The following is a 57,671-nucleotide window of genomic DNA, read 5'->3' on the forward strand; positions in this document are numbered from 1 at the left end:
TGCTAAAACGCTTGCAGCGCCCCGCGTCGATCTAGACGCGCGGCGCTGCAGCAGTTTGAACTGCGTTTCTGACTACCGAAAATCGATTCCGATTTGCGGGGCCGATGGGCTCAGGTGCGCGGCTTCAGATTTTCGGGGTCATAGATCGGCTTGTATCCGACGCCGACGACTTCGACCGGATAAGTCTCGGCGAAATACTCGACATTCAGCCTGCGTCCGACCTGGCAATGAGACCAGGGCAGATAGGCCAGGGCGATATTCTTCCCGACCGTTGGGCCGTAGGCGACCGAGGTCGTGTAGGACCGACGGCCAAGCTCGTCGACCAGAACCTCTCCGGTGGCGGGATCGACAACCGGCATGTTGCCGACGGGATAACGCTTCACGCCCGACTTGTCAGTATTCTCGGTCATCACAAGCGTGCAGAGCATGGCCGGCTGGTGCTCGCGCGCCTTGTATTCCAGATGCTTTGCCTTGCCACGGAAATCGGCTTCCTTGACCTTTGGACGGGCGAGATCGGCTTCGATCAGGTTGTACTGGGTCAGCAGGTCGGCGTTCTGCAGGCGCAGGCTCTTTTCCATGCGGCGCGAGTTTGCATAGGTTTCTACGCCGAAGGCCATCACGCCGGTCGCGCGCAGCGCATCCCAGACGGCGAGGCCGTCTTCGTACTTCATGTGCAGTTCCCAGCCCTGCTCGCCGACATAGGAGATGCGGAAGGCGGTGACAGGCTTGCCGGCGATTTCGATCGGCTTGATCGCCGCAAAGGCGAAGTTTTCCTGATCGAGCCCGGCAGGGTCGGCCACAGCCTTCTTCAGCGTGTCACGCGCGTTCGGACCCCAGATGCCGATCGTCACGAATTTTTCCGAGACGTCGGTGATGATCACGTCAAGGCCGCGGTCTTCGGCGACGCGCTTCATATAGTGCAGGTCGCGCGGGCCGGCATCGGCGCCGTTGACGAGACGGCACCGATCGGCCAAGCGGAAGACGGTGAAGTCAGCGCGCACCATGCCCTCGTCGTCGAGAAAGTGGGTGTAAATGCCCTTGCCGATGTTTGCATCGCCGCCGACCTTGGCGGCGCACAGCCATTCCATCAGCTCGACGTGGTCAGGTCCCTCGATATCGACCATGTGGAAGTGGCTGAGATTGACGATGCCGCAATCCTCGCTCATCGCCAGATGTTCGGCATTCGACACGCGCCAGAAATGGCGGCTGTCCCATTCATTCTCGCGAACCGGGACGCGGTCGGCGTATTTCTCCAGAAGGTGCTCGTTGGCGGCGTAGCCGTGCGCACGCTCCCAGCCGCCAAGTTCCATGAAGTAGCCGCCAAGCTCCTTTTCTCGCTCGTAGAAGGGCGAGCGCTTGGCGTTGCGGCCGGAGGCATAGGGTTCGCGGGTGTGAACAGCCGGGAAATAGATCTTCTGGGCGGCTTCGTAGCAGCGGCCCTCGATGAACTCTTCCGTCAATTGATGCGGGTAGAAGCGAGCGTAGTCGATGCTGTTGTGATCGATCTCGGTCCGGCCATCGGTCATCCAGTCGGCGATCAGCTTACCATAGCCCGGGCCGTCCTTGACCCAGATGGCGACGCAGTACCAGAGACCGCGCACCTTCTGGCTCTCGCCGCAGGATGCGCCGCCGCCGGCGGATACCTGCAGCAGGCCATTGAAAGAGTGACCTTCGTTATAGCCGAGTTCGCCGAGGATCGGCGTCAGTTCCATGGCGCGCTCGAGCGGCTCGATGATCTGTTCCATCTCGAGGTCGCGCTGCGAGGGCGAAAGGCGCGCTTCGTGTTTTTCGAGAAGATCGCGCGGATGGCACATGCGCGGATTGGTGGCTTCGTAATAGCCCCACTCGATCTGACCGCCCTCCGTCGTCGCCGGGTCGCCGGTATCGCGCATATAGGCGGAGTTGCCCTGGTCGCGCAGCAGCGGGAAGCCAATTTCCTTGCCGGTGCCTTCAAATTCATTATACGGGCCGAAGAAGGTGAGCGGGTGGTCGACCGGCATGACCGGCAGGTCTTCGCCGACCATCTCCGCGATCAGGCGCCCCCAGAGGCCGGCACAGACGATGACGTGGTCGGCCATGATGGTGCCGCGATGGGTGACGACGCCCTTGATGCGGCCGCCTTCGACGATCAGCGACTTCGCCGGCGTGTTGCCGAACACCTGCAGCTTGCCTGCCTTTTCGGCGGCATCGACCAGCTTGCCGGCAACGGTCTGCGAGCGCGGAATGACGAGGCCGGCATCCGGATCGTAAAGGCCGCCCATCACCTGATCTTCCTCGATCAGCGGGAACTTCTCCTTGATCTCGGAAGGGCTGACATAATGGGCGCGCGTGCCGAAAGCGCGTGCCGAGGATAGCTTGCGCTTGATTTCCTCCATCCAGGTATCGTCGCCGCTGCGCGCCACTTCGAGGCCGCCGATGCGGGCGTAATGGCCCATCTTCTCGTAGAAATCGATCGAATATTGCGTGGTCCAGACCGACAGATAGTCGTGGCTGGTGGTGTAACAGAAGTCCGAGGCATGGGCTGTCGAGCCGATATCGGTCGGTATGCCCGACTTATCGATGCCGACGATGTCGTCCCATCCCCGCTCGACGAGATGATGCGCGATGGAGGCGCCGACGATACCGCCGAGCCCGATGATGACGACCTTTGCCTTTTCCGGAAATGCTGCCACGTGCTGTTCCTTCTACTTATCGCACGAATTAAAATTACCTAGCCGCGCTTGACGTACGCTTCGCGCGTGAGATGCAGGAGCCATGCCAGCCTCGTAAGGAGTGTCACATTTGCCGAAGCTGCGGAACCCCCAGACGGCTCCGCATGGAAGCTGCGATGAAGGTATTATTATGCCTAAGGCTCGTGATCGTCATTGGTCCTACGCCGCCTAGTACCGGCGTAATTGCGCCAGTCCGGATCGAGGCGGCGAGGCAAATGCAAAACAGCGCCGGCACCGCTGCGATCCATCCCGCATCGAACGGTCAGGCAATGACTGGCTAAGATTGGATATAGGCGAGCCCGTGCAACTGGCCTGTCCGCTCGCACGCCCGGGGATCACGGCGCTGAAATCGCCGCGAGCCGGTCGATGTCTACGAGCACGATGTCTTCGGAAACAGGCTCGCGATTGTGCAATCGGAACCATTCCGCCGCTTCCCGCACGCGGTCACCATGGGGCGGCGGATAGGCGCCAAGTCCGAGAACCCATTCCCGCACGGTCTCGCGTTCCATCCGCCCGGCCCGGTATCGATCGCAGACGGTTTTCGCAGACGCGATTAGATCATTGATGCTTTTCACAAATATTCCTCAATGCACGGATGGCTCTTCATCTTCGAGAAACGATCGAATGCCATCCCGCGCGACGACGGCCAGGAATTCGTCGAAGGCATCCCGGTCAGTCGCAAATGGCTCGTCCCAGCGGATCAGGTCCTCCGCTTGCGTGACCACTTCCATCGTCCAGTCTTCATTGCTGCCCGATGTGCGGAAGATATCGACGAGCACGGTGATCCCGTCATCGGTGAATTCTCCCGCCAGTTCGGAGTGTTCGAGCTTTTCTTTTTTCGCCATCATTCAGCCACCTGCACCGGGCGGTGCGTCGTTTTTGAGATATTCTTCATATTGAACCGTCTCGGTCTCATTCGTGTCGATCGAGGCATCGGCGCGTTTTGCCAGGCGAACACCCGCGCCCCCGCCATTTTCCGGGATGAAAATTACACCTCCGCCTTCCAGGGCGTGCTTCATATCCTGAAGGGTTCGTTCGTAGGGAGAGCGCTTCCCGGCCTCGAAATTAGCGATCGTCGCTTTGGCGACTTTCGAGGCCGATGACAGATCGTCCTGAGACCATGCCAAAAGGGCACGAGCAGCGCGGCATTGAGCGGAAGATAGGCACAAAACAATAACCTTGCATCAAAAGTGTGATTCTGCCTCGGATAGATTATATAAAAAATGTAATCTCGAGACAAGAGATGACGAGAAAGCGCATGACGGAATAGGGCGTTTTGAACCGTTTTACATTCGCCTTTCCGAGAATTGCGAGCTCCCTGGAATAATCTGCCTATTCCATTCTTTAGACCACTAATACTCGGCGCTCATCTGGCGAAAGGGAAGATTGATTGACTGAATATTATTACAGTCTAATTTAGATTGTCCTTCATCACGCACCCGGGAGGTAACAATGCGTGAGCCAGATATGCAAAAACTCGATGCACTCGTCGGTCGTCTTGTTGGTGACGTCGGCGCCGCCATGTCAGGTGCCTTGGTCGTGCTTGGTGACCAGGTCGGAATCTTCAAGGCGATGGCCGACGGAACCCCGATGAGCGTCCAGGATCTTGCCACGAAAACGGGCGTAAAGGAGCGCTACCTCAGGGAATGGCTCAGTGCCCAAGCGGCCGCGGACTATGTCGCTTATGATGAAAAGACCGATCGTTTCAGCCTGACACCGGAACAGGCGATGGTGTTTGCCGAGGAAAACAGCCCGGCCTTTTTCGTCGGCGCCTTCGAGGTCGTCCAATCCATGTGGATGGACGAGCCCAAGATCGCCGAAGCCTTCCGCACCGGCAAAGGTCTCGGCTGGCATGAGCACAGCACCTGCCTGTTCCGGGGAACCGAGCGGTTCTTTCGCCCCGGCTATAACAGCCATCTCGTGGCCGAATGGATACCGGCTCTTGCCGGGGTCGAGGCAAAGCTCAAGGCCGGCGCCAGTGTCGCCGACGTCGGCTGCGGTCATGGTGCCTCGACCATCCTGATGGCGCAGGCCTATCCCGCTTCCCGCTTTACCGGCTTCGACTATCACGGCCCGTCGATCGAAAGAGCAAAGGCTGCTGCCCAGGATGCGGGCGTCGCCGACCGCGTGACGTTCCAGCAGGGCTCAGCGGCGGAATTTCCGGGGCGCGGCTATGACATGGTCGCCATGTTCGACTGCCTTCACGACATGGGCGATCCGGTCGGCGCCGGCCGGCATGTCAAGGAAACGCTTGGGCCGAACGGGACGTGGCTGATCGTCGAGCCCTTCGCCCACGACAACCTCAAGGATAATCTCAACCCGGTGGGCCGCGTCTATTACGGCGCGTCGACGATGATCTGCACGCCGGCATCGCTCTCCCAGGAGGTGGGGCTCGGGCTCGGCGCACAGGCGGGAGAAATGAAGCTTCGAAAGGTCGCGCTCGACGCCGGATTCACCCATTTCCGTCGCGCCACGGAAACCCCGTTCAACATGGTGTTCGAGGTGCGGGCCTAAAGGTTCTAGGTTGCCAGGCGGCAAGCTACCTCAGCTTGCCGATGCTGGCATACATGCCCGTCGTGCGGAATTCGGTGGGATTGGTGCCATAGACACGGCGGAAGACCTTGGAGAAATAGTTGGGGTCTTCGAAGCCGCACATGATGGCGACTTCCTTGACCGGCAGGAAGTCTGCTTTGGTCAGAAGCTTGACGGCGCGCTGCAGGCGTTGCTGCAGCACGAATTCGGCCGGCGGCATGCCCTCGCTCTCGGCAAAGCTGCGCGAGAAATGCGCGCGGCTGAGGCCGACGATGCCGGCAAGCTCGCTGACCGGCAGCGGCTTTTCGAGATTGGCATTGATATGGTCGATCACCGGCTGCATCAGGCTAAGCTCGGCGGCAAAGGCCGGCGAGCCGAAGACATCGTCGTAAAGCGCCATCGCCGCTTCATAGGCAATCGCCGAGGCAGCACCCGGCGACGTTGCGCCCTTGACGAGACGCAGGCTGCAATCGGCGAGATGATCAATGGTCGAGGGCTGCAGCTTCAGCACCGGGCCGGCGGTGGACAGCACCATCTGGTGTATGCGCAGCGTTTCCTCGCCATTCATCGAGATCCAGAAATATTCCCAGCGTTCGCCTTTCTCCAGCCAGTAGCGATGATTGTGCGGCACCAAAACGAGCAGTGTATCGCCGCCCTGAAGGCGATAGTTGCGGTTTTGATAGCGCAACTTGCCGCTGCCGCTGATCGTGTGCTGCAGCACGGTGAAGGGGGTCTGGCCGCGCCGGCGGCCATCCCAGTCATAGGTCTCGTTCTCGCGCACTTCGTATCCGGCGCTGGTCGGCATGGCATGCAGCCGCTGGCGGCCGCGGGGCAGCGAAACCGTTCTCATCGACTGTCCGTTGGCAATCAAATCCTGCAGCACAAAATTACCCCTGAAAGCATAATCCTTCTCTGGTCGCCCTGCCGATTTCGGGCATAATCCCGCTCGACAAGAGGAAGAGACCACGGCCGACAGAGCGGCCGGGAGGAAAAAGGCAGATTTTACGGCGTTTTCAGCCACATGCGTCAGCATGCGGCCTGATCCTCCATAGCCTTCTTTTCCTTAGCATTCGATTGGGTCGAGGTGAAGATCATGAGTTTCAAAATCGCTATCATCGGTGCGGGCAGCGTCGGGTTCACCAAGAAGCTGTTCACCGACATATTGTGCGTGCCCGAGTTCCGAGACATCGAATTCGCGCTGACGGATCTCAGCGAGCATAATCTCGAGATGATCAAGGCGATCCTCGACCGCGTCGTCGAGGCGAACGGGCTGCCGACGAAAGTGACGGCGACGACCGACCGGCGCAAGGCGCTGGAAGGCGCACGTTATATCATCAGCTGCGTCCGGGTTGGTGGGCTCGAGGCCTATGCGGATGATATCCGCATCCCGCTGAAATACGGCATCGACCAGTGTGTTGGCGATACGATCTGCGCCGGCGGCATTCTCTATGGCCAACGCAACATCCCCGTCATACTCGACTTCTGCAAGGATATCCGCGAGGTCGCCGAGCCCGGTGCAAAATTCCTGAACTACGCCAACCCGATGGCGATGAACACATGGGCGGCGATCGAATATGGCAAGGTCGATACCGTCGGCCTCTGCCACGGCGTCCAGCATGGCGCCGAACAGATCGCCGAAGTGCTCGGCGCGAAGTCGGTGAGCGAGCTCGACTACATCTGCTCCGGCATCAATCACCAGACCTGGTTCATCGACCTGCGCCTCAACGGCCGTAGGATCGGCAAGGACGAGCTGATCGCCGCCTTCGAGGCGCATCCCGTCTTTTCGCAGCAGGAGAAACTGCGCATCGACGTGCTGAAGCGTTTCGGCGTCTATTCCACCGAAAGCAACGGCCATCTCTCGGAATACCTGCCCTGGTATCGCAAGCGGCCGGACGAAATCACCCGCTGGATCGACATGTCCGACTGGATCCACGGCGAGACCGGCGGCTACCTTCGTCATTCGACGGAAACGCGCAACTGGTTCGAGACGGAATATCCGCAGTTCCTCGAATCTGCCTCACAACCGATCGATCCTGCCAAGCGCTCGAACGAGCATGCCAGCCGTATCCTGGAGGCGCTGGAGACGAACAGGGTCTATCGCGGCCATTTCAACGTCAAGAACAACGGGGTCATTACCAATCTGCCGTCCGATGCGATCATCGAATCGCCGGGCTTCGTCGACCGCTTCGGCATCAACATGGTCTCGGGCGTCACCCTGCCGGAAGCCTGCGCCGCCACCTGCATTTCCTCGATCAACGTCCAGCGCATGTCGGTGCATGCCGCCATATCAGGCGATATCGACCTTCTGAAGCTTGCCGTGCTGCACGATCCGCTGGTCGGTGCCGTCTCGACGCCGGAAGAGGTCTGGCAGATGGTCGACGAGATGGTCGTTGCCCAGGCCGCCTGGCTGCCGCAATATGCCGATGCCGTGCCGGCCGCCAAGGAGCGGCTGTCGAAATCGAAGGTGCAGACCCGCGACTGGGCGGGGGCCGCACGCCGCAACGTTCGCTCGATCGAGGAGCTGCGCGCGGAAAAGGCGGCGCTGAAAAAGGCCGTCTGATTTTCGTGAAGCATGGGTTGCCGGGGGTTTCCGGGAGGGAAATCCGCGGCGTCTGGCCCGGTTTCACGTGTTCGAGGAGAAAGGAGCCGCGTGATCGCGCTCCGGAACAAGAGGGAGAAACGATGATGAATTTTCGTAACGCAGGCATTCTGGCCGGACTGGCGCTCAGCGTCTCAGCCGCGGCGCTGAATGCATATGCCTCCGAGCCAACCGTTCCACCGAAACCGGCGGACTTTCCGGCCGAAGGCAAGATAAACTATGTCGCGCGCGACTCCATCCTGGAGTTCAAGGCGCTGCCCGAATATCACGAGCCCGACTGGGTCACGAAGAATTTCGTCGCCACCGGCAAGCTGCCGCCAGTCAAGGACCGCCTGCCGAAGGAGCCGCTGGTCTTCAAGACAGGCAATATGCCCGACGGCATCGGTGTCTACGGCGATACGATGCGCCACGTCATCGGCGGCCGGCCGGAAGGCTGGAACTACGGCGCCGGCCAGACGCAGGGTTGGGGCGGCATCGATATCGGCCTTTCCGAATGCCTGACGCGCACCGCGCCGCTGTTCCAGGTGCAGGCCTCAGACACCGAGCCGCTGCCGAACCTCGCCAAGAGCTGGGATTGGTCCGAAGACGGCCACAAGCTGACCATGCACCTGATCGAAGGCGCCAAATGGTCTGACGGCGCGCCGTTCAATGCCGACGACATCATGTTCTACTGGGACGACGAAGTCGTCGACCCGAACGTCTCGCCGCTCGGCGGCGGCGCCTCGCCGGAAGCCTTCGGCGTCGGGACTACGCTGAAGAAGGTCGACGATTACACCGTCGAATGGACCTTCAAGGAGGCCTTCCCGAAGCAATATCTCTACACGATGTCCTACCCGAATTTCTGCCCGGGTCCGTCGCACATCCTGAAGTCGAAGCATCCGAAATATTCGAAGAACACCTACGACCAGTTCAAGAACGCCTTCCCGCCCGAGTTCATGAACATGCCGGTCATGGGCGCCTGGGTACCGGTCGAATATCGCCCGGACGACATCATCGTCATGCGCCGCAACCCCTATTACTGGAAGGTCGACGAGAAGGGCGATCAGCTGCCCTATCTGAACGAACTGCACTACAAGCTCTCGACCTGGGCCGACCGTGACGTTCAGGCCGTGGCAGGATCCGCCGATTTCTCCAACCTCGAGCAGCCGGAAAACTTCGTCGCGTCGCTGAAGCGCGCCGCCGAGAAGACCGCGCCCGCCCGCCTTGCCTTCGGTCCGCGTCTCATCGGCTACAATCTGCGCATGAACTTCTCCGCCAACGGTTGGGGCAACCCGGACGAGCGCGGTGAGGCGATCCGCGAGTTGAACCGCAACGAGGACTTCCGCAAGGCCGTCACCATGGCGCTCGACCGCAAGGCAATCGGCGACTCGCTGGTCAAGGGACCGTTCACCGCGATCTATCCCGGTGGGCTCTCCTCCGGCACCAGCTTCTATGACCGCAACTCGACCGTTTATTACCCCTATGATCTTAAGGGTGCCAAGGCGGAACTCGCCAAAGCCGGTCTCAAGGACACCGACGGCAACGGCATCGTGAACTTCCCGGCCGGGACGCTCGGTGGCAAGGATGTCGAAATCGTCATGCTGATCAACAATCAGTACACGACCGACAAGAGCCTTGCCGAAGGTGTCGTCGGCCAGATGGAGAAACTCGGGCTGAAGATCGTCATCAACTCGCTCGATGGTGCCAAGCGTGACGACGCCCATTATGCCGGCCGCTTCGACTGGCTGATTCAGCGCAACACGACGGAACTGTCGTCGGTGGTGCAGAACACCGAACAGCTTGCCCCGGTCGGCCCGCGCACCAGCTGGCACCATCGCGCCGGCAAGGATGACCAGCTCGATCTGATGCCCTTCGAAAAGGAGCTTGTCGACGTCGTCAACAAGTTCAGGACGAGCCAGAACAACGACGAGCGCGTCGATCTGATGAAGCAGTATCAGAAGATCTCGACGGAGCACGTCAACACCGTCGGCCTGACGGAATATCCGGGCGCCCTGATCGTCAACAAGCGGTTCTCCAACGTGCCCCAGGGTACGCCGATCATGATGTTCAACTGGGCTGAAGATTCGGTGATCCGCGAACGCCTGTGGGTGGCTGCGGACAAGCAGGGCAAATACGAGCTGTTCCCCGAACAGCTGCCTGGCAAGCCCGGCGAAAAGGGTCCCATAAACTAGAGCTCCCTCCCAGCCTGAAGTGAGCTTCCGGCCGCGCGTGCAGCGCGCGGCCGGGCAAAACCAACAAGCCGGCCGCGCTGACAAGGAGCGACTGGCGGCAAGGAGAAGCGAACCGTTCGATGTTACGATTCCTGCTCGTGCGCATAGCCTCTGCGATCCCCATTCTCTTCATCCTGAGCGTGGTGACTTTCGCGATCATCCAGGCCCCACCCGGCGACTACGCCGATTATATAAGATCCCAGCTGATCAACCAGGGCGGCGCGTCCTATGCCCAGGCCGAAGCGCAGGCGCAGCTCTACCGGGTCGAACATGGCCTCGATAAGCCGCTGGTCGTCCAATACGTCAACTGGATCGGCGGGATCGTGACGCGCGGTGATTTCGGATACAGCATGTTTTACAACAAGCCGGTCGCCGATGTCGTCGGTGAACGCCTGCCGCGGACATTGCTTCTTGCGCTCGTCTGCCATCTCTTTGCTTCGGTGCTCGGCATCGGCTTCGGCATCTGGGCGGCGACGCGCCAATACAGCTGGATCGACAGCCTGCTTTCGGGGATTTCCTTCCTCGGCATGACGGTGCCGCGCTTCCTGATGGCGCTGATCATCGTCTATCTCCTGGTTTTCCAGCTTAACGTCTCCGAAATCGGCAGCTTCTTCTCGCCGCAATATGGCGGGGCACCCTGGTCCTGGGCGAAATTTGTCGATCTGGTTCACCATGTATGGCCGGTCGTGGCGATCGCCACCTTCGGTGGGCTCGCCTACAATATGCGCGTCATGCGCGGCAATCTGCTCGATACTTTGAATGCCCAATATGTCGAGACGGCCAAGGCCAAGGGGCTTTCCGGCGCAGCCGTGGTGATGCGCCATGCGGTGCCGAACGCGCTGCACCCGCTGGTGATGTACCAGGGCGTCGTGCTGCCCTACATGCTGACCGGCGAGATCGAAACCGCGATCATTTTCGCATTGCCGACCGTCGGCCCGGCGATCGTCGGCTCGATGGCGGTCGGCGACGTCTATGTCACTGCCACCTTCATGATGGTGCTGTCGGCGACGCTGATCGTCGGCAACATCATTGCCGACATGCTGCTCGCTTTGCTCGATCCCCGTGTCCGCCAATATGGAGGAGCCTGAGATGCTGGCTTTCGACTCCGCGCCGCCTCCGCCGACGACAGAAATTTCCATCAACAAGCCATCGCGTGGGCATGAAAGTTATATCGCCCTTGTCTGGCGCCGGCTGAGGCGCTCCTGGACCGGCATGGCAGGGCTGGTGCTCGTCGTGCTCCTGATCGTCATGGCGATCTTTGCCGATTTCTTTGCGCCGATGGACCCGAAGGCGACCGATGTCGGTTTCGCGCCGCCGCAGGTGATGAGCTTCCACGACAAGGACGGCAATTTCGTCTTCCAGCCGCGCGTCTATGCGCTCTCCGATTCCGAAGAGCTCGACCCGGTCACCTTCCAGCCGATCGTCGGCATCGACTACGACAATCCGCGGCTGCTCGGCTTCTTCGTCAAGGGCGCTGAATACCGGCTTTTCGGCCTGATCCCGGCCAGCCGGCACTTCTTCGGCTCGACCGACGGCCAGCCGGTGCATTTTCTCGGTACCGACAAGTTCGGCCGCGACGTGCTGTCGCGCGCCATCATCGGCTCGCGCATTTCGCTGACGATTGCCCTGACGGTGGTCTTCATCGTCACCATCATCGGCACGACCGTCGGCATGGTGTCCGGCTATTTCGGCGGCACGTTCGATATCTGGTTGCAGCGTTTCGTCGAACTGGTGCTCGCCTTTCCGCAACTGCCGCTCTATCTGGCGCTGACCTCGCTGATCCCGGTGACGGCGCCGACCAACGTCTTCCTTGCCTTCGTCATTGCCGTGATGTCGGCGCTCGGCTGGGCGCAGATGTCGCGCGAGGTGCGCGGCAAGACGCTGGCGCTCGCCCGCATCGAGTATGTCCGGGCGGCAATGGCCGTCGGCGCCACCGACACGCGCATCATCATGCAGCACATCTTCCCGAACGTGATGAGCCACGTCATCGTCGCGGTGACGCTGCATATACCGAGCGTCGTGCTGCTTGAATCCTTCCTCGGTTTCCTCGGCTTTGCGGTCAAGCCGCCGCTGATCTCCTGGGGGCTGATGCTGCAGGACACGGCGACCTATTCGGTGATCGGCTCCTATCCCTGGATTCTCTCCCCCGTCGGCTTCGTGCTCGTCACCGTCTTCGCATTCAATGCGCTCGGCGACGGATTGCGCGACGCGGTCGATCCTTATTGAGGTGATGAAGATGGCTCTTGCACTGGTCAATTCTTTCGCCCCACCCGTCCGCCACGACCATGATGGCCGTTCGGACACGCCGATCATCGACGCCCGCAATGTGGCGGTGAATTTCAAGGTCGAAGACGGCATGGTCGAAGCCGTCAAGGACGTCTCCTTTCAGCTCTATCGCGGCGAGACGATCGCGATCGTCGGCGAATCCGGTTCGGGCAAATCGGTGACGGCGCGAACGGTGATGGGGCTCCTGTCGAAGCGCGCCGTCGTTTCCGAGAAATCGACCGTCGCCTATGACGGCAGCAATATTTTGAAATTTTCCGAGCGGGCGCGCCGCAAGCTGCGCGGCGACCGCATCTCGATGATCTTCCAGGAGCCGATGAGCTCGCTGAACCCGATCTATACGATCGGCAGCCAGATCGTCGAAGCGATCCGCGTGCATCGCCGGATCAGCAAGAGGGATGCGCAAAAGCGCGCGCTCGAACTGCTCGAACATGTGCAGATCCCCGATCCCGCCGCGCGGCTCATGCAATATCCGCATCAGCTTTCCGGCGGCCAGCGCCAGCGCGTGATGATCGCCATGGCGCTTGCCAACGATCCTGATGTGCTGATCGCCGACGAGCCGACGACGGCGCTCGACGTCACCGTGCAGGCGCAGATCCTGAACCTGATCCGCAACCTGCAGAAGGAACTGGGGATGGCCGTCATCCTCATCACCCACGACCTGACCGTGGTGCGGCAGTTCTCGGATTACGTCTATGTGATGCAGCTTGGCGAAGTGCGCGAGCACAACACCACCGAAGCTCTGTTTGCCAATCCGCAGGACGCCTATACCAAGCATCTGCTTGCCTCCGAGCCGCGTGGCCAGGCCAATCCGCTGCCGGAGGGATCGGATGTCATCCTCGATGCCAAGGGTGTGCGTGTCTCCTTCATGATGCGTCACGGTACCTTTCTCAAGCCGGCGATGCGTGAGCTTGTCGCCGTCGACAGCCTCGATCTGACGCTGCGCCGTCATGAGACGCTCGGTCTCGTCGGCGAATCCGGCTCCGGCAAGACGACCTTCGGCCAGGCGATCCTGCGGCTGAACACGCCGGACAGCGGCGAGATCCATTTCGACCATCAGCCGATCCACGGCCTTTCCAGGGCCGAGATGCGGCCCTTGCGCGCCCGCATGCAGGTGGTGTTCCAGGATCCTTTCTCATCGCTCAATCCGCGCATGACGATCGGCCAGATCATCGAGGAAGGGCTTGTCGTCAACAGGCTGGGCGCGACCAAGGCCGAACGGCAGGACCGGGTGCGCGAAGCGCTGATTGCAGCCGGCATGCCGGGCAATATCCTGTCGCGTTTCCCGCACGAATTTTCCGGCGGCCAGCGCCAGCGCATCGCAATCGCCCGCGCCATCGCGCTGGAGCCGGAATTCATCCTGCTCGACGAGCCGACATCGGCGCTCGACCTTTCCGTCCAGGCGCAGATCATCGAACTCCTGCGCAAGCTGCAGGACGAACGGGGCCTCAGTTACCTGTTCATCTCCCACGATCTCAAGGTCGTCAGGGCTCTCTGCCATCGCGTCATCGTCATGCAGCATGGCAAGATCGTCGAAGAGGGCCCTGTCAACGAAGTTCTATCCCATCCCAAGACCGCCTACACCGAACGGCTCGTCAAAGCCGCTTTCGAGGTAGCATGATTGCCGAATGCCGGAGGTTATAATGGCAAGAAATCCCAAAATCACTTTCATCGGAGCTGGCTCCACCGTCTTCATGAAGAACATCGTCGGCGACGTGTTGCAGCGTCCGGCCCTGTCGGGCGCGACGATCGCCTTGATGGATCTCAACCCGCAGAGGCTTGAGGAAAGCGCCGTCGTCGTCAACAAGCTGATCTCGACGCTCGGCGTGAAGGCGAAGGCCGAGACCTATTCCGACCAGCGCAAGGCGCTTTCGGGCGCCGATTTCGTCGTCGTCGCCTTCCAGATCGGCGGCTACGAGCCCTGCACGGTCACCGATTTCGAAGTGCCGAAGAAATACGGGCTGCGCCAGACGATCGCCGATACGCTCGGCGTCGGCGGCATCATGCGCGGGCTTCGCACCGTGCCGCATCTCTGGAAGGTCTGCGAGGACATGCTCGCCGTCTGCCCCGAGGCGATCATGCTGCAATATGTCAACCCGATGGCGATCAACACCTGGGCGATATCAGAGAAATATCCGACCATTCGCCAGGTCGGCCTCTGCCATTCGGTGCAGGGCACGGCGATGGAACTGGCGCACGACCTCGACATTCCCTACGAGGAAATCCGTTACCGTGCGGCCGGCATCAACCACATGGCCTTCTATCTCAATTTCGAGCATCGCCAGCCGGACGGTTCCTACCGCAACCTCTATCCCGACCTGCTGCGCGCCTATCGCGAGGGCAGGGCGCCGAAGCCCGGCTGGAACCCGCGCTGCCCGAACAAGGTGCGCTACGAGATGCTGACGCGGCTCGGTTATTTCGTCACCGAAAGCTCGGAGCATTTCGCCGAATACACGCCCTATTTCATCAAGGAAGGGCGCGAGGACCTGATCGAGAAATTCGGTATTCCGCTCGATGAATATCCGAAGCGCTGCATCGAGCAGATCGAGCGCTGGAAAGGGCAGGCCGAGGCCTATCGCTCGGCTGACAAGATCGAGGTCCAGCCGTCGAAGGAATATGCCTCCTCGATCATCAATTCGGTCTGGACCGGCGAACCCTCGGTGATCTACGGCAATGTCCGCAACAATGGCTGCATCACCTCGCTGCCCGCCAATTGCGCCGCCGAAGTGCCATGCCTCGTCGATGCCTCCGGCATCCAGCCGACCTTCATCGGCGACCTGCCGCGGCAGCTGACCGCGCTGATCCGCACCAATATCAACGTCCAGGAACTGACGGTGCAGGCACTGATGACCGAGAATCGCGAGCATATCTATCACGCCGCGATGATGGACCCGCATACGGCCGCCGAACTCGACCTCGACCAGATCTGGTCGCTGGTCGACGATCTGCTCGCCACCCATGGCGACTGGCTGCCCGAATGGGCACGCACGACCCGCAAGGTACAGGCCGCCTGACCCCCTCTCCCGGGTGAGGCGTCAAGGAGCCCCGCGGTCGCAACAACCGCGGGGCTCTTTGCGTGAGGATGGGGCGCTTTGCGATTTGGGGACGTGACTCGCACGGCCGGATCGACATCCTGTCACCACTTTCTTAAATGCACCTGCAGAGCCGAATCGAAGGCGCTTGACCGAAGATAAGGCGAAGCTTTCGAAGCACGGCGGTAGGACGCAGCGCAACAACGACGGCTAACGCGAGCGGTTGTTGGGTTAAAACGAAAGAGCCTCATGCTGCTGCCAAAATTCCGGCCGGATCGTCCGCTTGGAACAGATCTTCCTAATATACGTTTGTGGGAAGCCTGCCCCACGGAGGACGCCATGATCAGCATCTGGGATGCGAACGTCGAATTGAAGATAGATGATCGTTTTCACGTCATCAGGAGCACTCGAGAGGCGGTCGCATTTTTGAAGAAATACTGGCCCGACAACAGAAGCGCGAGCTACGCGACAGCGCGGAAGGTATGCCTGGACGCGGCGAATGGCGTTGTTCCCGGTGCGGAAGCGCGAGCTGCGTTTGAGGCTGCGGCGAAGGAGGCCGGCATCCTGCGACAAACTTAACGTTGCTTCGTCCCAAGTGAAAAATGATCATGCCTCCCGCCCTCGACGTCCCGCGAGCAACGCGCTCGCCGGCCTCAGCTGAAATCGGGAGCTTCATCGGAACTGTGCGAAGCCTTTAGGGATTACCTTGTTCGTTACCTGCCATCGAACAGGAGTGCCATGAGGAGCGACATGACAGAGAGTGATGCACTCCGCCAGGAAATCTATCGACTTGCCGCGGCGGCCGAAGCTGACCCAGAAACAACGTCGAATCTGAAGGCGCTGGCCGTGCAGCTCTGGGCAAACTTCGACGAATTCACGGTCGAGGACCTGGAAGATATACTGAGGGACGAATGGAGAACTCGCGGACTGCCGTTCAACGACAACGCGGATATGTAGGCGCTTCTAGAATTGGAGGCGTCTTTGCTACCTCAGAGGCCTCTGTGCTGCGTTCGCAATCGGGCCCCTAGCTGACCTTTGTTCGACCTATGACGCATGCTACTCGTGAGCAGTGGCGCCGATATTTTCCGCGCGTCGGGTTCCCAAAATTATGGTACTTGAAAGTACCCAAAATGTCCCTATAGTTGAATCCGTTGGAGAAAATCGGCCAATGGACTTCGCACTCCTTTTCAACCTGTTCCGGAAGCCCAAGCAGGCTAACGTCACTGACGTCACACTCTGGCACAAATACGAGACACTCCTGCCGGTGCCACTCGTCGACGGCGCCGCCCGAAACCCATCGGGACAAATCTGGCGCCGGCTGAACGGTGTGCAATGGGAATATAAGCAGGATCCCGAGACGATTGAAGAATTCGATGCTCGACAATATTGAGGCTAAAGCCCAACCGTCGCAGTGAAATTGTCATAAACCCCCCACCCTTTTGCGAGTGATCATCGTCGTCAGGTATACCCGCGCACGTAGGTGCCATTCTTACGATAATAGCCGCCCACATAGACACTCCCGCCATAACTCGGCGCTGGCTTCGCCCATGACGAGCGGATCCGGCTGAATGGGATCGATGCTCCGGAAAGCTGGCAGTGTCGCGACGTGGCAGGGAGGCCGTACCGTTGCGGCAAGGATGCCGCGTTCGCACTCGACGAATTCCTTTCGAAATCGCGCCCGATCCGCTGCGTGGGCCACGGCAAGGACAGGTATCGGCGCGTTGTTGCCGATTGCTTCAGGGCAGATGGGCAGAGCGTGAATTCCTGGCTGGTCAGGCAGGGCTGGGCGATCGACTGGCTCCGATACTCGAAGGGCTTGTTCCGGGGCGATCAGGCAATAGCCCAGGCGGCGCGTGCGGGGGGTTGGCGTGGGTCGTTCGAAATTCCATGTGAGGCGAGGGCCGCGCGCTCAAAGCGGCGGGCGGCTTGCTGAGGTGCGGGATTCGCCGATGAAACCCCAAAACCTACAAGAGGCGCTTCGCGCCAGAAGCGGTCACTAGGAAAGCCATTGCGTTCGTCCTCAGGCTTTGGTCGTCTCCGCTCTGGTCGTTGGCTTCAGCAGGATGATGAGAAGCAAGCCGGCGACTATGAGTGCCGCGCCTTCGAGATGATAGCGTTGCAACTGTTCGCCGAGGAACAGGTAGGCGAGCACGGCGATAAAGATCGTCTGGATGTAAAGCAGCACACCCGCCCGCGCCGCCCCCAGGGCCTCGATGCTACGATTGAAGAGATAATACATAACCGCGCCGCCAGGGATCGCGACATAGCCGAGCGCGATAAGGCCGCTGGCATTCAGCGTGGAGCGCTCGTCGGAGACAAGCTCAAACAGGTAGAAGGGCAGGGCCGTCAGCACCGCCGCACCGAGGAGGAGTACCAGGAGAGCAAGGCGATTCACATCGAATTTCGCCCGGCGGAGCAGGACGGTATAGAGGCTGAAACAGAACGCGCCAGCGACGATCCACAGCTCTCCGGGATTGAGGTCGAGACGTAAGAGCGCAGCCGGGCTGCCTTTGACGATGATGACCACGATCCCGAGAAAGGCGAGGATCGATCCGATCACCTGCCAGCGTCCCATCGGCTCAGCCAGAATGAAACGGGCAAGAATCATAGTGATAATCGGGATCAGGGCGATGATGATGCCGGCGGTAGTGGCATCGGCATGTTCGAGGCCGACAAAAATCAGGCCCTGGCAGATCGCAAGCCCCATACCGCCGATGGCGAGCAACTCGAGGCCGCGAGCCCGCATGAGAGCGACCATGGCGCCGAAATGCTGGTACACGATCGGCATCAGGATCGCCCAGGCGATCAGCACACGCCAGAAGCAAAGCGCCCAGGGCGGCATCTCCGAAGAGACCCATTTCGCGGCGATATAGACGCCGGCCGACAGCAGCCAGCAGACAACCCCCACGGAATAGGCGGCTGCAAGCGAACCGCCCGCCGCCTGTTCCGTCCCGACCGTGTCGCGATGGACCGCCAAGACATGTATCGCCATGGCCCAGTTATGCCACAGTTCCCGTGTGCTGCACAGATGAAGGCGGCGGCACTTCGTCTATTGAGGACGACCTCCAGCCCCGGGGGGACAGCGACGATTAAAACGCAGCATTCGCGATGACTAGCCGCTGGCTGCTTGGGACCGATCGCTGACGAGCCTCGGCAGCTTTTGCGCCAAACTGCGCCCTGCAGCGTCAACGACTACCCCAGGACAGAAAGCATCATGTGATTACACTCAGTCGCGGTGCTCGGGCATCACCTAGAAGGCCTCCGACGCGACCCGCATCGCCAATCGAATGAGGTGACTTTTGACGCAGTTCTTCGAAACCACTCAAGGAATAATGGCAATGGGAGCGCTGATTGCAGCCGGTGGCTTTACTGCTGGCGCCTTCATCCCCACCGTGATTCAGCTCGCAAGAAAGCAGATCAATCGACGCCCACGAAGCGAGGCGAGAAATCTGGCGATGATGACAGTGTTGGCGCTCGACGACTTCGTTGGCGCAAGCTATGCGGCAGTCCGGGACATCCCAGAATTCAATCCGATGGATGAGGGCGAATTCGCGTTTCACGTTCCGGATCCTGTCCTTTCGCTTCCGAAGGACGCCGATTGGAAGCTTTTCACTGCCGAGTTGTCAGACGAAATCTTGTGGCTGTCGAACCGGGTCAAGAACCTCAACTATGCGTTGGATAGCCTCGATCTGTCTCGGCCCGGGTTCGATGGCTTCTTTGAGAAGCGCCAGGAAGGTTATGCGGGTCTTGCAGCCGAGGCCATGGACCTGATTGAGCGCATGCTTGAAGAGTTCGGCCTGACGCTGCCTGTCAAGCCTGACTACTATCGCCAGCGTGAGGGGCTCGTATCGGCGATCCTGAGCGTGGGAGAACGAAGCTCCGGCCGTCGAGCGACTGGGACTGTCACGCAATCGAACGGATCGAATGTCCTGCAACTATTTCCAAAGAGAGGCGATGAAGCTGACTGATCTAACGCAATGAATCGCTCTGCTGACGAGCAGGAAATTTCGATTGAGATCCGCAATAGGGAGTTGAAATGCAAGAGCAATCGCTGACCCCATCCAACTTGGTTGCTAGTGCAGGCCCGATGAGCCGTTTATCTTCCAAGACCCATCTGCTGGACAAGCAACACCATTGAACCGAGTCACCCCCTCAAGACTTTGCTTGCTTGTGACGAAGTCGCGGCATCCGTTTGGATTGTTTGTACCCGGCCGGACCTGCTCGATAACCCCAGCGCTGCCAGTTGACGGGTTGGCCCACGCTAGCGGATCGGAACCGACCGCGGCCCGTCCCACGGTTTCGGCAATCACCGTTTGGTCAGTGATCGGAACTGCCGTCGGAGCGGCCGGAGCAACTGTGGACGTCTGAAGCGGCTCGGGATGCGAGCAAGCGGCAAGCACCAGCGCAGGGGACACTATGGCAACCATGATCAGTTTTGAAAGCATAGAGTGACAAACCAGCCTTTCGGACGCTGCATATGACATCGCATTGTGACCAGATGCAGGCGCCATTGACTGCTGCTCATTGCATCTTCAGGAAATCGGTCGCGGGGCGCGAACGGCTACCGCCATTTCTCCAGCTGAGCCTCCGCGTGCGCATGCGAGGCCTGACGCGCCTTCCTGACAGGGGAGGTCCGCGACCTGGCGGCAATAGCGGCTTCGAACCGTTCGCGACATTCGTCCGCTTGCCGGACCTGACGCGGTAGCGCCGGCTCGGGAAAGCAAGATGCAGGTCTCATCGTCAATCTGGGTGATGCGTTGGGCGATGAAACCAGCCGGTACCAAATCAGAGGGGCGAAACATGGTGCTCATAGGCTGATTCCTTTGTGGAAACCAGCAAAGCAGCATCGTCGCAACTGCATCAAAACTGAGTCAGAGTCAAAATTGGACGCCGGTCACCCCGCCGGCAGAGGAGATGAGTTCGCTCATGGCACGCGTGGCAGGCCGGATTCGCGGGAGCCATGGGTAGCTTTGGCAGACATCGGGGCGCCCAGGAAATTTCCCTGTAGCCGGTCGCATTTTCTCTTGCCCAGCCAGGCAAAACGCGGACGCGACCGAGCGCGCGCGACATTGGCTGTCAACCCAGCTTTCCTTCGCGGCCGCAGCTACCCGACAATTAAGTCTGCGTTGCTCGCCCAGGCGACGCCCAGTAGTCTAGCCGTCTTACCGACAGGCGGTTAGTGAAACGCAGCGATTCGATGGCCATTTTCTTCAAAACAACAATCAGCGAAAACTCGGCATTCGAGATGATCGAACGGTCACTGTCAGGCACTTACCAATATGACGGTTACCTCAATGTCGTTAGCGATGCGGGCGAGACGGCATTGTCTTGGGGTCCGGCAATGCTTGCCGAGGAGTTCAAGGCAGAGGTCAGCCAAATCCTGCGGCAGACCTGGGATGCTGCCCGCTTCTGGGTCATCTATGAGCGCCGCGAAGACCGGGAGGATCCGGAAGGCACTGACATCCGTAACGCGGCTTTCCGCCTGACGCGCGGATACAGCGGCGTTGTCGTTGTCACACTCAGCCTCCTTGGGAAGCGCGATAGCGCAAACGACCTGGAGCTCGTCTTCGTCTGCTTCGAGCAAGATTTTCACAGGAGGAATTTTCGCGTGCGCTACGAGGGTAAGCCGATACCAAACCAGGATTGATGTTGCTCTAAGATGTGTTACTCACGCGCGACCCAGTCACGTTCGATTTGAAGGCGAGGGCAGGGGCAGGCAGCCGAGGACGACGGGTTATCCTGGTGCTGATGCCGGTCCTCTTGCTGACGCGGGAAGAGTTGACGTTTCTGGATGTGCGCGCCGTGGGAGGGGTCGAAGGCGATAGCGCGGTCAGTTCCCGAACGAGGACACTCTCTGGTTCGAGCAAAGAGCATAGTGGCAGACCGGCACGACGTTCCGGCGTCCGTCGCGTTTCGAATGATCATGCTTGCTCATGGCATGGGCATACTCCTCCGGCCTCTGGACATGGTCATCGACGTCCAATCACTCCGGCAATCCCGTTCCCAACAGGCCCCGTCTGAATTTCTCAGTCTGTTCGACAGTTTCGACCACGATCCCTCGCGCCAAAAACTCCCCGATCGTCAGATCTGGATGATTTTCGCGAACGCTTTTGGCAAGTGCGGCAGCTTCCTGGGAGCGGCCCGCCATCGACAAGCAGGCGATCATTCGGGTACTGGTATACTTTCCGGGGTTCGGTAGCTGCTTTAGCGCCGCTAGGGCCTGCTGGTAGTCGCCCTTAAAATAGAGAAGATTACCCAAAACTGCGTGATACCAGTGAGGCGGGTAGGGGTTGAGCCGCATCCCTTCCTCGACCAAGGGAAGCGCTTCGTCTATACGGTTTCGCCTTGCCAGAAGTCCGCCGAGCTGGACCAATGCATGGGCGTCACTGGAATTGAGCTTATATGCTAGGCGGAATTCTCTTTCGGAGTTGTCAAAATCCTTCAAGTAAAGGTGAGCGAGCCCGAGTACACGATGGGCGCCAGCCTCTCCTTCGTCTAACTTTACGGCATGACGAGCGAGGGCGATCCCGTCGCGAAGTACAGCCTCCGGCGCGTTGGAATAGCCGCCGACCGCTATCCTCGCCAATGCAAGATGAGCGTGTGCCAGTGCAAAGCCTCCGTCGCCCGCAACCGCTGCTTCGAACATCTCCACTGCCTTGACGTTGTCATCCGGCTCGTAGCCTCTGAGATGCACGAGCCCTCGCAGATAATATTCGTAAGCAGCGAGGCTGGCCGGCGGCCGCCGGAGGGACTCTCGATAATCACAGCTTTCGATTTGGCCCACGAGATTTGCGACAATCATTTTCACGATCTCGTCCTGGATGCTGAAGATATCTGCCGCTTGCCGCCGATATTTCTCAGACCAGACCAACCGCTCCGTGTCGGCTTGGATCATCCGCACCGTGATCCGAACCTCGTCTCCCGACCGACGCATGTTGCCTGTCACGAGATAGTTGGCAGCGAGCTTGCGCCCAACTTCCTTTAAACCCTCCGAGCGATCACGGAACGCAAACGCTGAGGACACCGCAATCACCGACAGGCTCCTGAATCTTGCCAGACCGGAGATGATGTCCTCAGTAAAGCCGTCGACGAGGAACTCGTTCGCTGCTTCATCTGCACTTTGAAAGGGAAGGACGGCGACGACAGTTCGAATTGACTGCACTATTGTGGGAGTGCGAGGCCAATGCCATGCACGCACCGGCCTGGAAATATTTTTCAGATGTAGCAGTCCTCCATCTACAAACAGCCGCTGCAATTCCTCTGGGAGGATGTCGTGCGTTGTTTCTGAGATGCAGATGCCATCCGGTAACGCGTGTTGTTCGAGGCGCGCCGCAACATTCACGCCGTCGCCGAACACATCGTCCTCGGTGATCAGGACCTCGGCGTAGTTTATACCAATTCGAATTCGAAGAGGATCGGTGCCACTGGCAGCTACAGCCTCGCTTGCCAGCAGATGCTGTACCTGTAACGCCGTCGAGATGGCGACGGCCGGGCTATCGAATATCGAAAGTAGGCCGTCACCCATAACTTTGATTGTCCGACCGCCACTCTTGAGGATTCGAGGCTTGAGAATCTCTTCTTGCAAGCGACTAACGCTTGCCAGTGTTCCTTCTTCGTCGGCTTCCATCATGCGCGAATAACCGACAACGTCCGTCGTCAGGATGGCCATCAGTCGTCTGGTGGTGGGCGAAGAGGACATCCGTGACAAATCCCGACTAAACGGCAAGTGCTTCGAATGGAATGTACAGTCTTACGGCACTGATGTCATGCACACGGAGGGATAACGCTCCGCTACCCACCATTGGTCGAGCAAGCGCCGAGACCCGCACCTGGACCCAGCTCCGGGCTGCCTTCGCACCTCCTTGGAGCAATAGGTAAGCACCTTCAATGAACTCACCTTTCGCGACCGCCGTCGACGATTTCATCGACTTCACGAAATCACACCAGAAGGCTTCCAGGTTGCGGACCGAGGCTACTTCGAGCGTCGTCTTTTCGACAGGCTACTGGTCTGCGAAGCGATGAGGATAGAAGAGCTTCGGAAGTTACCAAATAGCCCGCCACTGCGGCGCATCGCGGAGACAACTTCCGACAAAGACGGTGCAGTGGCCGGTCGCTGGAGCCCCGTTAAAGCGTGTCGATCAGTCCTCCATCCACTCGCATCGAAGCCCCGGTCGTTGCGGACGCCAAAGGCGAGGCCAGATAGGTGACGAGGTTGGCGATTTCCTCGACGCTCGCAGCTCGTTGGATGATCGAACTGCCGCGATGCTTCTTGACGAAGTCCGCCGCGACCTCCTCGATCGGCTTTCCCGTTTTCGCACGCTCATCGGCAAGCATCGCCTCGACGCCTTCGGAAAGCGTGGGGCCGGGAAGAACGGAGTTTACGGTGACGCCCGTGCCAGCCATGCGCTTGGCAAGGCCGCGGGCAACCGCGATGTCTGCAGTCTTGCTGACGCCGTAGTGGATCATCTCGACCGGAATGTTGAAGCCGGATTCCGACGCGATGAAGATGACGCGGCCCCAGTCGACCTTCTGCATGCCGGGAAGATATGCACGTGAAAGCCTGACGGCCGACATGACGTTTACCTGCCAGTGGCGATCCCACACCTCGTCGTTCGCCTCGAAGAAGTCGAGCGGCTGAAAGATGCCCGCATTGTTGATGAGGATGTCCACATGAGGAACTTTGGCGACGAGTGCGTCGCATCCTTCAGCGGTTGCGAGGTCGGCTGCGACGGCGGTCACGCTTCCCCTGGCACCTTCGCCTGTCAGGCGGTCCGCCGCCTTCGCGGTCTTTTCTTGGGACCGGCCATTGACTACCACGTCTGCGCCCGCCCTCGCGAGCTGGCGGACGATCGCGTATCCAATGCCTTCGGTCGATCCCGTGACTAGCGCGGTCTTGCCTGTGAGGTCGATCTGCATCTTCTGCTCCTGTGAGGTTGGATCACAGAACGTATGAACTGGCGAGCGGTCTCGCAACAGTCCAGGATGCGGATAATCCTTCCAGATAGGGAAGGATGTCGCCCGGCCAACACGCCACCTTCAGTGCGGTACCCGCGGGTCGCCCGTTGGTTTCCCAGCGCGCCAAATCCCTAGGGGCGTGGTCGGCCAGCGCGGAAAGCCTGGACCCGGCGGTTGACCGGCAGAAGCCAAGCGCTTCAAAAATCGGCCCCTCAAAATGTCAGCGATAGTCGATGCCGCAGGAGCAACGACCCGACCGGTCTGGCCTCGGTGGTCGCGTGTACCACCCGCCGGAGGGGATCGATGCATCCCCGACCAGCACGTCATATGGTGAGCTTTCGCTTCAATCAGCCAAAGAACGCACGAAGCTGAGCGAAAAACCCGCTTGGTTTGCAACCTGCCATCTTTCGCAAACGGCGAGCGACGACTGTCGCGCTGACGCGTTCACCAAAATGGCAGAAGCAGACAAGATCATGCAATTGCTCGTCGCTGAGTTCGAAGAACCCTTTGGCTTCTCCATAGCTATCATTTTCCATTCCTGCCGCCCGCAGAATGGGATCAGCGAATGCAACAGAGATCGGGGTGCCGTCAGCCCGCAGAGCAAGCCGATCTGCCATCGGCTGATATTCGGTTTCGTGAAGCGTCTTGAGAAACGGTCTGGGGCTGTGTTCGAGACTTTCGGCCCACCGTTCAAGCCGTTCGCGCCGCGTCATTTCAAGGCGCTTGCAGGTCGTGCTGACCTTCGCAATGGTTTTCAACTGGTCTAGTGCGTACTGTTCCATCTCGGCCTCCTATCTCCGGAAAAATAGATGGTCCGCTCCCAAAAACAGCGTCGCTCAGGTCGCAGCCGATGTCCAATCACGATTGGACGGCATCTGCTGCTGGCCGAACAGATCGGCGCGATGATCATAGAACCGGCGAAGCATGAGGTTTGCACGCAGGTCTGCGGGCTACGCTTGGCCATGCAGTGTCGAGCGACACTGTTGAAGTGAAACGGTTGCCGGTTGTCGACGACACGCCGTTCGTACGGTTTCCTCTAAGGCGCCGCTGAGTTGGCAGTCTCGGGTCATTCTCAACTGGATTTGCCACCCGCCGCCTATCGAAACATCGTAGCGCGCGTTATCAGATCCCTGACCCGTGGAGCTCCTCGTCATCGTCGCCTTCCCAAGGGGAGGGCATCGAGGTGCGATTGAGGTTGGCCGAGGGCATCGGCATCCAACACTTCAATTCCGGCTCGGCATATTCGATGATGTGCCCGGGCGAGGAATCAGAGGCGCGCCAGCCTTCTGCACCGAACTGATCGCCATTCGACCAATAGGCGAGGTCAACTTCTGCCGGCCCCTGTTCGGACGGGCGTATCGTGACGAGGATCCGGCTACCGTCTCTCGGTGCATTTGCCATGTCGCGCCACCGGTCTGTGTCGTCCATCGTTTTTCCTCCTGCCTCGCTGCAGGTTAAGAGTGTCGCCTCGCCATCGGAAACGGTCAATTGAAACTTTGCGCTAGCCGTCGTCTGTCGCCGCTCATCTGCAAATTGAGTTGGCGGGTCGAGGGTTTTCAAACTGGTTGGTGGCCTGCGGCTTGCTCGTGAGCTGCACTCTTCGAAACCCAGACGCCTGCAACTGTTCCTCGCCAATTATTGCTGATCAATTCTCTTTGGATGGAGGATGCAAGCGCCGTATTCCGAACCGACCTGGTCGTGCTACGCATCAGGAATGGGATTCGGCGTTTTCATTCACCGGTCAGATTCGATCTACGACGACAGCCCGGCAGAACAATATCAGTTCCCGCGCCAGTATCTCGGTCGCGTGAAAGCCTACCTCGAGGATTGGATCATTTATTACGAGCCGCGCAAAGTTGCGGCGACCCGGGGCTATTTTGCCATCGCTAAGGTGGCCCAAGTCATTCCGGATCCGAAGGCGTCCGGCATGTATTTGGCCCTTATCGAGCCAGGCAGCTACCTCGATTTCATCAATGCCGTTCCGTTCAGTGGGCCGGACGGTGTCATTGAGCGAGGCGTGCTGAATGAGGAGGGGCGGATTTCCGGCAGAGCACAGGCCGCGGTGCGCCCAATATCCGCAGCAGATTTCAATCGCATCGTGTCGATTGGCCTTGACGAGCATGAGCCTGAACTGCCTCGGTTGGGTGAGCCGGGAGTAACGCGCCGTGCCGACGGATTTGAAGACGGAGCTCAGGCGCCGTTCATATTTGAGCATGAGCGCGATCGGATTTCGCAGCTCTCGTCGCGGATCGTTCGTAATCGGCTGTTTCGCCGGCTCGTTTTGCAGGCCTATGACAAACGGTGCGCAATTACTGGTCTGAAGCTCATAAACGGTGGCGGACGTGCGGAAGTCGATGCTGCGCATATCCGCCCCGTGGAAGCAAATGGACCCGACATCCTCACCAACGGTATTGCTCTGTCCGGCACCGCACACTGGATGTTCGATCGCGGCCTGGTCGGTCTCTCGGATGACCTCGATATCCTGATCTCGCGGCAAGCCAACGATCCGGAGAGCATCCAAGGCCTAATCAATAAGACTGGAAGAGCAATCGTGCCCTCAAAACCGTTCGAGCGGCCCCATCCTCATTTTCTCCAGTGGCATCGCCAAAATTGCTTCAAGCAGTAGCAAAGTGCGGTCCGAAGCCGGCTTAAGCTAACCCTAAACGTTACTAACGATATACTGATGATCCGAGACGCTTCCGGCTGGTTGGACGACAACCGTGGCGGGGCCTAGGCCAGGTGAGCAGATGGCATAGTCCAGTACTGAACCATAAGAAGGTAGTGTCGCTCCGCGCATCGGTTCAAGACCCGCACTTCCAAGACTGTTTCACTCAATCTGAGGTTTGGCACAGCTCTTCAGGATTGGCGATAGCCGAAGGGGCTCGATGGGAGCGGGATTGCGTTGAGCGGGTGAACGGCGGTCTACTATCTGACCTGGCTGACTGGATAGATCCTCAGAACACCAAGGCTGTTATCAGTCGTGATCGCTGCAATACCCGCTTCATATGCGGCGCGGACGATCGCCCCATGCAATTTCTCGGGTTCGGTATCTCCGGTAAGGACCTCCAAACAGGTTCTCACCGCCGTGAAGAATTCCTCACCATCGTCGATGGGCCATTCCTTCAGCAACAGTTGGGCAGCCTCGCGAGCGGTACGGATCACCCTGCGATCTTTCCCTTCGTCAAAAACAAGAATTATCGTTGGGAAGTTTCTCAACATATCGAATCTCATTGTGCCTGAACTCCGCGGGGCGGCCAGTGCCAATGCCGGGCCAAGGTTTCGGACCGAGATCGGCCACACATGCTCGTCAACCATCAGTTAGCCAGATTGGCTTTTAGCTCACGGGCTGCCGCCTCAAGGAGTCGCTTGAATTCTTCGGAGGTCACGCCATCGGCGCGCATCACCATGGCGATCAGTGGATCGCAAAGAGCTTCCGATATCGTCAGCTCATCGTTCTTTCCGGCAGTTGCGCCAACGGAGCAACAATATCCAGACGAAGATAGCGTGTTCATGGACATACCTTGCATTCGGGGTGTTCGCAGAGAGAACGCAGATCGGCCTGATTGCTTTTGAGGTCCAATATCCATCGGCGTCCCCGTGCGGCCGAGTGTCTCGAAAGGCTTTTTTGGGCAATCCGCGACACGGCAAGGCCGGCTATAAATGCGTTCTCGGCAGCGGCCGGTGGAGCGAGAAAGCCGTCGTCGGTTGCGACCTGGGCGGCGCAATGACAGACGGGACATGCGTCCTCATGCACTGCGACCGAGGGACCTGCCATGCCATGTGCTTGGGAGCGGCCGACATGCAGATGGGGCGGCAGGCCGGCTTTCGATGCGTGGCAAGCCGTCAGGAACTCTTGGGCCGGATGAGAATCGTCGCCGGCGAGAACGACGAACGGATTGTGGGCGTAATCTGCGATCAATCGGAGCGCTGCGGCCCCTTCCGCAAATTCCGGCAGCGCGAAGACACTGGCCGAGAAACACGCGGCCAGACAGGTCGCCAGCTTGTCCGTCTTCAGCCGGCCGAGATCAGCTTCGCTCGCCCATGGGACATGGTTCAAGTTGTTCTCGTCGATACGATCGGCATCCACGAGATAGAAATGGCGCGCGCCGTGGGCCGCAAGCTGGATGGCAATCTGCGAGCCCAAGCCGCCGCATCCGATAATGACGAAGTCGATTTCGCCAAAACCTGCGAAGTCGCGTTGACGATGGCCAAGAGGCGTCAGGAAGGCGTCGTCGTGATCCATTGCGGTGGAGACATCTTCGTCCTCATCCGGCATATTGGAGCCCTCCAACGAGGCGCCGAATGCAGGCCTGGTAACATTGGGGCTCCGTTCCTCGACAGGATCAGCACTATTGCCGGTGAACAGAGCCCCGCTGCCGCCCCACCCCAGCCTATGGGTGAAGAAGTTCGGGAAATCGACAGGCGCGCTGGCGGCCGCCGGTAGTCGTTGAGACCGATAGTTGACCATCAGATCGCCTCCATCTCGCTGGGCGCGATCCCGCGGATCGTCGCGGCGTAGTGACCGTAATCCTCGCCCATCGCATGGTCGGGAGTCTTCGCAATCACGTGGAATTTGCCGTCGTACCAGAGGCTGACATTGTCGCCGCTGTCATCGATCTCTCGCCGGCCCATCCGCGGATCGATCGGCGCCTTGCCGCGCAGCAGCATCTGTCCAATATCCCAGGCTTGGCGATCGAGAACGCGCTGGCGCTCGGCAAGATGTGCCTGCCGGTGCGCAATGGGCTCTTCGGCAAGCAACTGGCTCACGAGGAGCAAGATCCGACTGCTCCAGGAAGGAATGGCGGCGATGTCTGGGAGGTCGAGGAGGACATCGCCGCCAAGACGTTCGATACCTTTCCGAGCTATGTCGATGAGCGGGACTTGCCGCGCGGCATAGGCGATTATGAATGCCGCTTTCCGGGCGCGGCGCTCAGGATTCGCCTCGGTGGATAGGCATGCCATGCGCAAGGCGCACTCCCAGGGAATGGTGTAGGCCGTATGCAGGATGCTCTCGAGCGTCTGTAGGTCCTTCTTGTATGGGGAAACATATTGGTACTCGCCGGGCAGGGATGCCGCTGCCGAGGTCGTATAGAACCCGAGCAGGATATTCCCTGCCTCATGAAGCATTTGGGCCGCTGTCGCGGCATGATCGCCGGCGCGCAATCTCTCTCTGGAAAGGACGATGAGCGCGCTGCCCGGCAATTCGTTCGAACTCGAAAAGGAGCACTGCGGTTCGCGTCGCACGCCGACGTAAAGCGTGTGCAGGCCGGCGATCAGACGCTGATGGCCGTACTCGTCCAAGTCCGCGATCAATGCGAATGCCTTCTCCAGATGGTCGGCGATGCGATCCAATTCGGCATCGTCGGTGATCGGATAGCCGGGCCGGGGATAGTCCGGCATGCATTGGCGCAGGAGGGCTTGCATGATACGGCTTCGCGCGGGACTTTCGATGTGCACGAGGCCGATTCCGCAAGAGAGCCGGCACGCTGGCTGACGTTCGAGTTCAAGATCCGCTGCGATCAGATCCGGCTGCAGATAGCGGCCGACGACCTGCACATCGGGGCGGGCCGCCTGCCATTCCAGACTGCGCGCGAGCGCACCCATCCAGGCTGCAAGTACGGATGAACGGTAAGGGTCGGCGCCGACCGGTCCGGCAACCGCTGGCGGAAGCTCCGGCAGGCGAGTGTATCCGCCATCTGCCAGGTCGGGGAAATAACCTGACAGTGCCTCCACCCCGGCCGAACAACCGGCGAGCTTCGAAGCCGCCGCAAGCGTGCGGCCATATTGGAAGCGTCGCTTCAAAAGGTTGCGTGTTGCCACGCGCTGCAGGGAGACGGTACTTGCCATCAGGGGATTGCGCTTGAGCAGGAGGCGCGCCTCATCTGCCAATTGTTGTATGTGGGACGCGGACATCGGCAGCCTCCGTGAGTTTGTCTTCGGGCGGATCAAGGTTGCATCTCGGGCAAAAATGCGGGAGTTCGGGACGGCTTCGTCCGGTATCGGAACGTTGCGCGTCGTCTGTTGAGAGGCACTATTCCCCAAGGGCGTCATTCGCCCGCCAGTTCGGCGTTAAAAATCCGTAAAAATGACGTAAACAAAGAAAAAGCCTCCTCGATCGAGGAGGCTTAGAATTCTGGATAACGCATCCGCAGGGGTCAGATCGCCAGAGCCGCCTCAACCGCCGCCCGCGCATTCGGCAGGCCCGACCCGAAGAAATAGGCCATCTCGACGGCGTCCTCGCTTTCTGCATTCATGCAATCCGCCGTCAGTTTCCTCGTTCCGGGTGCGACAATGGCGTCCAGGCGGGACGCGGCTTTCAGAATTGATTTCACTTGAGGCCCCGAGAGGCGGTCACCGGGATCGTGGCGGCTTTTGTAAGCCCGCTGTATCAGGGCGCATAACCCGCCCACCTGCGCCGACGCGCCGGAGGTGCCCCCGAAGGGAGTGTAGTATCCGCCCCCGATGCCCGGATTGGTTCCGAACGGCACGATGGCCGACCACGGATCGGAGCCATAATTATAGCCGAAAATCCCCGACAGGTCCGTCGTCAGCAGCGAGAAGTGCGAATAGTAGTATTCCCGTGTTCGAAAAGCGCCGTAGTCGTGCTGCGCGGCAAATGGAGAAAGCCGGTCGAGGCGCAACTGATGCCGGTTGAAGACCTCACCGTCGTCAGAGGGGGAGACTAACGTCAATCCTTCGCCGTAATTGCTATAGCCCGAACGGAAACCTTCGACGGTAACGGCCCCAACTGCAATGACGCCGTTGTTGTCGGCGGCAAGACTTGCCGGATAGATCAACTGGCTCTCGCCACTGTTTCCTGCGGCGCAGACGATCGGGATGTGCCGGCTGATGGCGAGGATGAGTTGTTTGAGGACATGCCACGGACGATCCGGATTGGAGCCTTTCTGCGCAGCCTTCGGCTCCAGTTCAGGTCCACCTTGATCAGCAAGGGCAATGCGCGTGAACAGATTGGCGGCATCCTGGTTTTTCCATAATTCCAGGTCGGCCTTCAGCTCGTTCTTCGGATCAACGATGCTGCGTTTCGGGTCAGGCAGACCGCGCGGCAAGACGATCACATCTGCTTTCTGAAGATAGGCATAAAGGAAGGCCGCAATGAACTGTCTGACATCGTCTTCGAAGGACGTTCTGATCGAGATGAGCCTTGAGAAAGGATCAACGCCGAAATAGGGGATGACATTGCGATTGCCGCTCGTGCGCAGCTCGTCGCCATTCCCGTAGAAGGCTCCTTCCGGCGGAAGGCTTGGCGTGCCTTCTTCCGCAACAACGGCGGGTTCGCCGACGATCAGCCCTGCGCAGCAGGTACCATGCGACGCAAACAGCGATTCCGGATTGTAGAGCCGCCGGAGAACGCCCTCTGACGCGGCGTATTCGGCAACCAGATCACTGAGATAGTCCTGGTCGTCGTTCGAAAGGCCGATATTGCCGAGCGGAGCGATGTTGAGCCCGGCAAAGAAGGCATGCCTTTCTTCGCGGTCAAACGACGTCGTCGTATCGAGTATTTCGAGCACGCGCGCGCCGTAACGATGGGTCGTCAAATCGATTGACGCGTCCCGGTCAAGCCGGGTTGCCAGATTGGGATGATCCGGAGATACGCCGACATCGATCAGCGCGACCCGCGCGGGTCGCAACGGGCCGGCAGAAGCGATGGCATCCCAGACCGTGCCGGTGATGAGGGGATCGGGGAGCGCGCGTGCAGCGCTCGCATCGAGCGCTGGTGGAGCAGGCGGAGCCGATCCGTATTCCGCGTCGACCACGCCAAGGGCAGTCAGGTGCCAGAGATAATAGTAGTTGATCGGTGCGGGCTCAGGCATTTGTGTTTGATCCGTCATGTTCATGATCCCTGTTGTGCAACTGGCGATTTCAGACCCATTCGTCGTGTACGGCCTGGAACAGAGGACCGAACGCGTCGTGGAGGTAGGGAGCGAAACGCCGGGCGAGATCTCGCCCTGCCTGCGTATCGCTCGGATAGTGGAGACCAGCCCATTCGCGATTTTCGGCGACGTTCTGGGCGATGCGGGCAAGCTCGTCGGTGGCCGGATGTTCCGGCAGGATCGTCGAGAACGCGAAGGCGATCGAAAAGCACTGGAACGAATGGTTGCTGGGATAGGACTCGTGGACCGGCACGGCCAGCAGCGGCCGCAGCATCGGCTCGAACTGGTTTGGCCGCAGCCGGTTGAACTGACTCTTGTAGATCAGCCCGACATATTCGCAGGCCGTCAGGATCGCCTGGAAAAGTCCTTCCGTCTGCTCGAAACCGCCGAGATCCTCGATATGCAATGCGCGGGTGAATTCCCCCACGGAGATCGTCGACTCGATCTGGATATCGGGCAGGCGTCGCACACGTTCGCGGTCGCGGCGTTGCATAGAGAGCAGCACCGTCGTTTCGAGGCGGGTATAATCCGGGCCGGGCGGCGGAAGTATATCCAGCATTTCCCAGGTGAAGCGCCGCGCCGCGGTATAGGCGTTGCGTGACGGCTGCTGGTGCAGCCTGCGCAGCTCGAAGGAGGGAATAAGCTGCGACACGCCGAGGCTGCCGCCGTCCATCGTCGACTTGTTCTTGTTCTTGTTCTTATTTTTGTTCTTGTTTTTGTTCAGCGACGCCTTGTTGAGCACCGACTTGTTTGCGACGCTCTTGTTGAGGACCGAGGCTACGGCCATCGTCGCCATCATGGGCCCGGGCAGGGGCGATCCATCGTCATCCGTGCCGAGGAAAAGCACAGCTTCGGGGGCTGCATCAGGTGCAGCCGGTGATGCACCGGCGAGAGGATCAGCACCGGCATTGTCCCTGGGTTCGCATGGAAGGACCGTATCCGGCTCAATCCTGAATTTATAACTGTTTAGAAATAAAACAATTTTCGATTGCGATTCCTCAGTAGTGTCCGCTTCCATTGGAACCTCCTTGCGCGATGATGTGAAGATTTGTCCGGAGTTCAGCGCAGCTTGGCGCCGGCCTTGAGCAGGCCGTCGATCAAGATCTGGCCGCCGCCTGTGTCGAGTAGCGGATAGCCGCTGCCGCGGAAGGCGTTGATGGAGAAGCCGCCCTCGACCGCCTCAAGACGCTGCAGGTAATGCCGCGCGCCGCCGAGATTGTTGGAATGGGCGTGACTGGAGGCAAGATAGCGCAGCAGACTGTTGAAGTTCGGCCGCGCCCGCAGGGCTTCTTCGCCTGCAGCTATGGCTGCGGCATGATCGCCCGCAAGCGCTGCCGCAATGCATTTGGTCGTATCGAAGTAATATTTATGCGGGCTGTAGACGCCGAGCTCTTGTACCCAACGCGCCATGGCCACCGCCTTGTCGGGCTGGCCTGCATAGCAGTGCAGCATCGCGTAGAGGTCCCAACTGAGCGGCAGCGCCGGATTCAGGCGGATCGATTTTTCGAACAGGTTGGCCGCATAGTCATATTCGCCGAACAGGAACGAATGGACGTGGCCGACGAGCGCGAGCGATACGGAATTCTGTGGATCGAGTTCCAGCGCTTTGCGCGCATATGCCTGAGCTTCGTCGATCAGATGCGCGTCAAGCGCGTTGAAGCGTTGGCCAACCTGGAAAGTCCGGATGAATGACAGCCAGGCAAAAGTCGATGACCGCGGCTGATACTGGATCTGTTCTTCCAGGCGCCGCTCCGCATTATCCAGATCGCTACGCGACAGGCGAAAGATCGCATTGACGGCGTCGATCAGGAGGCCGTCTTGCGACAATCGACTGTCGTTTGCCTGGGTCTCCAGGAAATAGGCCAGCTGATCGACGGCCTGGCTGATCAGCGCAGCGGTGGTGCCGAACTCGCCTCGCTCGAATTGCGTGCGGTTGATTGCCTGACTGCTCAGCCAATGAATACGGTTGTTGATCAGGTGCTTCATCACCAGTTCGACCATCACCATGTCGCCGTCAAACGTGAGGCGAAGCTGTAGGCATATCGGAAGGCTGATCCGCTGTTCGCTCTCTTCAATATCTGGCAAGGTGAAGGAGAGGTCGCTGACGCCAATGGCCAGCCCATCGGTGATGGCTTTTGCAATGAGATTCTGGAAGCGTGTCGCGGCAATTTGTCCGCCCTCTCCAACACCCACCACGATAGGGGGCTGAAGGACCATGACCCATTGCCAGTCACCGTCTGCCGGCCGCCGATATGGGTTGCTGCCGCCGATTCCCGCGGCTTTGCCTTGTCTTGGCACATCCGGGGCACCCGTCAGAGGTAGCAGGGCGGAATGTTTGGCGATATCGCGGCTCGGCTGCGGTCGCGGCTCGAAGACGTCGTGGACTTGTCCTACATTGAGCCGGCTATACCAGTTCTGCCGTTCGAGCGTTAACCAGTCCTCGAATTCTGGATCGCGGATGTCTATACCTTCGAGCAACTCGTCGGTGATTTGATCCGCGGACCGCTTTGTCCGAACCACCAGTTCGGTATCAAGAACGAGCCGGTCCATATCCAGCCAAACGGTATTCTTATCCGCAATCAGGAGATCACGTGCAGGCCCCAGAGTCTTATGAATGTCCAAAAGGGCCTGGCGCAGACTGGCTGCCGCCTGGTCGTCGGAGCGGTCACTCCACAACTTGTCCCGAAGCCAGATTCTCGAGCGCGAGCCCCGGGCCGACAGTGCAAGCATCGCCAGAAGAGCCTGGGCTTTTTTGGATTTCGGAGTAACCGACCGCCCTTCAGCATCCACAAGGGCAAAAGGCCCGAGCAGGAACATCCGTAACGGATCGTGCTCCTTGTTCATGCGATCCACCGGCCCCGCCCCCGTTGCCTCCGATGCGCTCGTTTGGCAGGTCGAAGACCTGGCATCCAGAGACCAGTCTGCCATACCTGCGGCGCCTGGCAAGCAACCGGGAAGGGAAATCGGGATTCCGAAAGGAAGATCGATGCTTTTGCGATAATCGAACTGAAGCATAACCGGCTGAAATCCCTCTGCGTAACTTCGCAAACCGGTCGTAGCGTCCTACCGTCAAAGCAGCGTCAAAGAAGTGTTGTTTTAGGCGTCATAATTTCGCAGGCATCCGCCAAAGGTTGCGAATTACGCAACGCGAATACCAGTCTCGATTTAGGCGAAAAGACCGACCATGTTAAATTGCGGGCGCCGAACACAGGGTTTGGCTATCGGCCTGCCTCTGTCATTCCTTTGTCCTTCATACGGCAAAATTCAATCAACTGCTCCGAGGTCATTGGTCGTGCCAGAGCGTAACCTTGCAATATATGGCAACCGAGATCTTTCAGGATCTTCGCATGCTCCATTGTCTCCACGCCCTCTGCAACGATGTCGATGTTCTGTGATCGGCCGATTTCGATGATGGAGGAGACCAGACGGCGCTGAGATGGAGACGCGATAATCGGCTTGATAATTTCGCGATCGATCTTAAGGCGTCGCGGCTCAAATCGAAGCAAACTGACGATACTGGCATGTTCGGTGCCGAAGTCATCGATCTCGATTTCGATGCCAAGCTTTTTGACGGCTGGTATGATCTCCTTGAGAACAGGTTGAAGATCATTGAAGGAGATTGTCTCAAGCAGCTCGAAACACAGGCGACCCTTCGCGATGGGAAGCTCGGACAGCTCGGCAAGCAGATTTGCCTGCGCCAGTCGACGCGCTGAAATGTTGACCGAGACACGTGGAATTTGCATTCCCAAGCTATCCCATCTTGTCAGCTCGAACAGGGCCTTTTGCAGAATCAGCCTATCCATGTCGCCGGTGCGCCCCAGCTTTTCGGCGACGTCAAGAAATCTGTTCGGAGCGAGCAGACCTTTTTGCGGGTGATCCCAACGGGCAAGTGTCTCGACGCCGGCAATATCCAATGTGTTTGCGTTGAACTGAGGTTGGAAGAATGCAACCAGTTCATCGCGATCGAGCGCATGCGTGAATTCGTCCGCCAGTTCTTTCGAATGGATCGCGGCGCTGCGAAGCTCTTCTGTAAAAACCGCCGCGCGGCCGCGGCCCGCCTTCTTCGCCTCGTACAGAGCCAAATCGGCATTGAGAAGCAATTGGCCGAGGTCCTGCCCGAGAGCACCTTCAGTCTCCCAGGCGACCCCGACGCTTGCACCGACAACACAGGCCGCACCCTCAATGAAGACGGGTTGATCGAGCGTATCGACAATTTGCCGGGCCAATGCGTTTGCCTTCGGCTCCGGATTGGCACTCCAGCTGGCGAAGATGAACTCATCGCCACCGATCCGAGCCGCTACGTCGTTTGGACCAGCCAAATCGGCAAGGCGCGAAGCCGTTGCTTGCAAGACCGCGTCACCGCCGGCATGCCCTTTGGTGTCGTTGATCTCTTTAAATCGATCCAGGTCGATATGAACGAGTATCAGACAATCCTCTGGACGAGGTCTCGGCGGTTGCGAGATCATCTGGTCGACAAATCGTCGATTGGGAAGCCCCGTCAATGCGTCATGCAATGACAGGTACTCCAGTCTCTGTCGTGCTCGAACGAGCTTTTTCTTGTGAAGGCGAAGCTTTTCGATCGTTCTTTGGCGTGATTTGGTCAGAAAACCGATCCAGACAATCGGCGCAACGACACATAATGCCAACAGGCTTGCGTAGAACTCAAAAGTGCCGATCCCGCTATTTTGGCCCCATCCCTGCTTTGGCAGTGCGGCGAGGGTCCATCGGCCATAAACCATATCAACGGATGTCTGGACCGGTTTCCTGGAAAAGGTTGCCAGGCTGCCGAAAAAAACCTCTTTGGGCGAATTCGGGTCCGGTACGGTGCTGATGGCGATCTCAAGCTCGGTCGAACCAAGGCCACTTTCCTGGTAAAGCTTTGGTATGTCTATTATTCCCGAAAGCAGGCCCCAAAAAGTCTGGCTTGTTCCGTCATTGATGTAGACTGGGCACCTGACCACAAACGCGGTTCCACCTTGGACAAGCTCCACCGGGCCTGTGAGTACGATATTGTGCGTGTTGCGCGCCAGCATCGCGGCAGCCCGTTGCTTCTCATTGGTTCGGTAGTCGAGTCCGATAGCCTTTTCGTTTCCTTTCTCCGGATAAACCCACCTGACCACCATGTCGGGCGCAGCGGCGAAGCTTCGCAATTGTGAATCGGGCTGCAGGATCTGAGCGGCAAGTTTGGAAAATCCGTTTTGGCCCATCTCTGGATTGACTGCGATGCCGGCCGCCAGCCCCTGCAGCAGCTTGACATTGCTGTTGAGGTTGGTCTGAAGCCGGGAGGATATGGTGGCAAGCTCGCTGGCAACGATCGAGCGTTCATCGGCCAGCGATCGCTCGATCCGCCAGTTCGTTGCGACCCAGACGACGATTGCAGCAATAATGGCCGCAAATATTGCGGGAGCAAATGCGCTGGTATGGCTTATTACGGAGCGAGCGAGATTTCTTCGAAACTTCATCAGGTTGCCGGCGTGGATGACAGGCCCTCATCCTTGCACAGTTTCTTTAAGGCAACGCTAAACCTGCCAACCCTCATAAAGGAAAGCTGCCTGTTCGTTGCAGCGCTTAGAGCCTTTCCTGGTCAGCTTGCAGCATTCTGCCGGAGCAGGTTTCGTCAGGGCAGAGGCGATTGGCGAAGGGCATACCTCTTGGTACGTCCGAGCCGATCGCCTCTGCCCTGGCGCAAAGATGCCCGGCCCTTCGGGTTGGCTGAAACGGGCCGGCTGATCGACCGGCCGGCTTGACCGTAGAGCTGGGCTACGACGCGCGCCGGCCGGTCGACCATCCGACTCCGTTTGAGCCAACAGAATGCTTCAAGCTGACCAGGAAAGGCTCTAGGTCGCTGGGCTGAAATCGGCGGCCAGCACCGCATCCTTCAGCGCCCGCGAATAGGGATGCTGCGGATCATCCAACACCGCCCGCGCCTGTCCCCGCTCGACGATTTCGCCTTTGCGCATGATGATGATGTTGTCGCTGATGTAATAGGCGGTGGCGAGGTCGTGGGTGATGTAGACAATGGAAAGACCGAGCTCGTTTTTCAGGCGGCCAAAGAGGTTGACGATGGCCATGCGCAGCGATGCGTCGACCATGGATACCGGTTCATCAGCCACCAGCAGGCGGGGTTGCGGGATCAGCGCCCGGGCGATGGCGACGCGCTGAAGCTGGCCGCCCGACAATTCGTGAGGAAACCGGCCTTTCACCTCTTCAAGGGTCAGGCCGACATGGACCAGGGCGGCATCCGCCATCTTCTCCGCCTGCTCTCGATCCGGCCGTTTTCCCGAGAACGAAAAATTGCGGGCGGTCTCGAAGAGATAACGATCGACACGTTTCAGCGGATTGAAGGCTTCGAAGGGGTTCTGCAGAACCGGCTGGACCTCTTTCATGAAAGCCGTGCGTTCGGATCGGCTGTGGATGGCGACGGTCCTGCCGCTGAATTGAAGCTCGCCTTCCGTTGGTTCGGTCTGGCCGAGGATCATTGCCGCGATCGTCGATTTTCCCGAGCCGGATTCGCCGACGATCGACAGGATCTCCGGCTCCGCTCCCAATTCGAAGCTGACGTCCTTGACCGCCGTGATCAGCCGCCGGCCGAGCATGCCGCCCTGCCGGTAGACTTTCGTGACATGCGAGAGGCTAAGAAGAGCGCTCAAACCTGATCTCCCGTAACGGCAAAACACGCCACGCGCCGCTGCGGCTCGACGGTGACGAGCGGCGGAACCTTCTGCGAGCAAATCTCCATGCGCTTTGGACAGCGCGGGTGAAACCGGCAGCCTTCCGGCGGCATGGCGAGGTTTGGCGGGCGCCCCTCCAGCGAAGGGCGGGCCGTCGCATCGCCGATGCGCGGCAGGCTGCCGACGAGATGCTGCGTATAGGGGTGGAGCGGCATGTTGAAGAGTTTGGCGGTCGGCGCTTCCTCGACAAGACGCCCGGCATAGACGATGCCGATGCGGTCGGAGACCGTCGCGTGAACCCCCATGTCATGGGTGACGAACAGGAAGGACGAGCCCATCTCGCGCTGGATTTCGCGGATCATCGACAGCACGTCGCGCTGAACGATCACGTCGAGCGCGGTCGTCGGTTCGTCGGCGATGATGAATTCGGGTGTCAGGATGGTGGCAAGCGCAATGGTCATGCGCTGGCGCATGCCGCCAGAGAGCTCGTGGGGATAGGCGTCGAGCAGATGCGGATCGAGCTTCAGCCGCTGCAGATGGGTGGCGACCCTTTCGAGAAAGACCGGGCCGCTGACCTTCATGTGGCGAAAGGCGAAATCGGTGAAGGAATGACGGATCCGGCGCACCGGATTGAGCACATTCATCGAACCCTGCATGATATAGGACAGATGCTTCCATCGCAGCGCCAGCCGATCCTCCGGCTTCATCGCGTAGATATCCTGGGTGCCGCCGTCGAAATGGAATGTCACTTTTCCCGACACGACCCTCAGCGGCGGCCGGATCGCGCCGGCGATGGTCTTGATCAAGGTCGTCTTGCCGCTGCTCGATTCACCGGCAACGCCATAGACCTCACCGCGGGCGATGGTCAGGCTGATATCGTCGACGGCGCGCACCTCGCGATCGACGCCGTAGAGGAAGGCACGGTAATAGGCTTTCAGATTCTCAATTTCGACCAAAGGATCCATACTAACTTCCCATCCGGTTCAGCCGGCTGCGCGGGTCATTGTATTCGTTCATCGACATGGACAGCAGGAAGAGCGCCAGGAAGAGGACGACGATGACGGCGACGGGGGCGGCCACCCACCACCATATGCCTGAGATCAGCGCCGAATGCGCATTGGCCCAATAGATCATCATGCCCATGGTCGGCGTCTCGATATCGGTAAAGCCGAGCACAGACAGGGTGATCTCCATGCCGATCGACCAGATCATGTTGTTCATCGTGGTGGCAAAGACGATCGGCAGAACATAGGGCAGGTGCTCCTCGACGAGGATCTTGCGCATGCTCATGCCGGAATAGACGCTCTGGGTGGTGAAGGATCTCGTCTTCAGGCTGATCGCCACCGAGCGGATGAGGCGTGCGTCATAAGACCAGCCGAGCGCAGCCATGATGAGGATCAGCGCTGTCCAGGTCATGCTATCCTTCAGCACGAAATAGAACAGGATCAGCAGCGGAAATTGCGGGATGACCATGACGCTGTCGTTGATGGCCATCAACACCCGGTCGACCGCGCCGCCGGCATAACCGGCGACGAGGCCGACGACCAGCGAGATGATGCGTGAAATGAAGGCGACGCCGATGCCGAAAAACAGGGTGTTGCGAAGCGCGGTCGTCAGCTGCCAGAAAACGTCCTGGCCGCGCGACGTCGTGCCGAGCCAATATTCGCCATCCGGCGGCATGTCAGGCGGCAGAAGATAGATGTCGGTCGCGCCGTAAGGCGAGAAATAGGACACCACTATCAATGCGACGATGACGGCAAAGAGCAGCAGGCCGCAGAGGAATTCCATATTCTGGCGCGCGAGGTCGCGGACGATCGTAAACATGCTCTATTCCACCTTGATGCGCGGGTCGATCAGCGGGCTCAGAATGTCGATGATGAAGACGGCGGCGGCAACGCCGACGATCGACAATGCGCTGAGGCCGAGCACCAGACTGTAGTCGCCGGCATGCACTGCTTCGATCAGCAGGTTTCCGATGCCCGGATAGCCGAAGACGATTTCCGTGATGACCGTGCCGTTGAAGATCGCGCCGAGCGACATGGCAAGCCCGGTGAACTGCGGCACCATGGCATTGCGGGCGATGTAGGAGCGCAGGATCTTTCGCTTCGGAACGCCGCCAAGCTCGGCGAAGACGACGTAATCCTCGGTGATGATGTTGGAAACGAGCGCGCGCATCCCGATCAGCCAGCTGCCGGCGCCGACCATGATCAGCGACAAGGCCGGCAGGATCGAGTGTTTCAGGATATCGAAGACCAGGGCAAAGGAGAGGTCGAGATTGGCGTTCATCTCGTAGCCGCCATTGATCGGCAGCACCGGCCAGAGATAGCCGAAGACAATCAGAAGCACGAAGGCCAGAATGTAATAGGGAATAGGAAGCAGGGCGATGAAGACGAGGCTGACGGCCTTCAGCACCATGTCCTTGCGGTAATAACCGGCGAGTGCGCCGATCGCATTGCCGAGCACGAAGGTGATCAGGGTCGACACCGTCATCAGACCGATGGTCCAGGGCAGGGACCGCAGGATGATGGTGGAAACGGGGGTGGGAAATGCCGATAGCGAGGGACCGAGATCACCGGTCGCAAGCCGAAGCCAGAAATGCAGGTATTGCTGCCAGATCGAACCCTCCATGCCGTAAAGCTCGCGAAGCGACTGGCGCATCAGTTCGATCGCATTCGGATCGGACTGCCCCATCTGGGTGATGGCGCCTATGCTTTCTTCGACCGGATCGATCGGGGTCAGGTGGGTGACGAAGAATGTTATCGTCACGCCAAGAAATACGACGAGCAGAAACTGACCGAACCGCTTCAGCACAAAGAGCAGATAGGACGTCATAGGGCGGTGGTTCCTCTCTGGTTCCCTTCATCAAGTGGAAAGGATCGACGGACATGCCACATGCCCGTCGATTAGGGGGCCGGCGCGCAACACTCGCGCCGGCGTTGGGAGGATTATTTCGGTTGTGCCGGCTTCAGCTTGACCATCATCAGCCTGGAGTTGGCCCAATTCGGCACTGGGTCGGTATAGGGGTCTGATATCGTCGGATAACCGGTCCAATAGGTCGTATCCATCGAGGTGAAGACGTTATACGACATCAGCGGGATCGTCGGCATTTCGCGGGCGACCAGCTTCAGATAATCCTTGCCGAGCTCGACGCCCTTGGGATCGTCGGCGCTGATGCCGCGGATGCTTTCGATGATCTTGTCGAGCTCCGGATTGCTCCAGCGCTGCCAGTTGCGCGGCGGTTGATTGTCACCCTTCTTGGCCACGAACTGCGAATGCCAGCTATCTAGGAAGAACGACAGATCGGGATCGCCGCCCCAGGTCTCGACGCTCCAGGCAATCGCTACCTGGAAATCACCGGGCTGGAGCGCCACCTGCCACAGTTTCGCGGCCGGCACGGCTTTGGCGTCGATGCCGAATGCGGCCCATTGCTGTGCGATCAGCGTCCCGGCGCGGGTGAAGACCGAGCGTGTGTCGCCTTCCACCGTCATCCGGATCTTGAAGGGCTGTCCATCAGGGGTCAGCCATTTGCCGCCGGATTTCTTGAAGCCTGCCTTCTCCAGTAGTTCGCCGGCAGCCTTCGGATCCGGTTTCCACCAGCCATAGCCGAAGGCACCGCTGATTGCCTCCGGGTCGGTCGGGATCTGGTCCTTGAACTTCGGCTGCTTGCGCAGGATATCGGCGATCTGTTGCCCGACCGTCGGGTCATAAGGCTTGATCTTGCTCTTGCCGGTATCGATCTCGAAATTCTTCAGCCAATCCTGCATCGGCGCCTGATAGTCCTTCATCGTGGCCGCCGTCGGCGGCACGCCGAGCGCCGAAAGCGTCGCTGCCCCGCGATAGCTCGCCATATCAACCGCCTTGATGTCGATCAGCAGGGCAAGCGCCCAGCGTACATCGGCGTTGTCGAAGGGCGGATTCTGGGTGTTGAAGATCACGGCCGGAAGCGTCGGGTCCGGATGGGCGAAGGGAAAACCCGGGAACCAGGTCTCGATCGTCTTGGATTTTTCCTTCAGCGTGAACATGCCCTCGGGCGTGTTGTCGTGAATGATATCGAGATTGTGCTCGAGCTGAGCGATGGTACGTTTATCCGGCGGGCCGGGATCGGCATAGGTCACGTATTTCGGGGCCGGCTCGCCGAAGCGGGCAAGCGAGGTGCGCTGCCAGTCGTCGCGCTTCTCCCAGGTATACCACTTGCCCTGGGGGTCGAATGCCTTGAGCTTGTAGGCGCCGAGCGAAACGGGATTGGCGAAATCATAACGAAGCGGATCTTCGACTTTCTCGAAGACATGCTTTGGCATGATCCAGGCGCCGTTCCAGCGAACGGTGAAGATGGCGTGGAAGCGCGAATTGGGCTTCTTCAGCTTGAACACCACCGTCGAAGAATCGGTCGCCTCGACGCTTGCCACCTGCACCGAGAAAGCAGCACTCCAGACCATGCCGGGGTGATCCATCTGCGTCTTGACGGTATAGACCACGTCGTCTGCCGTGAACTCCACGCCATCGCTCCAGAAGAGCCCCTTGCGCAGTTTCACGGTCATCTCGGTGAAGTCGGCATTATATTGCGGCTTGTCGGCAGCCAGCGAATTGTCCCAGGTCGCGCCGCCAAGCCCTTGTTCGGGGTCGATATACCAGAGCGTATCCATGGTCAGCTGCTGCAGGCCGGTCGAAACGCCGCCGCCGCCATTGACCCAGATGTTGAACCAGCCGGGATTCTTGATCGTCCCTTCCGGATTTTCGACGATGAGCGTCTCCTTGCGCGGCAAGGAGGTGTAGTCATCGGCATTGGCCGTCGCTGTCAGGCCGAGTGCGGCCAGCGCGACGCCAAATGCGAGCCTCTTCCACTGTTGCATGAACTCCTCCCTAGAAAGCGACGATACGGCGGCCGCAAGGGCACGCATGGGCACGTCGCGGTTGTCGGTTCGCAGAGGCGTCAGGACTTGAACAGTCAGGTCCGGGACCTCAGTGAACCATCTCTCCGGCTCCCTGCCTCCTCGCAGCGAGCCGAATATCCTCAGCCAGGGACGCCCAAATGGGCTTACCCGGCGGCGGCTGTCATACCGACAGCCGGATGACGTTGTAGGAGAACGGTTTCAGCGCCGCCCGCAACCGTCCGTCCTCGATCTTTCCACTCTCGACATTGACCGGAACGACCGTCTTCGGCCGCGCTGCCGTATTGACGGCTTCCAGATCACCGTGGGTCATCTCCACCTGCTCGACCACCCGGGCATTTCCGAAGCCTTCCAGCCGCACGTCGAGATCGAGCGCCGTGCTCGGATGGCGGTTGACGGCAAAGAAGGTCAGCGTCTTGCCATCCTCGGAATGGACTGCCGATACGTCGAGATAGGGAACGTCGTTCTCCTCGTCGCTGTCATAGGTCGGGCCATCGACGACCAGCTGCAGGGCCGAGCCGCGGCCATATCTGGAAGCGTAATAGAACGGGTAATAGATGGTCTGGCGCCAGGCCGCACCGCCGTCCTCGGTCATGATCGGGGCGATGACGTTGACGAGCTGCGCGATGCAGGCGATGCGCACGCGGTCGGAGCGACGGATGAAGGTATTGAGGATGCCGCCGACCTGCAGCACGTCCTCGAAATTATAGATGTCTTCCAGCAGATGCGGCGCATCCGGCCACTCGTCGCGCGCCAGGATCTCCTTGTCCTGCTGGTTGGAATGATACCACACATTCCATTCGTCGAAGGAAATGCCGATCGTCTTCTTCGAGCGTTTTTTCGCCTTGATATAGTCGATCACGCCGCCGATAGTGGTGATGTAGCGATCGAGCTTCGTCGCGCGGGCGAGATAGTTGAGCGTGTTTTTCTCGCGGTTGGCAAAATACATATGCAGCGAGATATGGTCGGCGCTGTCATAGCACTGCTCGAGGACCTGGGCCTCCCACTCGGGATAGGTCTTCATGTCGGAATTGGACGAGCCGCAGACCACGAGTTCAAGCGACTTGTCGAAGCCGCGCATGGCCTTCGCCGTCTCGTCCGCCAGCCGGCCATATTCATAGGCCGACTTGTGGCCGACCTGCCAGGGACCATCCATCTCGTTGCCGAGGCACCACAATTTGACATCGTGCGGATTGGACCAGCCGTGCTTGCGACGCAGATCCGACCAGTAGGTGCCGCCAGGATGATTGCAATATTCCAGGAAATTGCGGGCGGCATCGAGGCCGCGTGATCCGAGATTGACGGCAAGCATCGGCTTGGTATTCGCCTTCTTGCACCAGTCGACGAATTCATTCACGCCGATCTGGTTGGCTTCGCGGGTGCGCCAGGCAAGGTCGAGGCGAACCGGGCGTTCAGCACGGGGCCCGACGCCGTCTTCCCAATTATAGGCCGAAACGAAATTGCCACCGGGATAGCGGCAGTATGGGGTGTCGAGCTCACGCACCAGATCGAGGACATCCTGCCGGAATCCGTCCTCATCGGCGGTCGGATGTCCGGGCTCATAGATGCCCCCGTAGATCGCCCTGCCGAGATGCTCGAGAAATGAACTGTAGAGCCTGGAGTCAATGGTCGCGATGCGGAAATCGCGGTGGACAACGACGTTCGTCTTCAACGGATCCTCCCGTTTATATATCAGAATTTTTGTTTTCTTGCCTCTAACTTGATATCAGGAATGTCGTTCTGTCAACCGAGTTGCGTTTTTAATCATACTAATGTGGATTGTGGGAAAAATTGTTTTGTTCCAGTTGCTTGACGCATTTTATCGGTCATCAAAACTGGAAAGAAGCGTGATATTTAAATCAAGATTTCCGATTTTGATTTTTCAGACATGTAGCCGCATGATGATATCGCGTCCGTGATTTCCGAAGCCGCGGCCGAAAATATTGACGCCACCGGTATGGCCGGCATTCTCCGCGATGCCGACACGAAGCCGGATGGAGGAATGCTGCGTAAGCGCGAGGTCGCTGAGCGTGACATTCGAGGCGGCGACACCGTCGATGAAGGTTCCGCGCGTGGAGATGCGCCAAGTCTTCATCATACCATATTGCGAGCCTTCGAGCTTCCACCATGCCGGCGTGAAGGCGCCGCGCTTGTCGCCATAGTCGCCGGGCGACGTCCAGGTTCCGATCGCCATTCCATTGACCCAGAGGGTTATATCAGACGGCCAGTCGGGATTGGTGCCGGGCACTTCCGACGACAGCTCCAGCGAAAACTCGATGGCGCGGATATCCTTGTTCAACACCTTGGCGTTGTTGGGGAATTTATATTCCACATAGCCTCTACCGAACCAGACGAGCCCGGCCTGCATGCGCTGCGGATCGAGGAAATAGTCGGGCACATCGAGCGGGCCGATGACGCTCTCGGTGGAGCAAAGACCGCACGGCGCATGGACGTCACAACTGGTGTAGAGCCCGACCGGCATCTCGACTTCGATAATATTGTTGGCCCTTTGGGCGGCACTTTCCTCAAAGCTGATCAGAATTTCGCTGTAGATCGCAGAGCAGATCTTCTGGTTTCCCTTGCGGGCCTTCGTCAGTTGGGAATCCACCAGCCGGGCGTCTTCCAGGATCTGGATCCCGGTGGCGACGGTGGATTGGGGCAGGGAAAGGGCACGCGCGATATCGTTGATATTCATCGGTCCTTTGGCGCAAAGCAGCTTGAGCATCTCCAGCCGCGCCGGCGCCGAAAGCGCGCGTATCGCATCATTATTCTCGCCGGCGGCGATCGTTAAAAACGAGCGTTCCATCATTCCCCCACCATTTCCGATGAAATGATGTATATCGGAAATTATGATACATCAAGTGGGAATGCTTCGACGGGTTTGATTGTTATTGTTGAGAAAGACGTCATTGGTCCTGGGTATTTCTTAAAATTCCAGGCGTCCTAATGCCCAGTCGCCTCAGGCTGCAGGTCCGCATCGGTCAGGGTTCCGAGAAAGGCGACGATGTCGTCGATCTCGGGATCGGTGAGGGCGGGCTTGTCGCCGAAGGGCGGATCCTGGTTGAGATTATCCCAATAGGCTTGTGGCAGGTCGTCATATTTCCGAACCGTGCCATCTGAATTTTTCGGATACCAACGGCCGGGATCGCTGTCGCGCGTCGCATAGAAGGAGACGACGTCGCGCAGCGAGTGGAAATAGCCGTTGTGGAAGAAGCTCTGCTTCAGTGCGACATTGCGCAGCGTCGGGGTGCGGAACAGACCGCAATATTCGCTGCGTCCGGCAAAATCGGTGCGCTGAGGGCCGCAAAGGCCGAGATCATGATAGTTCGGATCGTTGTTGGCCGGGATCGCCATGTTGCGCGGTGCGGCGAGCCCGAGGAAGCCGAAATCGGAAAATTGCGGCGGCTCGCCGTCATTGGCGGGTTCGCTCAGATGACAGCTCGAACAGTTGCCCTTGGCCGGATCCTCGAACAGCTGTCGTCCGCGCAGCTCCTGCGCCGTCAGCGTTGCCTTGCCGGCGAGAAAGGCGTCGTAGCGGCTGGAATAGGGATAGAAATCCGGGCCGCTCTGTTCGAAGGTGGCAAGCGCCTCGGCGGCGGCATCGAAGGCATCCTCAGGATTGTCGAACACCGTCTCGCCGAATGCCGCCTTGATGTCGTCGGCATAGGCGGCCTTTCGCAGCTTCGCCACCACCACGGCCGCATCCTTGTTGCCCATCTCGAAGGGCGAGAGCAGCGGGATTTTTGCCTGATCGGCGCCGTGATCGACCCGGCCGTCCCAGGTCAGGCCACCCGTCGGGCCATTGTCGACGCTCTCGTCGCCCTCGTCCTCGGAATCGTAATAATGCTCGGTGAAGGATGGCACGGCCTGCAGGTAGCGCAGTGTCGGCACGGCACGCAGCCCCGGCTGGTCCATATGCTGGCCGCCCATTTCGACCGGCGTCGCCGATGCCGGGCCGAAGGCGTGAGCCGGATCATGGCAGGACGCGCAGGCCTGGAGGCCCGAGGCCGACAGGGAGGGATCTGAGAATATCTTGCGGCCAAGTGCGGTGAGCGTTTCGGCCCGGGCGAAGGCCTCAGCGCGCGACATCGGTCCGGGATGAACGCCGGCGGCGGTCGCCGCGCTGCTTTGCCGCAGGGGAAGAATGGCAAGACCAAGCGCCACGGCACCCATGCTGACGGCCAGGCCGGAGCGCACAAGCCAGATGATCTTCGTCGTCATGATAAGGATTCCAATAAGTTAGTACTGGTTTCCTCCATGATCGAACCTCGCTGCAACAAATTGATGACGGCTATCCTCCTGCGGCATCACGGCAACCCCTGATGTCACAAAGTTGATAGACGGCCGGAATAGCGTCGACGTGCCCCCGAGCGTTCTCCGCTCCCTCTAGCCAACGCCCCCTAGCCATGAGGTACCCCCGTGAAAAGACTGAAACTCCTCCATTCGATCTGTCTCGCCGGATCGGCCATCGTGCCGTTTGCGGTGGCAGCCCATGCGGCGCCGGCCGGTTACGACAAGATCGACAATGTCGTCGTCATCTATGCCGAAAACCGCAGCTTCGATAATCTCTATGGCAGCTTTCCCGGCGCCGATGGGCTCTTGAACGCGACCGCCGATCGCGCCCGCCAGCTCGACCGCGACGGCCAGCCGCTGTCCGAACTGCCGCCGGCCTGGGGCGGCCTTACCGCCAAGGGCGTGACGCCTGCCGTCACCGAGGCGCAGTCGGCCCATCTCGCCAACGCCACCTTCGCGATCGACGATCCGAAGGGCTTCGCAGAGGCGCCTTCGGTCATCACCCGCGACCTCTGGCATCGCTTCTACCAGGAGCAGATGCAGATCGACGGCGGCAAGAACGACAAGTTCGTCGCCTGGGCCGATTCTGGCAGCCTGGTCATGGGCCATTACGATGGCTCCATCCTGCCGATGTGGCAGGTCGCCAAGAAATACGTCATGGCCGACAACTTCTTCCAGGGCGCCTTTGGCGGTTCCTTCCTCAACCATTTCGCGTTGATCTGCGCCTGCGCGCCCTATTATCCGGATGCCGACAAGAGCCCGGCCAAGCCCACGATCGCCAAGGTGGATGCGGACGGCACGTCGCTGACCGTGGCGGAGAATGCCCCGAAGTCGGCGCTGGAGGGCGCACCGAAATTCGTCTCCGACGGCACGCTGACCCCCGACTTCTACGCCGTCAACACCATGCAGCCGCCCTACCAGCCGAGCGCCAATCCGCCGGCCAAGGACGGCGATGCGGCCTATGCCGATCCCTCCGCCGCTACGACGCTGCCGCCGCAGCATGAAATCACCATCGGCGACCTGCTGTCGCTGAAGGGCATCAGCTGGGCCTGGTATAGCGGTGCCTGGCAGGCAGCCCTTGATGGCAAGAATGCCACCCCGGTGCCGAACTTTCAGTTCCATCACCAGCCGTTCAACTATTTCGCCAATTTCGCGCCTGGCACCCCGGCGCGTGCGGATCATCTGAAGGATGGCGGCCTTGGCGGCGAAGCCTTCCTCAAGGATATCGACGACGGCAAGCTGCCGGCAGTTTCCTTCTACAAGCCGCAGGGCAACCTCAACGAACATGGCGGTTATGCCGATGTTTCGAGCGGCGACCAGCATCTTGCCGATATCGTTTCCCACCTCGAGAAGAGCCCGCAATGGGGCCATATGCTCGTGATCGTCACCTATGACGAGAATGGCGGCTTCTGGGATCATGTCGCGCCGCCGAAGGCCGACCGCTGGGGTCCGGGCAACCGTATTCCGGCCTTCATCATCTCGCCCTTCGCCAAGGGCGGCATGGTCGATCATACCCAGTACGACACGACGTCGATCATCCGCTTCATCACCGCGCGCTACGATCTGCCGGTATTGCCCGGCATCCTCGCCCGCGACAAGGCGCTGCGCAATAACGACCGGCCGCCAATGGGTGACCTCACAGCCGCGCTCGACCTGACGCATTGACCGATCACGAGCGGCCCCGGCGCTGAGCGGGGCCGCTCTGTCCTAATTTTGTTGTCATCGCCGCAGCAACGGCCGCAACGCCGCCTGCGTTTCCTTCAGCAGCGGCAGATAGCGTTCCTTCATCTCCGCCGCGGGCACGAGGGCGGCCGGCGCGCCGATATTGATCGCCGCGACCGTTTCGCCGCGGTCGTTGTCGATGGGCACGGCAATGGAGCAGAGGCCGATCTCCAGCTCCTGATCGATGATGGCGTAACCCTCGGCGCGGACCCGGCGGAATTCGGCGATCAACTCGTCCGAATCAGTCTTCGTATTCGGCGTGTTTTGCTTCAGCTCGCTGCGGGCGAGGATGGCGCGCGCCTCGCTCTCTGGAAGGGGTGCAAGCAGTACGCGGCCCATCGAGGCACAGTAGGCGGGCAAGCGGCTGCCGGGCGTGAGGTTGATCGACATGACGCGGCGCTGCGAGGCGCGGGCGATATAGACGATGTCGGTGCCGTCGAGCACCGAAGCCGAGGCGCTCTGGCCGGCCTTTTCCGAAAGATGATCGAGATGCGGCTGCAAGAGCGCCGGCAGCGGCGTCGCCGAGAGATAGGCATGACCAAGACGCAGGATCTTCGGCGTCAGCGTGAAGAACTTGCCGTCATAATCGGCATAACCGAGCTCGGCGAGCGTCAGCAATGAGCGTCGCACGGTGGCGCGGTCAAGCTCCGTCAGCTTGGCGGCCTCGGCGATCGAAAGCCGCTGCCGCGTTTCGCCGAAAGCTTCGATGACCTTCAGGCCGCGGGCGAAGCCGCTGACGAAATCCGTTTCGCGCATGGGTTGAGTCTCCAATCAATTTGGTTATTTTGTGCGATATATGAACAAATGTCAAATATCGCACAAAATAACTTGTCGTCCGGCCCGCTGCGCCTTATGCCTGACGCTGGAGGACGGGAGGTTCAGTTTCCCGACCGCATAGCCAAGGAGAGATCCCGCATGGACAAGACAGTCGGGAGCGCGGCGGAAGCCGTCTCTGAGATCGGAGATGGCGCGACCGTCATGATCGGTGGTTTTGGTGGCTCGGGCGCGCCGATCGAGCTCATTCATGCCTTGATCGACAAGGGCTCAAAGAACCTCACCGTGATCAACAACAATGCCGGCAACGGGCGCATCGGTATCGCCGCGATGATCGATGCCGGCATGGTCAGAAAGATGATCTGCTCATTCCCGCGTTCGTCGGATCCGCGTGCCTTCACGGATAAATATCTAGCCGGCGAAATCGAGCTCGAGCTGGTGCCGCAGGGAACGCTGGCCGAGCGCATCCGTGCCGGCGGGGCCGGCATTCCGGCTTTCTATACGCCGACGGCCTACGGTACCGAACTGGCCAACGGCAAGGTCATCGCCGAATTCGATGGCCGCCATTACGTGCAGGAGCGCTGGCTGAAGGCCGACTTCGCGATCGTGAAGGCCGAGATCGGCGATATCCAGGGCAATCTCACCTACAACAAGGCCGGCCGCAACTTCAATCCGCTGATGTGCATGGCGGCGGCGAAGACCATCGTCCAGGTCTCATCCATCGTGCCGGCCGGCGGCATCGATCCCGAGCATGTGGTGACCCCAGGCATCTTCGTCGACCGCGTCGTCGCCATCCCCAATCCCCAGCAGGAAGAAGAGCTCATTCGAGCCGGAGTGGCCTACGTATGACGATCGATATCAGCCCCATCAACACTCGGGAAGACATCAAGCTTTCCAATGCGCAGATCGCCTGGCGCGCCGCGCAGGACATTGCCGATGGCGCCTATGTCAACCTCGGTATCGGCTTTCCCGAAATGGTCGCCCGCTATCAGCCGCCCGGCCGTCAGGCGATTTTTCACACGGAAAACGGCATCCTGAACTTCGGCGAGCCGCCGGCGGCAGGCGAGGAAGACTGGGACCTGATCAATGCCGGCAAGAAGGCGGTGACGCTGAAGCCGGGTGCTGCCTTCTTCCATCACGCCGACAGCTTCGCCATGGTGCGCGGCGGCCATCTCGACGTTGCGATCCTCGGTGCCTATCAGGTCGCGCAGAATGGTGACCTCGCCAACTGGCGGGTCGGCAGCAAAGGCGTGCCGGCCGTCGGCGGCGCCATGGACCTGGTGCACGGCGCCAAGCAGGTCTGCGTCATTACCGAGCACGTCACCAAGACAGGCGAACCGAAGCTGGTGGAGAAATGCACCTTCCCGCTGACCGGCGTCGGCTGCATCACCCGCATCTATACCAGCCATGCCGTCGTCGACATCGTAAAGGGACGCTTCGTCCTGCGCGAGAAGCTTGCCGCGATGTCGCAAGAGGAATTGCAGGCCATGACCGGTGCGCCGCTGCACGTCGAGGGGCCGGTCGGTGACCTCGTCGTCCCGAAACTCTGAGGAAAAGCCATGACCGAAGCCTTTATCTGCGACTATGTCAGAACGCCGATCGGCCGCTTCGCCGGCTCGCTGTCCCAGGTGCGGGCCGACGATCTCGGTGCGATCCCGCTAAAAGCGCTGATTCAACGCAACGGCGCCGTCGATTGGGAGGCTGTCGATGACGTTATCTTCGGCTGCGCCAACCAGGCGGGCGAAGACAACCGGAATGTCGCGCGCATGTCTGCCCTGCTCGCCGGCCTGCCGATCGCGGTACCCGGCACGACGATCAACCGGCTCTGCGGCTCCGGCATGGATGCGGTAATCACGGCAGCGCGCGCCATCCGTTCCGGCGAGGCCGAGCTGATGATCGCCGGCGGCGTCGAGAGCATGTCGCGCGCGCCCTTCGTCATGCCGAAGGCCGAGACGGCCTTTTCACGGGCGGCGGAAATTCACGACACCACGATCGGCTGGCGCTTCGTCAACCCGCTGATGAAGAAGCAATATGGCGTCGATTCCATGCCGGAGACCGGCGAGAACGTCGCCGAGGACTATCATGTCAGCCGCGAAGACCAGGATGCCTTCGCGGTGCGAAGCCAGGCAAAGGCCGCTGCCGCCCAGGCAAACGGACGGCTGGCGAAGGAAATCACCCCGGTGACCATCCCGCAGCGCAAGGGCGATCCTGTCGTCGTCGACAAGGACGAACATCCGCGTGCGACGACGATCGAAACGCTGGCCAAACTCGCCACACCTTTCAAGAAGGAAGGCGGCACGGTGACGGCAGGCAATGCCTCCGGCGTCAATGATGGGGCGGCGGCGCTGATCGTCGCTTCCGAAGCGGCGGCGCGGAAATACGGCCTGACGCCGATCGCGCGCATCCTCGGTGGCGCGGCTGCCGCCGTTCCGCCAAGGGTGATGGGTGTCGGGCCGATCCCGGCCTCGCGCAAGCTGATGACACGGCTCGGCATGACCGCGGAGCAGTTCGACGTGATCGAACTCAACGAGGCTTTTGCCAGCCAGGGGCTGGCGGTGCTGCGCGCGCTCGGGATTGCCGACGATGACGCGCGCGTAAACCGCAACGGAGGCGCCATCGCGCTCGGCCATCCGCTTGGCATGTCGGGCGCACGCATCACCGGCACGGCAGCACTCGAGCTTCTGGAGACCGGCGGAAAATACTCGCTGTCGACCATGTGCATCGGCGTCGGGCAGGGGATTGCGATAGCACTTGAAAGGGTTTGAGGCCGAGACGCTTCCAGCTTTTGCCGAAGGTTGCAGACCCGTTGCGCGGGGCGCCCGGTTTCGTTAGAGATCGGCCATGCTGATCCGACCCGCAGACAAGAACGATCGAAGCGCGATCTGGAGGATCATCGGTCCGACGATCCGCGCCGGCGAAACCTATGCGCTCGATCGCGATCTGAGCGAAGCCGATGCGCTGGCCTACTGGATGGGACCGGAGCGCGAGACCTTCGTCGCCGAAGAGGAGGGCGCGGTCCTCGGCACCTATTACATCAAGGCCAACCAGGCAGGCGGCGGCCGGCATGTGTGCAACTGCGGCTACATGACCGACGCTGCCGCCAGCGGCCGTGGCGTCGCCAGGCTGATGCATGAGCATTCCCTGGAGCATGCCCGCTTGCTGGGCTTTCGCGCCATGCAGTTCAATTTCGTCGTCAGCAGCAATGAACGCGCGGTTGGGCTGTGGCAATCTCTCGGCTTCGATGTCGTCGGCCGGCTGCCTGGCGTCTTCCTTCATCCCAAGCAGGGCTATGTCGACGCATTGGTGATGTTTCGTACCCTCTAAGTGCGAAGAAAAAAGATGTGAGTGCGCTGTCGAATTCGCAGCGGTTCAAACGTCTTTGGATTGCAGGCGCAAAATGTGGCAGGCTTGCCGCATGCGTCGCGATCACTCTGTCGGCATGGAGGTTATGAAGCCATGAGTGTTTCCTATCGTTGGGTCATCGTCGCTGCGGGCGCTTTGATGACATGCGTTGCGCTCGGCGCGATGTTCTCGCTGGCGATCTTTCAGGAGCCGATCGCAACGGCCACCGGCTGGTCGCATGTCGGCATAGCCAGCGCGATGACGCTGAATTTCATCGTCATGGGTTTCGGCGGGTTCTTGTGGGGTGCGGCAAGCGACCGGTTCGGCCCGCGCGTCGTCGTGCTGATCGGGTCGGTGCTGCTCGGCCTGGCGCTGGTCCTGGCGAGCCGCGCCGAGACGCTGCTGCAGTTCCAGCTGACCTACGGCATCCTCGTCGGGCTCGCCGCCAGCACGTTTTTCGCGCCGATGGTCGCCGCGACGACCGCCTGGTTTGACGAAAACCGCGGGCTTGCGGTGTCGCTGGTCTCCGCCGGCATGGGCGTCGCGCCGATGACCATCTCACCTTTCGCGCGCTGGCTGATCTCGGCCTATGAATGGCGGCCGGCCATGTTGATCATCGGCGTCGCAGCCTGGGTGCTGCTGGTGCCGGCCGCTCTGCTCGTCAGGCGCCCGCCTGCCGAGACCGCCGATAGCGGAACCGAGTTCGCGGCCGACGGCGCCCGGCCGCAGCTGTCGAAAGTCTTTCGATCGCCGCAATTCATCGTGCTTGGCCTGACCTTTGCAGCTTGCTGCGCAGCGCATTCCGGGCCGATCTTCCACATGGTGAACTATGCGACGATCTGCGGCGTCGCACCTATGGCGGCCGTCAGCATCTACAGCGTCGAGGGCCTGGCGGGACTGGGCGGCCGGCTGCTCTATGGCAGCCTTGCCGACAGGATGGGGGTGAAGCCAGTGCTGGTCGCCGGCCTGTTGGTGCAGGCGCTCGCACTCGCGACCTATCTCTTCGTCAGCCAACTCGGCGAATTCTATGCGCTCGCCATCGTCTTCGGCAGTGCCTATGGCGGTGTGATGCCGCTCTATGCGGTGCTGGCGCGGGAATATTTCGGGCCGCGCATCATCGGCACCGTCTTCGGCGCGGCGACGATGCTCTCCAGCCTCGGCATGGCCTTCGGCCCTCTGATCGGCGGCTGGATATTCGACACTTTCGCCAATTATTCCTGGCTGTTCATCGGCTCTGCAATGGTTGGTCTAGGCGCTGCGGTGATAGCCCTCGCATTCCCGCCTCTCGCCCGGCAAAAGCCACAGCCGGCCTTTGGCGTGGCTCCGTAACGAGACCCTTTTCGGTTCTCGCAGGCAACCTCAGGCGGCCGTCGGTGACGATGGCCGTTTGCATGAAGACCGCCTAGCGCTCCTATGGCGATGCAATCTCCCGCTTTCGTGCATTGCCCTTCGTCGATTTCCCCTGATAAGACTTCTCCTATTCATTTCATCACCTATGTCCTTGGTTTTTCGGGAGGCATCGTCGCCATGGTCGAACTTGCGCAATCGCTCGCATCCATCAAGCTGCCGGACCTGTCCGGCAAGGCCGTGCTGATCACCGGCGCCTCGACCGGGATTGGCGCGGCACTCGCCCGCGCCTTTGCGGCGCAAGGGGCCAAGGTCGGTGTGCACTACAATGCCAGCCGCGAACCGGCGGAAAAACTTGCCGAGGAGATCCGGGCTGCCGGCGGCACCGTGCATCTGATCCAGGGCGACGTGTCGAGGGAAGGCGAGACCGAGCGTGTCGTCGAGGAGACGGCGAAGACCTTCGGTCATCTCGACGGCCTCATCAACAATGCCGGCGGCATGCTGGGGCGTAAGCCGACCTCGGAATATACCGACGCGCATTATGCCGCGGTCATGGACCTCAACGCCCGCTCGGTACTGGCGGCCACGCGTGCGGCGCATCCCTGGCTGAAGAAGCAGGGCGGCTTCATCATCAACACCACCTCGATCGCCGCGCGCAATGGCGGTGGCAATGGTGCGATCCTTTATGCGGCGTCCAAGGGCTTCGTTTCGACGATCACACGCGGCCATGCCAAGGAATTCGTCCCCGACAGGATCCGTGTCAACGCGGTGGCGCCGGGCGTTATCGCGACACCCTTCCATGAGCGTTATACCAATGACGAGCAGATGGAACTGCAGCGCAAGTCGATCCCGATGGGCTTCGTCGGCACATCGGAGGATTGCGTCGGGGCCTATCTCTTCCTCGCCTCGCCGACGCTGTCGGGCTACATCACCGGACAGATTATCGAGGTCAATGGCGGACAGTTGATGCCTTAGTTTCCGGCTTCTCAAGAGATCTTCCCTTGCGAGCCAAGGGAACTTTCGAGCCGCCGTTACGTTTCCCGCATGGTCTTTTTATCGAGCGGGGCATTATGAGCTATTCATTTTCAGAACTCGACTTCCTCAAGCCGGAGCTCGGGGCGGAATATACGGGCTCGGGCACCCATTTCGCGGTATTCTCAGCGCATGCAGAACAGATTGAGCTCTGCCTCTTCTCGCCGGACGGCAAGAAGGAGGTGGCGCGATTGCCGCTGCCGAAGCGCGAAGGCGATATCTGGTCCGGCTATATCGCCGGCGTCGGACCTGGCACCGTCTACGGCTATCGCGCCCATGGTCCCTATGATCCCAACGCCGGCCATCGCTTCAATTCGAACAAGCTGCTGCTCGACCCCTATGCCAAACAGGTCACGGGCGAGCTGACATGGGATGACGCGCTGTTCGGCTACCAGATCGGCGAAGACGATCTTTCCTTCGACGAGCGTGACAGCGCGCCCTTCACGGTCAAGGGCGTGGTGCAGGATCCGGATTTCGATTGGGCGGGTGAAGAGGCGATCCGCCGTCCCTGGCCCGATACGATCATCTACGAGGCGCATGTGCGCGGCCTGACGATGACGCATCCGAAGGTGCCCGACCGGCTGCGTGGCACTTTTCTCGGCATGTGCAGCGATCCGATCATCGACCATCTCGTCAAGCTCGGCATCTCGGCGATCGAGCTTCTGCCGATCCAATATTTCCTCGACGATCGCTATCTCCTGGAAAACAACCTACGCAATTATTGGGGCTACCAGACGCTCGGCTTCTTCGCGCCGCAATCACGCTACATGTCCGGCGACAAGATCACCGAGATCAAGACCATGGTGAAGAAGTTCCATGCCGTCGGCATCGAAGTCATCATGGACGTGGTTTATAATCACACCGCCGAGGGCAGCGAAAAAGGCCCGACGCTGTCCTTCCGTGGGCTCGATAATGCGAGCTATTACATCCTTTCCCCCGATGACCCGCGCCACACCTTCGATACGACGGGCACCGGCAATACGCTGAATGTCGCCCACCCGATGGTGATGCGCATGGTGCTCGACAGCCTGCGCTACTGGGTGGGCGTCATGCATATCGACGGCTTCCGCTTCGATCTCGCCAGTACGCTCGGCCGGCAGGATCTGGAATTCGACCGCCAGGGCGGTTTCTTCGGCGCCATCCGGCAGGATCCGATGCTGTCAGGCGTCAAGCTGATCGCCGAACCCTGGGATATCGGCGAGGGCGGTTACCAGGTCGGCGGCTTCCCGCACCCCTTCCGTGAGTGGAACGACAAGTTCCGCGACGACGTCCGCCGTTTCTGGAAGGGTGATGACGGCATGGTGTCGGAGCTGGCGGCCCGCGTCACCGGCTCGGCGCCGCAGTTCAACCATTCCGATCGGGGCGCGACCTCCTCGATCAATCTTCT

50 protein-coding genes (1 of these 50 running past the window's edge) are annotated in these 57,671 nt (G+C 60.0%); 22 read left to right on the forward strand and 28 right to left on the reverse strand.

What is annotated here, in order from left to right; genetic code table 11:
• Positions 1-110: 110 nt before the first annotated feature.
• The 4 genes from CUJ84_RS30330 to CUJ84_RS30350 all read right to left on the reverse strand — a co-directional run bounded on the left by CUJ84_RS30330 (position 111) and on the right by CUJ84_RS30350 (position 3,880).
• Complete coding sequence (locus tag CUJ84_RS30330; protein ID WP_105009337.1) at positions 111-2,672, reverse strand: GcvT family protein; 2,562 nt, start codon at positions 2,670-2,672, stop codon at positions 111-113.
• A gap of 374 nt (positions 2,673-3,046) precedes the next feature.
• Complete coding sequence (locus CUJ84_RS30340; RefSeq protein ID WP_027687837.1) at positions 3,047-3,286, reverse strand: hypothetical protein; 240 nt, start codon at positions 3,284-3,286, stop codon at positions 3,047-3,049.
• A 9-nt stretch (positions 3,287-3,295) separates the two neighbouring features.
• Positions 3,296-3,556, reverse strand: a complete 261-nt coding sequence (locus CUJ84_RS30345) for a hypothetical protein (protein ID WP_025397793.1) — start codon at positions 3,554-3,556, stop codon at positions 3,296-3,298.
• A 3-nt stretch (positions 3,557-3,559) separates the two neighbouring features.
• Positions 3,560-3,880, reverse strand: a complete 321-nt coding sequence (locus tag CUJ84_RS30350) for a helix-turn-helix domain-containing protein (RefSeq protein WP_105009339.1) — start codon at positions 3,878-3,880, stop codon at positions 3,560-3,562.
• A gap of 283 nt (positions 3,881-4,163) precedes the next feature.
• Here CUJ84_RS30350 and CUJ84_RS30355 point away from each other — a divergent pair, with 283 nt between their 5' ends.
• Positions 4,164-5,225 (forward strand): class I SAM-dependent methyltransferase, encoded by a 1,062-nt coding sequence (locus tag CUJ84_RS30355; protein ID WP_105009340.1) that lies wholly within the window; start codon positions 4,164-4,166, stop codon positions 5,223-5,225.
• A 25-nt stretch (positions 5,226-5,250) separates the two neighbouring features.
• Here the strand turns inward: CUJ84_RS30355 and CUJ84_RS30360 are convergent, their stop codons facing one another.
• Positions 5,251-6,276, reverse strand: coding sequence for an AraC family transcriptional regulator (locus tag CUJ84_RS30360; RefSeq protein WP_199788871.1), 1,026 nt, complete (start codon positions 6,274-6,276; stop codon positions 5,251-5,253).
• Positions 6,277-6,336: 60 nt separating this feature from the next.
• On the opposite strand from CUJ84_RS30360, the gene CUJ84_RS30365 reads away from it, so the two are divergent.
• The 10 genes from CUJ84_RS30365 to CUJ84_RS30410 all read left to right on the forward strand — a co-directional run bounded on the left by CUJ84_RS30365 (position 6,337) and on the right by CUJ84_RS30410 (position 17,300).
• Positions 6,337-7,803 carry an alpha-glucosidase/alpha-galactosidase gene (locus tag CUJ84_RS30365; protein WP_105009341.1) on the forward strand — a complete coding sequence of 489 codons (1,467 nt, stop codon included), beginning with the start codon at positions 6,337-6,339 and terminating at the stop codon, positions 7,801-7,803.
• Between the two features lie 122 nt (positions 7,804-7,925).
• The gene (locus CUJ84_RS30370) at positions 7,926-10,013 is read left to right on the forward strand and encodes an ABC transporter substrate-binding protein (RefSeq protein WP_105009342.1); all 2,088 of its coding nucleotides are present in this window, start codon (positions 7,926-7,928) and stop codon (positions 10,011-10,013) included.
• Between the two features lie 119 nt (positions 10,014-10,132).
• Positions 10,133-11,140: an ABC transporter permease gene (locus tag CUJ84_RS30375; RefSeq protein WP_026188757.1), complete on the forward strand. Its 1,008-nt coding sequence runs from the start codon at positions 10,133-10,135 to the stop codon at positions 11,138-11,140.
• Position 11,141: 1 nt separating this feature from the next.
• Positions 11,142-12,278 (forward strand): ABC transporter permease, encoded by a 1,137-nt coding sequence (locus CUJ84_RS30380; RefSeq protein WP_105009343.1) that lies wholly within the window; start codon positions 11,142-11,144, stop codon positions 12,276-12,278.
• A 10-nt stretch (positions 12,279-12,288) separates the two neighbouring features.
• The gene (locus CUJ84_RS30385; RefSeq protein WP_105009654.1) at positions 12,289-13,956 is read left to right on the forward strand and encodes an ABC transporter ATP-binding protein; all 1,668 of its coding nucleotides are present in this window, start codon (positions 12,289-12,291) and stop codon (positions 13,954-13,956) included.
• 22 nt (positions 13,957-13,978) lie between these two features.
• Entirely contained in the window at positions 13,979-15,349 is a 1,371-nt protein-coding gene (locus CUJ84_RS30390; protein WP_105009344.1) for an alpha-glucosidase/alpha-galactosidase, read from the forward strand.
• Between the two features lie 357 nt (positions 15,350-15,706).
• Complete coding sequence (locus CUJ84_RS30395; RefSeq protein ID WP_105009345.1) at positions 15,707-15,946, forward strand: DUF982 domain-containing protein; 240 nt, start codon at positions 15,707-15,709, stop codon at positions 15,944-15,946.
• Between the two features lie 171 nt (positions 15,947-16,117).
• The gene (locus tag CUJ84_RS30400) at positions 16,118-16,324 is read left to right on the forward strand and encodes a hypothetical protein (RefSeq protein ID WP_105009346.1); all 207 of its coding nucleotides are present in this window, start codon (positions 16,118-16,120) and stop codon (positions 16,322-16,324) included.
• Between the two features lie 211 nt (positions 16,325-16,535).
• Complete coding sequence (locus tag CUJ84_RS30405) at positions 16,536-16,757, forward strand: hypothetical protein (protein WP_105009347.1); 222 nt, start codon at positions 16,536-16,538, stop codon at positions 16,755-16,757.
• A 216-nt stretch (positions 16,758-16,973) separates the two neighbouring features.
• Entirely contained in the window at positions 16,974-17,300 is a 327-nt protein-coding gene (locus CUJ84_RS30410; protein WP_245457613.1) for a thermonuclease family protein, read from the forward strand.
• Positions 17,301-17,387: 87 nt separating this feature from the next.
• Here CUJ84_RS30410 and CUJ84_RS30415 read toward each other — a convergent pair whose 3' ends face one another.
• Positions 17,388-18,359 carry a DMT family transporter gene (locus tag CUJ84_RS30415; RefSeq protein WP_105009349.1) on the reverse strand — a complete coding sequence of 324 codons (972 nt, stop codon included), beginning with the start codon at positions 18,357-18,359 and terminating at the stop codon, positions 17,388-17,390.
• Between the two features lie 307 nt (positions 18,360-18,666).
• Between CUJ84_RS30415 and CUJ84_RS30420 the strand changes: the two genes are divergently transcribed.
• Positions 18,667-19,335, forward strand: coding sequence for a hypothetical protein (locus CUJ84_RS30420; RefSeq protein WP_105009350.1), 669 nt, complete (start codon positions 18,667-18,669; stop codon positions 19,333-19,335).
• A 105-nt stretch (positions 19,336-19,440) separates the two neighbouring features.
• On the opposite strand, the gene CUJ84_RS30425 is transcribed toward CUJ84_RS30420, so the two are convergent.
• On the reverse strand, positions 19,441-19,878 hold the full coding sequence (locus CUJ84_RS30425; RefSeq protein ID WP_348632685.1) for an RT0821/Lpp0805 family surface protein: 438 nt from the start codon (positions 19,876-19,878) through the stop codon (positions 19,441-19,443).
• Between the two features lie 686 nt (positions 19,879-20,564).
• On the opposite strand from CUJ84_RS30425, the gene CUJ84_RS30435 reads away from it, so the two are divergent.
• Positions 20,565-21,014: a hypothetical protein gene (locus CUJ84_RS30435; protein ID WP_105009352.1), complete on the forward strand. Its 450-nt coding sequence runs from the start codon at positions 20,565-20,567 to the stop codon at positions 21,012-21,014.
• Positions 21,015-21,350: 336 nt separating this feature from the next.
• On the opposite strand, the gene CUJ84_RS30440 is transcribed toward CUJ84_RS30435, so the two are convergent.
• The 4 genes from CUJ84_RS30440 to CUJ84_RS30460 all read right to left on the reverse strand — a co-directional run bounded on the left by CUJ84_RS30440 (position 21,351) and on the right by CUJ84_RS30460 (position 25,750).
• Complete coding sequence (locus CUJ84_RS30440; protein ID WP_245457614.1) at positions 21,351-23,036, reverse strand: adenylate/guanylate cyclase domain-containing protein; 1,686 nt, start codon at positions 23,034-23,036, stop codon at positions 21,351-21,353.
• 455 nt (positions 23,037-23,491) lie between these two features.
• Positions 23,492-24,283: an SDR family NAD(P)-dependent oxidoreductase gene (locus CUJ84_RS30450; RefSeq protein ID WP_105009355.1), complete on the reverse strand. Its 792-nt coding sequence runs from the start codon at positions 24,281-24,283 to the stop codon at positions 23,492-23,494.
• A 386-nt stretch (positions 24,284-24,669) separates the two neighbouring features.
• A complete protein-coding gene (locus CUJ84_RS30455; RefSeq protein WP_105009356.1) occupies positions 24,670-25,104 on the reverse strand; it encodes a hypothetical protein in 435 nt (144 codons plus the stop codon).
• A gap of 340 nt (positions 25,105-25,444) precedes the next feature.
• Positions 25,445-25,750 (reverse strand): hypothetical protein, encoded by a 306-nt coding sequence (locus CUJ84_RS30460; protein ID WP_105009357.1) that lies wholly within the window; start codon positions 25,748-25,750, stop codon positions 25,445-25,447.
• Between the two features lie 286 nt (positions 25,751-26,036).
• Here CUJ84_RS30460 and CUJ84_RS30465 point away from each other — a divergent pair, with 286 nt between their 5' ends.
• Positions 26,037-26,948 carry an HNH endonuclease gene (locus tag CUJ84_RS30465; RefSeq protein ID WP_105009358.1) on the forward strand — a complete coding sequence of 304 codons (912 nt, stop codon included), beginning with the start codon at positions 26,037-26,039 and terminating at the stop codon, positions 26,946-26,948.
• Positions 26,949-27,247: 299 nt separating this feature from the next.
• Here the strand turns inward: CUJ84_RS30465 and CUJ84_RS30470 are convergent, their stop codons facing one another.
• From CUJ84_RS30470 to CUJ84_RS30555, 16 genes are all read right to left on the reverse strand, one after another.
• On the reverse strand, positions 27,248-27,553 hold the full coding sequence (locus CUJ84_RS30470; RefSeq protein ID WP_105009359.1) for a DUF982 domain-containing protein: 306 nt from the start codon (positions 27,551-27,553) through the stop codon (positions 27,248-27,250).
• An 83-nt stretch (positions 27,554-27,636) separates the two neighbouring features.
• Positions 27,637-27,834, reverse strand: a complete 198-nt coding sequence (locus tag CUJ84_RS30475; RefSeq protein WP_105009360.1) for a hypothetical protein — start codon at positions 27,832-27,834, stop codon at positions 27,637-27,639.
• A complete protein-coding gene (locus CUJ84_RS30480) occupies positions 27,831-28,790 on the reverse strand; it encodes a ThiF family adenylyltransferase (protein WP_105009361.1) in 960 nt (319 codons plus the stop codon). The genes CUJ84_RS30475 and CUJ84_RS30480 overlap by 4 nt, the downstream gene beginning before the upstream one ends.
• Entirely contained in the window at positions 28,790-30,373 is a 1,584-nt protein-coding gene (locus tag CUJ84_RS30485; RefSeq protein WP_105009362.1) for an aKG-HExxH-type peptide beta-hydroxylase, read from the reverse strand. Before CUJ84_RS30485 ends, CUJ84_RS30480 begins: the two co-directional genes overlap by 1 nt.
• A gap of 104 nt (positions 30,374-30,477) precedes the next feature.
• Positions 30,478-32,172, reverse strand: coding sequence for a S8 family serine peptidase (locus tag CUJ84_RS30490; RefSeq protein WP_105009655.1), 1,695 nt, complete (start codon positions 32,170-32,172; stop codon positions 30,478-30,480).
• A gap of 31 nt (positions 32,173-32,203) precedes the next feature.
• Positions 32,204-33,232 (reverse strand): phosphatase PAP2 family protein, encoded by a 1,029-nt coding sequence (locus CUJ84_RS30495; protein WP_105009363.1) that lies wholly within the window; start codon positions 33,230-33,232, stop codon positions 32,204-32,206.
• Positions 33,233-33,273: 41 nt separating this feature from the next.
• A complete protein-coding gene (locus CUJ84_RS30500) occupies positions 33,274-35,229 on the reverse strand; it encodes an SARP family transcriptional regulator (protein WP_105009364.1) in 1,956 nt (651 codons plus the stop codon).
• Positions 35,230-35,432: 203 nt separating this feature from the next.
• Positions 35,433-37,676: a bifunctional diguanylate cyclase/phosphodiesterase gene (locus CUJ84_RS30505; RefSeq protein ID WP_105009365.1), complete on the reverse strand. Its 2,244-nt coding sequence runs from the start codon at positions 37,674-37,676 to the stop codon at positions 35,433-35,435.
• 375 nt (positions 37,677-38,051) lie between these two features.
• Complete coding sequence (locus CUJ84_RS30520; protein ID WP_105009366.1) at positions 38,052-38,864, reverse strand: ABC transporter ATP-binding protein; 813 nt, start codon at positions 38,862-38,864, stop codon at positions 38,052-38,054.
• Positions 38,861-39,850 (reverse strand): ABC transporter ATP-binding protein, encoded by a 990-nt coding sequence (locus CUJ84_RS30525; RefSeq protein ID WP_003548893.1) that lies wholly within the window; start codon positions 39,848-39,850, stop codon positions 38,861-38,863. Before CUJ84_RS30525 ends, CUJ84_RS30520 begins: the two co-directional genes overlap by 4 nt.
• Before the next feature lies 1 nt (position 39,851).
• Positions 39,852-40,709, reverse strand: coding sequence for an ABC transporter permease (locus CUJ84_RS30530; protein ID WP_003554066.1), 858 nt, complete (start codon positions 40,707-40,709; stop codon positions 39,852-39,854).
• A 3-nt stretch (positions 40,710-40,712) separates the two neighbouring features.
• The gene (locus CUJ84_RS30535) at positions 40,713-41,717 is read right to left on the reverse strand and encodes an ABC transporter permease (protein WP_027687864.1); all 1,005 of its coding nucleotides are present in this window, start codon (positions 41,715-41,717) and stop codon (positions 40,713-40,715) included.
• A gap of 113 nt (positions 41,718-41,830) precedes the next feature.
• Complete coding sequence (locus CUJ84_RS30540) at positions 41,831-43,735, reverse strand: ABC transporter substrate-binding protein (RefSeq protein WP_105009367.1); 1,905 nt, start codon at positions 43,733-43,735, stop codon at positions 41,831-41,833.
• Between the two features lie 202 nt (positions 43,736-43,937).
• A complete protein-coding gene (locus CUJ84_RS30545) occupies positions 43,938-45,446 on the reverse strand; it encodes an alpha-N-arabinofuranosidase (RefSeq protein WP_105009368.1) in 1,509 nt (502 codons plus the stop codon).
• A 210-nt stretch (positions 45,447-45,656) separates the two neighbouring features.
• On the reverse strand, positions 45,657-46,583 hold the full coding sequence (locus CUJ84_RS30550; RefSeq protein ID WP_171598072.1) for an ArsR/SmtB family transcription factor: 927 nt from the start codon (positions 46,581-46,583) through the stop codon (positions 45,657-45,659).
• 134 nt (positions 46,584-46,717) lie between these two features.
• Positions 46,718-47,995, reverse strand: coding sequence for a cytochrome-c peroxidase (locus tag CUJ84_RS30555; protein WP_105009369.1), 1,278 nt, complete (start codon positions 47,993-47,995; stop codon positions 46,718-46,720).
• 198 nt (positions 47,996-48,193) lie between these two features.
• On the opposite strand from CUJ84_RS30555, the gene CUJ84_RS30560 reads away from it, so the two are divergent.
• Complete coding sequence (locus CUJ84_RS30560; RefSeq protein WP_105009370.1) at positions 48,194-49,732, forward strand: acid phosphatase; 1,539 nt, start codon at positions 48,194-48,196, stop codon at positions 49,730-49,732.
• A gap of 54 nt (positions 49,733-49,786) precedes the next feature.
• On the opposite strand, the gene CUJ84_RS30565 is transcribed toward CUJ84_RS30560, so the two are convergent.
• Positions 49,787-50,545, reverse strand: coding sequence for an IclR family transcriptional regulator (locus tag CUJ84_RS30565; protein ID WP_105009371.1), 759 nt, complete (start codon positions 50,543-50,545; stop codon positions 49,787-49,789).
• Between the two features lie 159 nt (positions 50,546-50,704).
• Between CUJ84_RS30565 and CUJ84_RS30570 the strand changes: the two genes are divergently transcribed.
• The 7 genes from CUJ84_RS30570 to glgX form a co-directional block, all read left to right on the forward strand.
• Complete coding sequence (locus CUJ84_RS30570; RefSeq protein WP_105009372.1) at positions 50,705-51,412, forward strand: 3-oxoacid CoA-transferase subunit A; 708 nt, start codon at positions 50,705-50,707, stop codon at positions 51,410-51,412.
• The gene (locus CUJ84_RS30575; protein WP_105009373.1) at positions 51,409-52,113 is read left to right on the forward strand and encodes a CoA transferase subunit B; all 705 of its coding nucleotides are present in this window, start codon (positions 51,409-51,411) and stop codon (positions 52,111-52,113) included. Before CUJ84_RS30570 ends, CUJ84_RS30575 begins: the two co-directional genes overlap by 4 nt.
• Positions 52,114-52,122: 9 nt before the next feature.
• The gene (gene pcaF / locus CUJ84_RS30580; protein WP_105009374.1) at positions 52,123-53,328 is read left to right on the forward strand and encodes a 3-oxoadipyl-CoA thiolase; all 1,206 of its coding nucleotides are present in this window, start codon (positions 52,123-52,125) and stop codon (positions 53,326-53,328) included.
• Between the two features lie 76 nt (positions 53,329-53,404).
• Positions 53,405-53,887, forward strand: coding sequence for a GNAT family N-acetyltransferase (locus CUJ84_RS30585; RefSeq protein WP_105009375.1), 483 nt, complete (start codon positions 53,405-53,407; stop codon positions 53,885-53,887).
• Between the two features lie 132 nt (positions 53,888-54,019).
• Positions 54,020-55,234: an MFS transporter gene (locus tag CUJ84_RS30590; protein WP_105009376.1), complete on the forward strand. Its 1,215-nt coding sequence runs from the start codon at positions 54,020-54,022 to the stop codon at positions 55,232-55,234.
• Between the two features lie 198 nt (positions 55,235-55,432).
• On the forward strand, positions 55,433-56,227 hold the full coding sequence (locus tag CUJ84_RS30595; RefSeq protein ID WP_105009656.1) for an SDR family NAD(P)-dependent oxidoreductase: 795 nt from the start codon (positions 55,433-55,435) through the stop codon (positions 56,225-56,227).
• A gap of 95 nt (positions 56,228-56,322) precedes the next feature.
• Positions 56,323-57,671: the 5' portion of a glycogen debranching protein GlgX gene (glgX, locus tag CUJ84_RS30600; RefSeq protein ID WP_105009377.1), read on the forward strand. Its footprint extends 808 nt past the window's final position; the window shows 1,349 of its 2,157 coding nt (coding positions 1-1,349); it begins with the start codon at positions 56,323-56,325; its stop codon lies off the right edge, out of view.

This window comes from Rhizobium leguminosarum (genome assembly GCF_002953715.1).
GTDB classification, from domain to species: Bacteria; Pseudomonadota; Alphaproteobacteria; order Rhizobiales; family Rhizobiaceae; genus Rhizobium; species Rhizobium leguminosarum_V.

Excerpts from the sequence above, each read along its gene's own strand:
- CUJ84_RS30375 (WP_026188757.1), top strand. The coding sequence starts at position 10,133 with ATGTTACGATTCCTGCTCGTGCGCATAGCCTCTGCGATCCCCATTCTC.
- CUJ84_RS30400 (WP_105009346.1), top strand. The coding sequence starts at position 16,118 with ATGACAGAGAGTGATGCACTCCGCCAGGAAATCTATCGACTTGCCGCG.
- CUJ84_RS30405 (WP_105009347.1), top strand. The coding sequence starts at position 16,536 with ATGGACTTCGCACTCCTTTTCAACCTGTTCCGGAAGCCCAAGCAGGCT.
- CUJ84_RS30595 (WP_105009656.1), top strand. The coding sequence starts at position 55,433 with ATGGTCGAACTTGCGCAATCGCTCGCATCCATCAAGCTGCCGGACCTG.
- CUJ84_RS30425 (WP_348632685.1), bottom strand. The coding sequence starts at position 19,878 with ATGGCGCCTGCATCTGGTCACAATGCGATGTCATATGCAGCGTCCGAA.
- CUJ84_RS30490 (WP_105009655.1), bottom strand. The coding sequence starts at position 32,172 with ATGACGGATCAAACACAAATGCCTGAGCCCGCACCGATCAACTACTAT.
- CUJ84_RS30395 (WP_105009345.1), top strand. The coding sequence starts at position 15,707 with ATGATCAGCATCTGGGATGCGAACGTCGAATTGAAGATAGATGATCGT.
- CUJ84_RS30450 (WP_105009355.1), bottom strand. The coding sequence starts at position 24,283 with ATGCAGATCGACCTCACAGGCAAGACCGCGCTAGTCACGGGATCGACC.
- CUJ84_RS30485 (WP_105009362.1), bottom strand. The coding sequence starts at position 30,373 with ATGACGCCCTTGGGGAATAGTGCCTCTCAACAGACGACGCGCAACGTT.
- CUJ84_RS30355 (WP_105009340.1), top strand. The coding sequence starts at position 4,164 with ATGCGTGAGCCAGATATGCAAAAACTCGATGCACTCGTCGGTCGTCTT.
- CUJ84_RS30370 (WP_105009342.1), top strand. The coding sequence starts at position 7,926 with ATGATGAATTTTCGTAACGCAGGCATTCTGGCCGGACTGGCGCTCAGC.
- CUJ84_RS30415 (WP_105009349.1), bottom strand. The coding sequence starts at position 18,359 with ATGGCGATACATGTCTTGGCGGTCCATCGCGACACGGTCGGGACGGAA.
- CUJ84_RS30470 (WP_105009359.1), bottom strand. The coding sequence starts at position 27,553 with ATGAGATTCGATATGTTGAGAAACTTCCCAACGATAATTCTTGTTTTT.
- CUJ84_RS30555 (WP_105009369.1), bottom strand. The coding sequence starts at position 47,995 with ATGACGACGAAGATCATCTGGCTTGTGCGCTCCGGCCTGGCCGTCAGC.
- CUJ84_RS30530 (WP_003554066.1), bottom strand. The coding sequence starts at position 40,709 with ATGTTTACGATCGTCCGCGACCTCGCGCGCCAGAATATGGAATTCCTC.
- CUJ84_RS30565 (WP_105009371.1), bottom strand. The coding sequence starts at position 50,545 with ATGCGCGAAACGGATTTCGTCAGCGGCTTCGCCCGCGGCCTGAAGGTC.
- CUJ84_RS30535 (WP_027687864.1), bottom strand. The coding sequence starts at position 41,717 with ATGACGTCCTATCTGCTCTTTGTGCTGAAGCGGTTCGGTCAGTTTCTG.
- CUJ84_RS30585 (WP_105009375.1), top strand. The coding sequence starts at position 53,405 with ATGCTGATCCGACCCGCAGACAAGAACGATCGAAGCGCGATCTGGAGG.
- CUJ84_RS30390 (WP_105009344.1), top strand. The coding sequence starts at position 13,979 with ATGGCAAGAAATCCCAAAATCACTTTCATCGGAGCTGGCTCCACCGTC.
- CUJ84_RS30360 (WP_199788871.1), bottom strand. The coding sequence starts at position 6,276 with ATGCTGACGCATGTGGCTGAAAACGCCGTAAAATCTGCCTTTTTCCTC.
- CUJ84_RS30475 (WP_105009360.1), bottom strand. The coding sequence starts at position 27,834 with ATGAACACGCTATCTTCGTCTGGATATTGTTGCTCCGTTGGCGCAACT.
- CUJ84_RS30570 (WP_105009372.1), top strand. The coding sequence starts at position 50,705 with ATGGACAAGACAGTCGGGAGCGCGGCGGAAGCCGTCTCTGAGATCGGA.
- CUJ84_RS30495 (WP_105009363.1), bottom strand. The coding sequence starts at position 33,232 with ATGGAAGCGGACACTACTGAGGAATCGCAATCGAAAATTGTTTTATTT.
- CUJ84_RS30505 (WP_105009365.1), bottom strand. The coding sequence starts at position 37,676 with ATGAAGTTTCGAAGAAATCTCGCTCGCTCCGTAATAAGCCATACCAGC.
- CUJ84_RS30385 (WP_105009654.1), top strand. The coding sequence starts at position 12,289 with ATGGCTCTTGCACTGGTCAATTCTTTCGCCCCACCCGTCCGCCACGAC.
- CUJ84_RS30540 (WP_105009367.1), bottom strand. The coding sequence starts at position 43,735 with ATGCAACAGTGGAAGAGGCTCGCATTTGGCGTCGCGCTGGCCGCACTC.
- CUJ84_RS30380 (WP_105009343.1), top strand. The coding sequence starts at position 11,142 with ATGCTGGCTTTCGACTCCGCGCCGCCTCCGCCGACGACAGAAATTTCC.
- CUJ84_RS30465 (WP_105009358.1), top strand. The coding sequence starts at position 26,037 with ATGGGATTCGGCGTTTTCATTCACCGGTCAGATTCGATCTACGACGAC.
- CUJ84_RS30500 (WP_105009364.1), bottom strand. The coding sequence starts at position 35,229 with ATGCTTCAGTTCGATTATCGCAAAAGCATCGATCTTCCTTTCGGAATC.
- CUJ84_RS30365 (WP_105009341.1), top strand. The coding sequence starts at position 6,337 with ATGAGTTTCAAAATCGCTATCATCGGTGCGGGCAGCGTCGGGTTCACC.
- CUJ84_RS30435 (WP_105009352.1), top strand. The coding sequence starts at position 20,565 with ATGGCCATTTTCTTCAAAACAACAATCAGCGAAAACTCGGCATTCGAG.
- CUJ84_RS30345 (WP_025397793.1), bottom strand. The coding sequence starts at position 3,556 with ATGGCGAAAAAAGAAAAGCTCGAACACTCCGAACTGGCGGGAGAATTC.
- CUJ84_RS30550 (WP_171598072.1), bottom strand. The coding sequence starts at position 46,583 with ATGATGGAACGCTCGTTTTTAACGATCGCCGCCGGCGAGAATAATGAT.
- CUJ84_RS30575 (WP_105009373.1), top strand. The coding sequence starts at position 51,409 with ATGACGATCGATATCAGCCCCATCAACACTCGGGAAGACATCAAGCTT.
- CUJ84_RS30455 (WP_105009356.1), bottom strand. The coding sequence starts at position 25,104 with ATGGAACAGTACGCACTAGACCAGTTGAAAACCATTGCGAAGGTCAGC.
- CUJ84_RS30460 (WP_105009357.1), bottom strand. The coding sequence starts at position 25,750 with ATGGACGACACAGACCGGTGGCGCGACATGGCAAATGCACCGAGAGAC.
- pcaF (WP_105009374.1), top strand. The coding sequence starts at position 52,123 with ATGACCGAAGCCTTTATCTGCGACTATGTCAGAACGCCGATCGGCCGC.
- CUJ84_RS30525 (WP_003548893.1), bottom strand. The coding sequence starts at position 39,850 with ATGGATCCTTTGGTCGAAATTGAGAATCTGAAAGCCTATTACCGTGCC.
- CUJ84_RS30440 (WP_245457614.1), bottom strand. The coding sequence starts at position 23,036 with ATGGCCATCCTGACGACGGACGTTGTCGGTTATTCGCGCATGATGGAA.
- CUJ84_RS30590 (WP_105009376.1), top strand. The coding sequence starts at position 54,020 with ATGAGTGTTTCCTATCGTTGGGTCATCGTCGCTGCGGGCGCTTTGATG.
- CUJ84_RS30480 (WP_105009361.1), bottom strand. The coding sequence starts at position 28,790 with ATGGTCAACTATCGGTCTCAACGACTACCGGCGGCCGCCAGCGCGCCT.